The organism is Amycolatopsis sp. NPDC004772 (genome assembly GCF_053601215.1).
Map to the genome: position 1 here is coordinate 56,901 of NZ_JBSGBK010000017.1, position 54,522 is coordinate 111,422.

The 54,522-nt window shown below is 70.6% G+C and carries 55 protein-coding genes (2 of these 55 running past the window's edge); 25 read left to right on the forward strand and 30 right to left on the reverse strand.

Annotated elements, in window-relative coordinates:
* On the forward strand, nt 1-353 hold the final stretch of the coding sequence (locus ACWEF6_RS13820; protein WP_449683231.1) for an SGNH/GDSL hydrolase family protein. Its footprint begins 508 nt before the window's first position; 353 of the gene's 861 nt are visible here — the last part of the coding sequence; its start codon lies beyond the left edge, outside the window; its stop codon occupies nt 351-353.
* Here ACWEF6_RS13820 and ACWEF6_RS13825 read toward each other — a convergent pair.
* Both ACWEF6_RS13825 and ACWEF6_RS13830 read right to left on the reverse strand, forming a co-directional pair.
* The gene (locus ACWEF6_RS13825) at nt 337-1,113 is read right to left on the reverse strand and encodes an alpha/beta fold hydrolase (RefSeq protein WP_449683232.1); all 777 of its coding nucleotides are present in this window, start codon (nt 1,111-1,113) and stop codon (nt 337-339) included. The genes ACWEF6_RS13820 and ACWEF6_RS13825 overlap by 17 nt on opposite strands.
* Before the next feature lie 3 nt (nt 1,114-1,116).
* Nucleotides 1,117-1,878 carry an alpha/beta fold hydrolase gene (locus ACWEF6_RS13830; protein WP_449683234.1) on the reverse strand — a complete coding sequence of 254 codons (762 nt, stop codon included), beginning with the start codon at nt 1,876-1,878 and terminating at the stop codon, nt 1,117-1,119.
* A 70-nt stretch (nt 1,879-1,948) separates the two neighbouring features.
* Here ACWEF6_RS13830 and ACWEF6_RS13835 point away from each other — a divergent pair, with 70 nt between their 5' ends.
* Both ACWEF6_RS13835 and ACWEF6_RS13840 read left to right on the forward strand, forming a co-directional pair.
* Nucleotides 1,949-2,848, forward strand: a complete 900-nt coding sequence (locus ACWEF6_RS13835) for a LysR family transcriptional regulator (RefSeq protein ID WP_449683235.1) — start codon at nt 1,949-1,951, stop codon at nt 2,846-2,848.
* Nucleotides 2,849-2,905: 57 nt separating this feature from the next.
* The gene (locus ACWEF6_RS13840; protein ID WP_449683236.1) at nt 2,906-3,175 is read left to right on the forward strand and encodes a hypothetical protein; all 270 of its coding nucleotides are present in this window, start codon (nt 2,906-2,908) and stop codon (nt 3,173-3,175) included.
* A gap of 200 nt (nt 3,176-3,375) precedes the next feature.
* Here the strand turns inward: ACWEF6_RS13840 and ACWEF6_RS13845 are convergent, their stop codons facing one another.
* Entirely contained in the window at nt 3,376-5,997 is a 2,622-nt protein-coding gene (locus ACWEF6_RS13845; RefSeq protein ID WP_449683237.1) for a valine--tRNA ligase, read from the reverse strand.
* 56 nt (nt 5,998-6,053) lie between these two features.
* Between ACWEF6_RS13845 and ACWEF6_RS13850 the strand changes: the two genes are divergently transcribed.
* From ACWEF6_RS13850 to ACWEF6_RS13870, 5 genes are all read left to right on the forward strand, one after another.
* Nucleotides 6,054-6,347 (forward strand): hypothetical protein, encoded by a 294-nt coding sequence (locus tag ACWEF6_RS13850; protein WP_310972297.1) that lies wholly within the window; start codon nt 6,054-6,056, stop codon nt 6,345-6,347.
* Between the two features lie 50 nt (nt 6,348-6,397).
* On the forward strand, nt 6,398-7,396 hold the full coding sequence (locus ACWEF6_RS13855) for a hypothetical protein (protein ID WP_449683238.1): 999 nt from the start codon (nt 6,398-6,400) through the stop codon (nt 7,394-7,396).
* 46 nt (nt 7,397-7,442) lie between these two features.
* Nucleotides 7,443-7,880 carry a MarR family winged helix-turn-helix transcriptional regulator gene (locus ACWEF6_RS13860; RefSeq protein WP_449683239.1) on the forward strand — a complete coding sequence of 146 codons (438 nt, stop codon included), beginning with the start codon at nt 7,443-7,445 and terminating at the stop codon, nt 7,878-7,880.
* 65 nt (nt 7,881-7,945) lie between these two features.
* Nucleotides 7,946-9,247 (forward strand): MFS transporter, encoded by a 1,302-nt coding sequence (locus ACWEF6_RS13865; protein ID WP_449683240.1) that lies wholly within the window; start codon nt 7,946-7,948, stop codon nt 9,245-9,247.
* Nucleotides 9,248-9,289: 42 nt separating this feature from the next.
* Nucleotides 9,290-11,596 (forward strand): FdhF/YdeP family oxidoreductase, encoded by a 2,307-nt coding sequence (locus ACWEF6_RS13870; protein WP_449683241.1) that lies wholly within the window; start codon nt 9,290-9,292, stop codon nt 11,594-11,596.
* On the opposite strand, the gene ACWEF6_RS13875 is transcribed toward ACWEF6_RS13870, so the two are convergent.
* The 5 genes from ACWEF6_RS13875 to ACWEF6_RS13895 all read right to left on the reverse strand — a co-directional run bounded on the left by ACWEF6_RS13875 (nt 11,597) and on the right by ACWEF6_RS13895 (nt 16,160).
* The gene (locus tag ACWEF6_RS13875; RefSeq protein ID WP_449683242.1) at nt 11,597-12,121 is read right to left on the reverse strand and encodes a hypothetical protein; all 525 of its coding nucleotides are present in this window, start codon (nt 12,119-12,121) and stop codon (nt 11,597-11,599) included.
* Nucleotides 12,122-12,464: 343 nt separating this feature from the next.
* On the reverse strand, nt 12,465-13,886 hold the full coding sequence (locus ACWEF6_RS13880; RefSeq protein WP_449683243.1) for an LCP family protein: 1,422 nt from the start codon (nt 13,884-13,886) through the stop codon (nt 12,465-12,467).
* Nucleotides 13,887-13,936: 50 nt separating this feature from the next.
* On the reverse strand, nt 13,937-14,689 hold the full coding sequence (locus ACWEF6_RS13885; RefSeq protein WP_449683244.1) for an SDR family NAD(P)-dependent oxidoreductase: 753 nt from the start codon (nt 14,687-14,689) through the stop codon (nt 13,937-13,939).
* Nucleotides 14,686-14,811, reverse strand: coding sequence for an MFS transporter small subunit (locus ACWEF6_RS13890; protein ID WP_279629564.1), 126 nt, complete (start codon nt 14,809-14,811; stop codon nt 14,686-14,688). Before ACWEF6_RS13890 ends, ACWEF6_RS13885 begins: the two co-directional genes overlap by 4 nt.
* Nucleotides 14,811-16,160, reverse strand: a complete 1,350-nt coding sequence (locus ACWEF6_RS13895; RefSeq protein ID WP_449683245.1) for an L-lactate MFS transporter — start codon at nt 16,158-16,160, stop codon at nt 14,811-14,813. Before ACWEF6_RS13895 ends, ACWEF6_RS13890 begins: the two co-directional genes overlap by 1 nt.
* A 102-nt stretch (nt 16,161-16,262) precedes the next feature.
* Here ACWEF6_RS13895 and fdhD point away from each other — a divergent pair, with 102 nt between their 5' ends.
* Nucleotides 16,263-17,087, forward strand: a complete 825-nt coding sequence (gene fdhD, locus ACWEF6_RS13900) for a formate dehydrogenase accessory sulfurtransferase FdhD (RefSeq protein ID WP_449683246.1) — start codon at nt 16,263-16,265, stop codon at nt 17,085-17,087.
* Here fdhD and ACWEF6_RS13905 read toward each other — a convergent pair.
* The gene (locus ACWEF6_RS13905; protein ID WP_449683247.1) at nt 17,084-18,523 is read right to left on the reverse strand and encodes a carotenoid oxygenase family protein; all 1,440 of its coding nucleotides are present in this window, start codon (nt 18,521-18,523) and stop codon (nt 17,084-17,086) included. The two genes, fdhD and ACWEF6_RS13905, sit on opposite strands and share 4 nt — an antisense overlap.
* A 62-nt stretch (nt 18,524-18,585) precedes the next feature.
* Between ACWEF6_RS13905 and ACWEF6_RS13910 the strand changes: the two genes are divergently transcribed.
* Nucleotides 18,586-19,293 (forward strand): TetR/AcrR family transcriptional regulator, encoded by a 708-nt coding sequence (locus ACWEF6_RS13910; protein WP_449683248.1) that lies wholly within the window; start codon nt 18,586-18,588, stop codon nt 19,291-19,293.
* 150 nt (nt 19,294-19,443) lie between these two features.
* Nucleotides 19,444-20,325 (forward strand): alpha/beta hydrolase, encoded by an 882-nt coding sequence (locus tag ACWEF6_RS13915; protein WP_449683288.1) that lies wholly within the window; start codon nt 19,444-19,446, stop codon nt 20,323-20,325.
* Between the two features lie 33 nt (nt 20,326-20,358).
* Here the strand turns inward: ACWEF6_RS13915 and ACWEF6_RS13920 are convergent, their stop codons facing one another.
* The 7 genes from ACWEF6_RS13920 to ACWEF6_RS13950 all read right to left on the reverse strand — a co-directional run bounded on the left by ACWEF6_RS13920 (nt 20,359) and on the right by ACWEF6_RS13950 (nt 26,851).
* Nucleotides 20,359-21,279: an anti-sigma factor RsbA family regulatory protein gene (locus tag ACWEF6_RS13920; protein ID WP_449683249.1), complete on the reverse strand. Its 921-nt coding sequence runs from the start codon at nt 21,277-21,279 to the stop codon at nt 20,359-20,361.
* A 53-nt stretch (nt 21,280-21,332) separates the two neighbouring features.
* Nucleotides 21,333-21,752: a hypothetical protein gene (locus tag ACWEF6_RS13925; RefSeq protein WP_449683250.1), complete on the reverse strand. Its 420-nt coding sequence runs from the start codon at nt 21,750-21,752 to the stop codon at nt 21,333-21,335.
* A 52-nt stretch (nt 21,753-21,804) separates the two neighbouring features.
* Entirely contained in the window at nt 21,805-23,100 is a 1,296-nt protein-coding gene (gene clpX, locus ACWEF6_RS13930; RefSeq protein WP_004562779.1) for an ATP-dependent Clp protease ATP-binding subunit ClpX, read from the reverse strand.
* A gap of 229 nt (nt 23,101-23,329) precedes the next feature.
* On the reverse strand, nt 23,330-23,983 hold the full coding sequence (locus ACWEF6_RS13935; RefSeq protein ID WP_091316263.1) for an ATP-dependent Clp protease proteolytic subunit: 654 nt from the start codon (nt 23,981-23,983) through the stop codon (nt 23,330-23,332).
* A gap of 25 nt (nt 23,984-24,008) precedes the next feature.
* Complete coding sequence (locus ACWEF6_RS13940) at nt 24,009-24,614, reverse strand: ClpP family protease (protein WP_091320319.1); 606 nt, start codon at nt 24,612-24,614, stop codon at nt 24,009-24,011.
* Nucleotides 24,615-24,752: 138 nt separating this feature from the next.
* Entirely contained in the window at nt 24,753-26,132 is a 1,380-nt protein-coding gene (gene tig, locus ACWEF6_RS13945; protein ID WP_449683251.1) for a trigger factor, read from the reverse strand.
* Between the two features lie 128 nt (nt 26,133-26,260).
* The gene (locus ACWEF6_RS13950; RefSeq protein WP_449683252.1) at nt 26,261-26,851 is read right to left on the reverse strand and encodes a TetR family transcriptional regulator; all 591 of its coding nucleotides are present in this window, start codon (nt 26,849-26,851) and stop codon (nt 26,261-26,263) included.
* A 138-nt stretch (nt 26,852-26,989) separates the two neighbouring features.
* Between ACWEF6_RS13950 and ACWEF6_RS13955 the strand changes: the two genes are divergently transcribed.
* Nucleotides 26,990-29,095, forward strand: coding sequence for a fatty acid desaturase (locus ACWEF6_RS13955; RefSeq protein WP_449683253.1), 2,106 nt, complete (start codon nt 26,990-26,992; stop codon nt 29,093-29,095).
* Between the two features lie 20 nt (nt 29,096-29,115).
* Here the strand turns inward: ACWEF6_RS13955 and ACWEF6_RS13960 are convergent, their stop codons facing one another.
* A complete protein-coding gene (locus tag ACWEF6_RS13960; protein WP_449683254.1) occupies nt 29,116-29,658 on the reverse strand; it encodes a hypothetical protein in 543 nt (180 codons plus the stop codon).
* A gap of 187 nt (nt 29,659-29,845) precedes the next feature.
* Here ACWEF6_RS13960 and ACWEF6_RS13965 point away from each other — a divergent pair, with 187 nt between their 5' ends.
* The 3 genes from ACWEF6_RS13965 to ACWEF6_RS13975 all read left to right on the forward strand — a co-directional run bounded on the left by ACWEF6_RS13965 (nt 29,846) and on the right by ACWEF6_RS13975 (nt 33,877).
* Complete coding sequence (locus ACWEF6_RS13965; protein ID WP_449683255.1) at nt 29,846-31,381, forward strand: sensor histidine kinase; 1,536 nt, start codon at nt 29,846-29,848, stop codon at nt 31,379-31,381.
* Nucleotides 31,382-31,385: 4 nt separating this feature from the next.
* Nucleotides 31,386-33,233: an ArnT family glycosyltransferase gene (locus ACWEF6_RS13970; protein ID WP_449683256.1), complete on the forward strand. Its 1,848-nt coding sequence runs from the start codon at nt 31,386-31,388 to the stop codon at nt 33,231-33,233.
* 89 nt (nt 33,234-33,322) lie between these two features.
* The gene (locus tag ACWEF6_RS13975) at nt 33,323-33,877 is read left to right on the forward strand and encodes a GNAT family N-acetyltransferase (protein ID WP_449683257.1); all 555 of its coding nucleotides are present in this window, start codon (nt 33,323-33,325) and stop codon (nt 33,875-33,877) included.
* On the opposite strand, the gene ACWEF6_RS13980 is transcribed toward ACWEF6_RS13975, so the two are convergent.
* Entirely contained in the window at nt 33,825-35,000 is a 1,176-nt protein-coding gene (locus tag ACWEF6_RS13980; RefSeq protein ID WP_449683258.1) for a hypothetical protein, read from the reverse strand. The two genes, ACWEF6_RS13975 and ACWEF6_RS13980, sit on opposite strands and share 53 nt — an antisense overlap.
* Nucleotides 34,997-36,067 (reverse strand): helix-turn-helix domain-containing protein, encoded by a 1,071-nt coding sequence (locus ACWEF6_RS13985; RefSeq protein WP_449683259.1) that lies wholly within the window; start codon nt 36,065-36,067, stop codon nt 34,997-34,999. Before ACWEF6_RS13985 ends, ACWEF6_RS13980 begins: the two co-directional genes overlap by 4 nt.
* Nucleotides 36,068-36,228: 161 nt before the next feature.
* Between ACWEF6_RS13985 and ACWEF6_RS13990 the strand changes: the two genes are divergently transcribed.
* Nucleotides 36,229-36,843 (forward strand): hypothetical protein, encoded by a 615-nt coding sequence (locus ACWEF6_RS13990; RefSeq protein WP_449683260.1) that lies wholly within the window; start codon nt 36,229-36,231, stop codon nt 36,841-36,843.
* Between the two features lie 49 nt (nt 36,844-36,892).
* On the opposite strand, the gene ACWEF6_RS13995 is transcribed toward ACWEF6_RS13990, so the two are convergent.
* Genes ACWEF6_RS13995 through ACWEF6_RS14010 form a run of 4 tightly spaced genes read right to left on the reverse strand, consistent with a single transcriptional unit; the run spans nt 36,893 to nt 40,522 of the window.
* Nucleotides 36,893-37,945, reverse strand: coding sequence for a thiamine-phosphate kinase (locus ACWEF6_RS13995; protein ID WP_449683261.1), 1,053 nt, complete (start codon nt 37,943-37,945; stop codon nt 36,893-36,895).
* Nucleotides 37,929-38,543 (reverse strand): dCTP deaminase, encoded by a 615-nt coding sequence (gene dcd / locus ACWEF6_RS14000; protein ID WP_449683262.1) that lies wholly within the window; start codon nt 38,541-38,543, stop codon nt 37,929-37,931. Before dcd ends, ACWEF6_RS13995 begins: the two co-directional genes overlap by 17 nt.
* Nucleotides 38,540-39,289, reverse strand: a complete 750-nt coding sequence (locus tag ACWEF6_RS14005; protein WP_449683263.1) for a hypothetical protein — start codon at nt 39,287-39,289, stop codon at nt 38,540-38,542. The genes dcd and ACWEF6_RS14005 overlap by 4 nt, the downstream gene beginning before the upstream one ends.
* Before the next feature lie 15 nt (nt 39,290-39,304).
* Nucleotides 39,305-40,522, reverse strand: coding sequence for a helix-turn-helix transcriptional regulator (locus tag ACWEF6_RS14010; protein ID WP_449683264.1), 1,218 nt, complete (start codon nt 40,520-40,522; stop codon nt 39,305-39,307).
* Nucleotides 40,523-41,063: 541 nt separating this feature from the next.
* Here ACWEF6_RS14010 and ACWEF6_RS14015 point away from each other — a divergent pair.
* The 4 genes from ACWEF6_RS14015 (at nt 41,064) to ACWEF6_RS14030 (ending at nt 45,130) form a co-directional block, all read left to right on the forward strand.
* Nucleotides 41,064-41,336, forward strand: a complete 273-nt coding sequence (locus tag ACWEF6_RS14015) for a hypothetical protein (protein WP_449683265.1) — start codon at nt 41,064-41,066, stop codon at nt 41,334-41,336.
* Nucleotides 41,333-41,956: a hypothetical protein gene (locus ACWEF6_RS14020; RefSeq protein WP_449683266.1), complete on the forward strand. Its 624-nt coding sequence runs from the start codon at nt 41,333-41,335 to the stop codon at nt 41,954-41,956. The genes ACWEF6_RS14015 and ACWEF6_RS14020 overlap by 4 nt, the downstream gene beginning before the upstream one ends.
* A 94-nt stretch (nt 41,957-42,050) precedes the next feature.
* Nucleotides 42,051-43,307, forward strand: coding sequence for a glycosyltransferase (locus ACWEF6_RS14025; RefSeq protein WP_449683267.1), 1,257 nt, complete (start codon nt 42,051-42,053; stop codon nt 43,305-43,307).
* Nucleotides 43,307-45,130, forward strand: coding sequence for an ArnT family glycosyltransferase (locus tag ACWEF6_RS14030; RefSeq protein ID WP_449683268.1), 1,824 nt, complete (start codon nt 43,307-43,309; stop codon nt 45,128-45,130). The genes ACWEF6_RS14025 and ACWEF6_RS14030 overlap by 1 nt, the downstream gene beginning before the upstream one ends.
* A gap of 37 nt (nt 45,131-45,167) precedes the next feature.
* Here ACWEF6_RS14030 and ACWEF6_RS14035 read toward each other — a convergent pair whose 3' ends face one another.
* Together ACWEF6_RS14035 and ACWEF6_RS14040 are read right to left on the reverse strand one after the other, a co-directional pair.
* Nucleotides 45,168-45,941, reverse strand: a complete 774-nt coding sequence (locus ACWEF6_RS14035) for a hypothetical protein (protein WP_449683269.1) — start codon at nt 45,939-45,941, stop codon at nt 45,168-45,170.
* Between the two features lie 195 nt (nt 45,942-46,136).
* Nucleotides 46,137-46,556, reverse strand: a complete 420-nt coding sequence (locus tag ACWEF6_RS14040) for a nuclear transport factor 2 family protein (protein WP_449683270.1) — start codon at nt 46,554-46,556, stop codon at nt 46,137-46,139.
* An 87-nt stretch (nt 46,557-46,643) separates the two neighbouring features.
* Here ACWEF6_RS14040 and ACWEF6_RS14045 point away from each other — a divergent pair, with 87 nt between their 5' ends.
* A complete protein-coding gene (locus tag ACWEF6_RS14045) occupies nt 46,644-47,387 on the forward strand; it encodes a hypothetical protein (RefSeq protein WP_449683271.1) in 744 nt (247 codons plus the stop codon).
* Here ACWEF6_RS14045 and ACWEF6_RS14050 read toward each other — a convergent pair.
* Entirely contained in the window at nt 47,375-48,109 is a 735-nt protein-coding gene (locus tag ACWEF6_RS14050; RefSeq protein ID WP_449683272.1) for an AfsR/SARP family transcriptional regulator, read from the reverse strand. The two genes, ACWEF6_RS14045 and ACWEF6_RS14050, sit on opposite strands and share 13 nt — an antisense overlap.
* Before the next feature lie 90 nt (nt 48,110-48,199).
* Here ACWEF6_RS14050 and ACWEF6_RS14055 point away from each other — a divergent pair, with 90 nt between their 5' ends.
* Complete coding sequence (locus tag ACWEF6_RS14055) at nt 48,200-48,910, forward strand: PP2C family protein-serine/threonine phosphatase (protein ID WP_449683273.1); 711 nt, start codon at nt 48,200-48,202, stop codon at nt 48,908-48,910.
* 46 nt (nt 48,911-48,956) lie between these two features.
* On the opposite strand, the gene ACWEF6_RS14060 is transcribed toward ACWEF6_RS14055, so the two are convergent.
* The gene (locus tag ACWEF6_RS14060; RefSeq protein WP_449683274.1) at nt 48,957-49,442 is read right to left on the reverse strand and encodes a DUF2127 domain-containing protein; all 486 of its coding nucleotides are present in this window, start codon (nt 49,440-49,442) and stop codon (nt 48,957-48,959) included.
* A gap of 183 nt (nt 49,443-49,625) precedes the next feature.
* On the opposite strand from ACWEF6_RS14060, the gene ACWEF6_RS14065 reads away from it, so the two are divergent.
* The 3 genes from ACWEF6_RS14065 to ACWEF6_RS14075 are packed head-to-tail and all read left to right on the forward strand — an operon-like array spanning nt 49,626 to nt 52,784.
* A complete protein-coding gene (locus tag ACWEF6_RS14065; protein WP_449683275.1) occupies nt 49,626-49,895 on the forward strand; it encodes a hypothetical protein in 270 nt (89 codons plus the stop codon).
* Nucleotides 49,888-50,499, forward strand: coding sequence for a DUF6879 family protein (locus tag ACWEF6_RS14070; RefSeq protein WP_449683276.1), 612 nt, complete (start codon nt 49,888-49,890; stop codon nt 50,497-50,499). The genes ACWEF6_RS14065 and ACWEF6_RS14070 overlap by 8 nt, the downstream gene beginning before the upstream one ends.
* Entirely contained in the window at nt 50,496-52,784 is a 2,289-nt protein-coding gene (locus ACWEF6_RS14075) for an ATP-binding protein (RefSeq protein ID WP_449683277.1), read from the forward strand. Before ACWEF6_RS14070 ends, ACWEF6_RS14075 begins: the two co-directional genes overlap by 4 nt.
* Here ACWEF6_RS14075 and ACWEF6_RS14080 read toward each other — a convergent pair.
* The 3 genes in view from ACWEF6_RS14080 to ACWEF6_RS14090 are tightly spaced (at most 57 nt apart) and all read right to left on the reverse strand, a layout consistent with a single transcriptional unit that may run on beyond the window.
* Complete coding sequence (locus ACWEF6_RS14080; protein ID WP_449683278.1) at nt 52,774-53,211, reverse strand: hypothetical protein; 438 nt, start codon at nt 53,209-53,211, stop codon at nt 52,774-52,776. The genes ACWEF6_RS14075 and ACWEF6_RS14080 overlap by 11 nt on opposite strands.
* Nucleotides 53,181-53,375, reverse strand: a complete 195-nt coding sequence (locus ACWEF6_RS14085) for a zinc finger protein (RefSeq protein ID WP_310972237.1) — start codon at nt 53,373-53,375, stop codon at nt 53,181-53,183. Before ACWEF6_RS14085 ends, ACWEF6_RS14080 begins: the two co-directional genes overlap by 31 nt.
* A 57-nt stretch (nt 53,376-53,432) precedes the next feature.
* Nucleotides 53,433-54,522, reverse strand: partial view of a GH92 family glycosyl hydrolase gene (locus tag ACWEF6_RS14090; protein WP_449683279.1) — the 3' portion only. Its footprint extends 1,241 nt past the window's final position; the window shows 1,090 of its 2,331 coding nt (coding positions 1,242-2,331); its start codon lies off the right edge, out of view; it ends in the stop codon at nt 53,433-53,435.

The following is a 54,522-nucleotide window of genomic DNA, read 5'->3' on the forward strand; positions in this document are numbered from 1 at the left end:
CGGCGATCCACGAACGCGCGCCCCGCGCCCGGGTGCTGGTGATCGGCTACCCGCGGATCCTGCCCGAGCAGGGCTACTGCCCGGACGTGCTGCCCTTCGCCGACGGCGACTACGCGTGGCTGAACGGTGTCGAGGAGAACCTGAACCTGACGCTCTCCGACGCCGTGGACGCCGACGGCAAGGCGGAGTTCGTCGACACGTTCGGCCCGTCACGCGGCCACGACGCCTGTGCCCGCGGCGGCGCGGCGTGGATCAACGGCCAGCACCAGAACGTCCTCGAGGCGGCGGCCTACCACCCGGTCAAGGCCGGGATGGCCGGCGTGGCCGCGGTGGTGCTCAAGGCACTGACCTGACGAAGTCCAGCACGAGCCGGGCGAACTCGTCCGGCAGCTCGGCCGGGGCACCGTGCCCCGCGTCGATCTCGGCGGCGCGCGCGTCCGGGATCGCGGCGACCAGCTCGCGCTGCTGGTCCGCCGGGACGATCCGGTCGTGCGCGCTGCCCAGCACCAGCACCGGCGCGGTGATGCCGGGGAGCACCGCCCGCAGGTCGACGGCGCGGTCGGCCTCGATCTGGCGGTCCGCGCCCGGCTGGATCACCGTTTCCAGGGTCTTGACGAGCTGTTCGTTGCTCTCCGCGGTGGCCTGTTCCCAGTAGCGCGGCCCGAAGGCCATCAGCGGGAGCATCTGGGCGAAGGTCCCGGTGCCGAGCAGGTCCAGCCAATAGCGGAACTCGGCGTCCTGCCGGACGTCGGTGGCGGGCCAGGCGGCGTGCAGGACGGCGGTCCGGACGCGGTCCGGGCGGGTGCCGGCCAGGTGCGCGGCCACGACCGCGCCGAGCGAGTGCCCGACGACGTGGGCGGTTTCGAAGCCGGCGTCGTCCAGGACGGCGGCGGCCTGGGCGGCGAGGGCTTCGACGGTGATCGGGCCACCGCCGTCGGTGGTCAGGCCGGAGCCGGGGAAGTCGGGCGCGAGGACGGTGAAGCCGTCGGCTCGCCCGGTCAGCGGTCCCCATTGTTCGCGGGACGCGGCGGTGCCGTGCAGCAGGAGCAGAGCGGGGCCGTCGCCGGTCCGGTCGTAGTGGACGACGGCGTCTCCGAGGGTCACTTTCGGCATCGTTCAGGCGATCTCTCGGAGGGCGGCGGTGAACGCGCGCGGGTTTTCCTGGTGCGGCACGTGCCCGCAGCCGGCGAGCACGTGCACGCGGGCGCCGGGCGTCTCCGCGGCGCAGCTGCGCGGCACTTCGAGCGGGATCTGCGCGTCGAGCTCGCCGTGCAGGTAGGTGATCGGAGTCTTCAGGTCCTTCAGCCGCGGCCGCGGGTCGTAGGTGGTGCACTCGGTGAAGAGTTCGTCGATGTAGGGGCCGGAGTCGAGCAGCTGGCGGACGGTCCAGTCGACGAGCCCGCGCGCGGCACCGGGGGCGAACCAGCCCGGCACCCAGCCTTCGAGGGTGCCGGCCCGGTCGTCGACGAGCTGTATGCGCAGGTCGCGGACCTGGTCGAGCATGCCGGTGCTCGGCCAGTACCCGGGACTGTCGACGGCGACGACGTGCTCGACGAGGTCCGGCCGGGCGAGCGCCAGCTCGGTGGCGAAGACGCCGCCGATGCTCGACCCGACGACGGTGGGCTTGATCTTCAGCGTCTGGATAAGCCGGGCGAGGTCGGCGACGATCCCGGCGATGGTGTTGCCGTCCGTGGGGTGGTCCGAGCGGCCGCACCCGCGCCAGTCGAGCGTGATGACGCGGTGATCGCGCACGAGATCGGGCAGGCACGAGGACCAGACGCGGCCGCTGGTGCCCCAGCCGTGCAGGAGCAGCAGCGCGGGGCCGGCGCCGGCGTCTTCGTAGTGGAGGCGGGTTCCGTTGACTTCCAGTTCGGGCATGCGCCGAGCCTGCCCCGCGGACGCGGGCGGTTCGATGGCCAAGTCGCTCGTACACTCATCACGAAGGCTGATGAATGGGGTCCCGGTGGAGCTGCGGCAGCTGAGGTACTTCGTGACGGTGGCGGAGGAGCTGCACTTCGGCCGCGCGGCGGAGCGCCTGCACATCGTCCAGCCGGCGGTGAGCCAGCAGATCCGGCGGCTGGAGCGAGCGCTGGGCGTGTCGTTGCTGGCGCGGACGACGCGTTCGGTGGTGCTCACGGAGGCGGGACAGCGGTTCTTGCCGGAGGCGCGGGCGGTGCTGGCGGCGGCTCTCCGAGCGGAGGACGCGGTCGCGTCGTTCCGGGACATCCGGCTGTTGCGGCTCGGCACGAGCGAGGGTTTGGGCGACCGGCTGGACGGCCTGCTGGGCGCTTTCGCGCGGCTCGCTCCGTCGGCTTCGCTGGAACTGGTGCACGCGCCGACCCTTCAGCGGTTGGAGCGCGTTCGGGACGGGTCGCTGGATGCGACCATCGTGCGGGGTTCCTGGCCTTCTTCGGGACTGGACTTCACTCCTTTGTGGATGGACGAGGTGCTGGTGGCCCTGCCGGTCTCGCACCCGCTGGCTTCTTCGCCGGTCGTTTCGTTTGCGTCATTGGCTTCACTTCCTGTGCGGTTGAGCCCGCCTTCGCGGAATCAGCCGTTGTACGACCTGATCGTTTCGTGTTGCCGGGAGGCGGGGTTCGAGCCGTTGCCGGGGCCGGACTTCACGACGGCGCAGGACACGTTGGGGACGCTGGGGTTCGGGCGTCCACACTGGACGGTCTTCTACCGGGCACACGCGAATCTGCTGCCGGTGCCGGGCGTGGTGTTCCGGCCGCTTCGGGACCCGGTCCCGCGGATGCCGACGTACCTGGCGACGCCGTCGGAGCGGCGGGTGACGCCTGAGGTGGTGGCGCTGATCGAAGCCGCACGGGCGACCGAAGCCGGCTGAGCAGTCGTTGCGGCGCGTTGCGCGGACTCGGGGTCGCCGATGGGCCATCATGTTCTGGTGGCCGACGCCGAGCCGGGCAGCAAGCCCGCCGAGAGGGAGCGGAAGCCGCCCGAGGGGTTGTCCCAGTTCATCGGCAAGGTGCTCGACCAGCTGAGCCTCCTTCCGCCCGAAGCGGTCGGCAAGCTGTCGAGGATCAAGCAAGCCACCGCGGCGATGCGATTCAGCTCGGCTCAGGCTCCACCACGACCAGTTCCGCACCCCGCTGGACATGTACTGCACGCTGATCTTCGTCAACCTCGGGCTGACTGCGCGCCTACCGCCCTTTGACCGGCTCCATCGGCACACCGTGATCGGGGCAATCAGGCCGGCTGAACGAGCCGGACTTCTGCCTGCAGCCGGGGATCGGGCACCGATACTGCTTCTCGCGCAGCTCGGAGTCCCCAGGAACCAATTCCGGTCAGCTTCCCACTCCGGGGCACGACAAAGCCCGGCAATCCGCGAAGGAGCGCCGGGCTCTGTGCACAACCTCAGGAAGCCGGAAGAGCCGCCAACCGGGCCGTAATGCGGTCGATGTCCGCCGCCGCCGTCTCCTTGCGGGTCTTGATCTTGGCCACCACCTGCTCCGGGGCCTTGGCGATGAACGCCTCGTTACCCAGCTTCGCCTCCGTCTGCGACAGCTCTTTCTCCGCCGCCGCGAGGTCCTTCTGGAGACGCTTGCGCTCGGCTGCCACGTCGACCGTTCCCGACAGGTCCAGCTCCACCGTCACCACGCCGGCCGCCAGGGCCACCTCCAGGGAGGCGCTCGCCGCGAACTCGGGAGACGGCTCGGTCAGGCGGACCAGCGAACGGATCGCCGGTTCGTGGCCGCCCTCGTAACCCGCCAAGCGGGCCGCCACCTTCTGGCCCGGCTTCAGGCCCTGGTCCGCCCGGAAGCGGCGGATCTCCGTCACCAGCTTCTGGACGTCCGCGATCCGCGCGTCGGCCACCGCGTCGGCGTAACCCGACGAAGCGGACGGCCACGGAGCAACGACCAGCGACTCTCCGCCGGTCAGCGCCGTCCAAAGCTTCTCCGTGATGAACGGGATGAACGGGTGCAGCAACCTGAGCACCGTGTCCAGCACATGCCCGAGCACAGCGCGGGTTGCGGAAACGCGGGCGGAGTCTCCTTGGTACAGCTGGACCTTCGCCAGCTCCAGGTACCAGTCGCACAGCTCGTTCCAGGTGAACTGGTAGAGCGCACCCGCCACCTTGGCGAACTGGAAGTCCTCGAACAGGCCGTCCACTTCGGACACCAGCGCGGCCAGGCGGCCCAGGATCCAGCGGTCCGCCTCCGTCAGGTCGGCGGCGGCAGGCAACGGCGAAGCGACCGAAGCGCCGTTCATCATCGCGAACTTCGTCGCGTTCCACAGCTTCGTGCAGAAGTTGCGGGAGCCCGCCGCCCACTCGTCGGCCAGGGCCATGTCCGCGCCCGGGTTCGCGCCGCGGGCCAGGGTGAACCTGGTGGCGTCCGCGCCGTACGCGTCCATCCACTCCAGGGGGTCGATCACGTTCCCGCGCGACTTCGACATCTTCTTGCCCTGCGCGTCGCGGATCAGGCCGTGCAGGTACACGTGGTCGAACGGCTGCGCACCCTGCATCTGGTGCACGCCGAACATCATCATCCGGACCACCCAGAAGAACAGGATGTCGTAGCCCGTCGACAGCACGCTCGTCGGGTAGAACTTGGCCAGGTCTTCCGAAGAAGACGGCCAGCCCAGCGTCGACATCGGCCACAGGCCCGACGAGAACCACGTGTCGAGCACGTCCGGGTCCTGCGTCCAGCCCTCCCCGGTCGGCGGCTGCTCGTCCGGGCCCACGCACACGACCTCGCCGTCCGGCCCGTAGTACACCGGGATGCGGTGGCCCCACCACAGCTGGCGCGAAATCGTCCAGTCGTGCATGTTGTCGACCCAGTCGAAGTAGCGCTTGCCCAGCTCCGGCGGGTGGATCTTGGTGCGGCCGTCGCGGACCGCGTCGCCCGCCAGCTTGGCCAGCTCCTCGACCTTGACCCACCACTGCAGCGACAGCCGCGGCTCGACCACCGTGTCGCACCGCGAGCAGTGCCCGACCGCGTGCACGTACGGCCGCTTCTCCGCGACGATCCGGCCGGCCTCCCGCAGCGCGGCGACGACCGCCGGGCGCGCCTCGAAGCGGTCGAGGCCCTCGAACGGCCCGGGCGCGGTGATCTCCGCGCGCTCGTTCATGATCGTCAGCATCGGCAGGTCGTGCCGGCGGCCGATCTCGAAGTCGTTCGGGTCGTGCGCCGGGGTGACCTTCACCGCACCCGTGCCGAACTCCGGGTCGACGTGCTTGTCGGCCACGATCGGGATGCGGCGGCCGGTCAGCGGCAGCTCGACCTCGGTGCCCACCAGGTGCGCGTACCGCTCGTCGTCCGGGTGGACGGCGACCGCGGTGTCGCCCAGCATCGTCTCCGCGCGGGTGGTCGCGACCACGATCGCGTTGTCGCCGTCGCCGTAGCGGATCGACACGAGTTCGCCGTCGTCGTCGTTGTGGTCGACCTCGATGTCCGACAGCGCCGTCTGGCAGCGCGGGCACCAGTTGATGATCCGCTCGGCCCGGTAGATCAGGCCCTCGTCGAAGAAGTTCTTGAACACCGTCTGGACGGCCTTCGACAGGTTCTCGTCCATGGTGAAGCGCTCGCGCGACCAGTCGACGCCGTCGCCGAGGCGCTTCATCTGGCCGAGGATCTTGCCGCCGTACTCGGCCTTCCACTCCCAGACGCGCTCGACGAACCTCTCGCGGCCCAGGTCGTGGCGGGAGAGGCCCTCGCCGGCCAGCTGGCGCTCGACGACGTTCTGCGTCGCGATGCCGGCGTGGTCCATGCCCGGCAGCCACAGCACCTCGTAGCCCTGCATCCGGCGGCGGCGGCTCATCGCGTCCATCAACGTGTGGTTGAGGGCGTGGCCCATGTGCAGCGAACCGGTTACGTTCGGCGGCGGCAGTACGATCGAGAACGGCGGCTTCCCCGACGAGGCGTCGGCCGTGAAGTACCCGGCCGCTACCCAGCGGTCGTACATCGGTGCTTCCTCGGCGGCCGGGTCCCAGGCACCCGGAAGGTCGGTGGTCTGCTGCGGAGCGTTCTCGGTCACAATGGACAAGTCTACGAACCCGTCACGGCGGGTCACCCAGGGGGAAGGCACTCGGGATGGCAGAGCCTCAGCAGCCGCAGGATCCGGACGACCGGCGCCTCGAGACGCACCCGGACCTGATGAACCCGGACTGGCAGAAGTACGCCGCCCGGGACGCCTGGCTGGGCGCGAAGAAGGACCTCAAGAAGCGCCGCAAGCGCGAGCGCCGGGCGGGCGGGTACCAGCAGCCGGGGCAGAGCCGCTGGCCGGGCGTGCTCGCCCTGCTCATCGTGGTCGGGCTGGTCGCCGCGGCGATCATCGTGCACCAGCTGCAGGGCGTCGGCGTCAACGAATTCGCGTATTTCGGGTAACACCCGTCCCCCGGCGTCGATGATCAGACGTCGGCCTTGGGGGGACGCACGTGGGCGAGGACAACCTGCTCGAATCGCACCCGGATCTGATGGACCCGGACTGGCGCAAGCACGCGCAGACCGACGCGTGGCTGGGCGCGAAGAAAGACCGCAAGCAGTTCCGCAAGCAGCAGAAACGCGCCTCGCGCGGCCCACGCCGCCGCTGGTGGGTCTTCGCCGTCTTCCTGCTCGTCCTCGCCGTGACCACCACGGCCATCGTGCTGATCGGCCGCCGGCCCGCCCACGAGGCCGGACCGCCGGACCCGACGTCGGTGCCGGACGTCGCCCCGGTCGACCTGGCCCGGCCGTACGCGCACACCCCCGCCGACGTCTGGCCCAAGGGTGTGGACGGCATCACGTCCCCCGCCGCGGCCGCCGTCGACGCCTTCAAGGCCGACGCGGTCACCGCGGCCTACGGGCAGGTCAAGGGGGTCATCACCGCCGCGCACCTCGACCCGGCGGTCCTGACCAAGCACGACGGCAAGGCGTACGCGGCCTTGTTCGCCCCGGACGACCGGGACCAGATCCTCCCGGAACTGGCCAAGAAGCCGGACAAGGACAAGGGCGGCTTCGCGGCGTACCTCACCGAGATCGCCGACGGGTACCACCTGCTCGACGCGGGCCCCCGCACCTTCGGCACGCTCGCCGCGCGCGCCGGCGCCAAGCCCGGTGAGCTGGTCGTCGAGGCGAAGTACACGATCGCCTACGCCTTCGACCACGCCCACCCCAAGGAGCTCAGGAGCCCCGCCGAGATCGTCACGTTCGAACGCCGTGACGAGACGTACGTCGTCCGGAGCGGTTCGTCGTTCGAGAAGAGCAGTCGGGGGCTATGGCTCGACAGCGCCTCCATCGCGTACTCGTCGGTGGGCTGCGCCGCCGCCGAGGAGGGCTACCTGGCGCCCGGCTACGCGAACCCGCGGTCGCCCGTTCCCGCGTCCGGCCACCAGGACGCGCCCGGCTACTACGACCCGAAGTACCCGGTCCCGACCATCGACGGCTGCCCCGGCTGAACCGAGCCGAGATGCACAGTCCGGACTGCACAGTTAAACTGTGTACATGGGCGAAGTACCTCCGCACGTCGCCGAGAGCGCGGGCTGGATCCGCGGGGTCGTCGGGCAGCTGCACCGGCGGCTCCGCCACGTCGACAACGCCGGGGTCCTGACCCCGTCGCAGTCCGCGGTGCTCCACCGGCTCCTCCGCGAGGGTCCGGCCACGCAGGGCGAGCTCGCCGCCGCCGAGCACGTGCGGCAGCAGTCGATGGCCGCCACCCTCGGCGTCCTCGACGAGCTCGGCTACCTCACCCGCGCACCCGATCCGGGCGACCGGCGGCGGGTGGTGATCGGCCTGTCCGACGCCGGGCGCGACACCGTGCGCGGCATCCAGCAGCACCGCGACGAGTGGCTGGCCCAGGCCCTGCTGGACGAACTGTCCCCCGCCGAGCTCGACGTCATCACGCGCGCCCTGCCGCTGTTGCAGCGCGTCGCCGAACACTGAAGGAGTTCCTCACGAGCACCGTCACCGCCCCCGCCAAGTTCGGCGCCCGCCTGGTCACCCCGCTGGTGGCCGGCGCGGTGCTCAACCCGATCAACTCCACGCTCATCGCCGTCGCGCTCGTGCCGATCGGCCAGAGCTTCGGCGCCGGCCCCGGCCAGACCGCCTGGCTGATCTCCGCGCTCTACCTGGCCACCGCGGTCGGGCAGCCGGTGGTCGGCCTGCTGGTCGACCAGCACGGCGCCCGCCGCGTCCTGCTCGGCGGCGCGACCCTGGTGATCGTCGCCGGGATCGCGGGCCTGATGCCGATCTCCGTCGGCTGGCTGACCGGCGTGCGCGTGGTCCTCGGCCTGGGCACGTGCGCCGGGTTCCCGGCCGCGATGGCCGTGTTGCGCCACCACGCCGAAGCGAGCGGCCAGGGCGTCCCCGCCCGGGTGCTGTCGGTGCTGTCGATGTCCGCGCAGACGGTGATGGTGATCGGCCCGACGCTCGGCGGGGTGCTGATCGGGCTCTTCGGCTGGCCGGCGATCTTCGCCGTGAACATCCCGCTGGCCGGGTTGTCGCTGGTGCTGGCGTGGGTGTGGGTGCCGAAGGACGACCTCGGCGAGCGCACGGCCACCCGGATCGACGTGCTCGGCATCGCGCTGTTCTCCGCGACCCTGCTCGCCCTCCTGTTCTTCCTGATGGACCCGGGCGCCGAGGTCTGGCTGCTCGCCGTCGTCGCCGCCTTCGGGACCGCCTTCACGCTGGTCGAGCTCCGGCGCGACACGCCGTTCCTCGACCTGCGGATGCTCGCCGCCAACAGCGCGATCCTGCGGACGTACCTGCGGCAGGCGCTGAGCTTCATGGCCATCTACGCGATCATGTTCGGGTACGTCCAGTGGCTGGAGACCGCCCGGCAGCTGTCGGAGGAGGCCGCCGGGCTGATGCTGCTGCCGATGTCGGGCACCGCCGTCTGCGCCGCGGCGTTCTCCGGGCGCGCGTCCGGCATCAAGGCGCGGCTGGTCACCGTCGCGGTGGCCCTGGCCGGCGGCTCGGCACTGCTGCTGCTCGTCCACGACGGCACCTGGGTCGGCGCGCTGCTCGCCCTGGCCGCGCTGTTCGGCCTCGCCCAGGGCCTGACCAGCGTCGCGAACCAGACGACGCTCTACCGCGAGGCACCCGCCGAGCAGATGGGCACCGCGAGCGGGTTGTTCCGCACGGCCCAGTACCTCGGCGCGATCGTGGCCTCGACGCTCATCGCGCTCTGCTATGGCCCGCACGCGGACTCGGCCGGCCTGCACCGGCTGGCCGTCGCGCTGGTCGTCATCAGCGCGCTGCTGCTGGTGGTCACCGTCGCCGACCGCGGGCTGCGGGCAGCCGAACGCTGACCCCTGTTAGCGCGCGCGATCATCGAGGCGCACGATGGGTGCATGACCCGTGAAGCGCCGGCGCAGGACGTGGACGAAACCCGCCTCGAGGTGGGCAAGCCGAAGGGCTGGGCGGCCGGGATACCCGGTGTCGCCGTGTCGCTCGCGCGCAGCGTCGAGCAGATGGGCACCGGCCGGACGATCAAGGCGCTGCGGCTGCTGAACCAGCGGGAAGGTTTCGACTGCCCGGGCTGCGCGTGGCCGGAACCGCGCGAGGTCGACGGCGAGAAGCGCAAGCTGGCCGAGTTCTGCGAGAACGGCGCCAAGGCCGTCGCCGAGGAAGCCACGAAACGGCGGGTGGACCGCGAGTTCTTCGCGCGGCACCCGATCGGCGAGCTGGCGACCAAGACCGACTACTGGCTGGGCCAGCAGGGCCGGATCACCGAGCCGTTCGTGCTGCGCGCCGGCGCAACGCACTACGAGCCGATCTCCTGGGACGTCGCGTTCGAGCTGGTCGCGGGCGAGCTCAAGGCGCTGACCGACCCGAACGAGGCGATTTTCTACACCTCCGGCCGCACCAGCAACGAGGCCGCGTTCCTCTACCAGCTGCTGGTGCGTTCCTTCGGCACCAACAACCTCCCCGACTGCTCCAACATGTGCCACGAGTCCTCGGGCGCGGCGCTGTCGGCCACCACCGGCGTCGGCAAGGGCTCGGTGAGCCTGGCCGACATCCACAAGGCCGACCTGATCGTCGTCGTCGGGCAGAACCCGGGCACCAACCACCCGCGGATGCTCTCGGCGCTCGAGGAGGCCAAGGGCAACGGCGCGAAGATCATCGCCGTGAACCCGCTGCCCGAGGCCGGGCTGATGCGGTTCAAGAACCCGCAGAACGTCCGCGGCGTCGTCGGCAAGGGCACGCCGCTGGCCGACGAGTTCGCCCAGGTCCGCCTCGGCGGCGACCTCGCGCTGTTCCAGGCCGTCGGGCACCTGCTGCTGGCCTGGGACGCCGAGGCGCCCGGCGCGATCGTCGACCGCGAGTTCGTCGACCGGGTCACCGAGGGCTTCGACGACTACGCCAAGCACCTGCGGGAGATCGACTGGCCGGAGATCGAACGCGCGACCGGCCTCCCCCGCGCGCAGATCGAGCGCGTCGCCCGGATGATCGCCTCCTCCGAGCGCACCATCTACTGCTGGGCGATGGGCCTGACGCAGCACAAGCACGCGGTGCCGACGATCTCCGAGATCGCGAACCTCGCCCTGATGCGCGGGATGATCGGCAAGCCCGGCGCCGGCCTGTGCCCGGTGCGCGGGCACTCGAACGTCCAGGGCGACCGGACGATGGGCATCTGGGAGAAGATGCCGCAGTCCTTCATGGACGCCCTGGCCGGCGAGTTCGGCATCGAGGTCCCGCGCGAGCACGGCTACGACACCGTCGACGCGATCCGGGCGATGCGCGACGGCCGCGGCAAGGTGTTCTTCGCCGTCGGCGGCAACTTCGCCTCCGCGACGCCGGACTCGGAACTGACCGAGAAGGCCCTGCGGTCGTGCGCGCTCACCGTGCACGTCTCGACGAAGCTGAACCGGTCCCACGTCGTCCACGGCCGTACCGCGCTGATCCTGCCGACGCTCGGCCGCACCGAGCGGGACGTCCAGGCGAGCGGCGAGCAGTTCGTCACGGTCGAGGACTCGATGTCGCAAGTGCACACCTCCCGCGGGCGTCTCAAGCCGGCGAGCGAGCACCTGCTGTCGGAGGTCGCCATCGTCTGCCGGCTGGCCGAGACGCTGTTCGGCGCGGGGCACGCGGTGCCGTGGCGGACGTTCGAGACCGACTACGACCTGATCCGCGACCGGATCTCGCGGGTGGTGCCGGGCTGCCAGGACTACAACCGCCGCGTCCGCGAGCCGGACGGCTTCGTGCTGCCGCACGCCCCGCGCGACTCCCGCGAGTTCACCGGGACCGCCAACGGCAAGGGCAACTTCACCGTCTCGGAGCTGGAGTACCCGCAGGCGCCCGAGGGCCGGCTGCTGCTGCAGACCATGCGCAGCCACGACCAGTACAACACCACCATCTACGGGCTTTCGGACCGCTACCGCGGGATCGAGAACGCCCGCCGCGTGGTGCTGGTCAACCCGGACGACCTCGCGGCGCTCGGCCTGGCCGACGGCGCCGAGGTCGACCTGGTCTCGGAGTGGCGGGACGGTGACCGCCGGGCGCCGGCGTTCCGGGTCGTCGCGTACCCGACCGCGCGCGGCTGCGCGGCGGCGTACTTCCCGGAGGCGAACGCGCTGGTGCCGCTGGACTCGGTGGCGGACAAGTCGAACACGCCGGTGTCGAAGGCGATCGTGGTGCGGCTCGAACCCCGGCCCTGATCAGCCCTGGAAGTCCTTCTGCAGGGTGCCGGTCATGTCCGTGGCCACGGCCTGCACGCTGTCCAGCGTCGCGGGCGGGATCAGCGCGGCCTCGGTCCCGCCGTCGGCGATGGCCAGGCCCAGCACGACGTTCCCGGTCCGCACGGCGGCCCACTGCTCGGAGAAGCCGGCCTCGTCACCGACCCCGGTGACGAGCCGGACGCCCGAGTGGTCGCCGAGCGCGTCGGTCATCAGCTGGCTGGCCTTGGCGGCGGCCTCGTCCGCATCGGACTGCGTGAACCGCACGACGGCGATCGTGATCACCCGGTAGTCCTGCAGGTTCGGCTTGCCGCCGCCGAGGTCGCGCGCGTACAGCTTGCGGCAGGTGGTGACCTCGTTGCCCTCGCTGGCGTGGTCGTCGGGGATGACCTTGGACTCGGCGGCCTTCACCGAGTCGACCGGGATCTCGACGGTTCCCGGCGCGAGCTGCTGCTCCGCGTTCGGCCCGGGCAGCCGGCAGGCGTCGATCGCGCCCGGGTAGTGCACCGAAGCGGACGCCGACTGGCACCCGGCACAAAGAACGGCTGAAGCGAGGACGGGCAAGATCCACCCGCCCCGGGCGACGCTGCTGCGCATAAATTCCGGACTTTCCGTATTCCCTGACATCGGTTTTCCAAGATCACCCACCGATCGGGTGAGCTTTCCGCCGTCACGAGGTCCTGTCCGCCGACGGTCACCGCACCCTGCCTCACCAGGGCGGCAGCGTCAAGACCACTGACCCGGCTGGTCCACCGTGGTCCAGTCGAACCGTGATCTCGGGAATTCCTCGCGTATTTCAGGGATTCGACGGAAAATACGGTACTTCGCCGTCGATCAATTCACCGGTGGCTCAATCCACGCAGACGACGCCGTTCGACGTGATCGGCTCGTCCGAGGCACCGCCGGGCGCGCCGCCGCCCGCGGCCGCGCCGGGACCGGAGTAGACCGACCCGAGCACCACCTCGATGTGGCCGGCCGGCACCGACGCCGCCTGCTGCGTCGTCAGCCCGCCCAGCGCCTTCGCCACCTCGGCGCCGCGCCCGGCCAGGTCGGGACCGAACCGCACCAGCGACGTCCGCCGGGAGGCGGCGTTGCCCGCCGGGCTCGCCGTGAACCCCTTCTCGCGCAGGACGCCCGCCACGCGGGCCGCGAGGCCTTCCTTCGAGCTCGCGTTGGAGACGTCGACGGTGACCGCCGCGGCCGGCGCCGACGTCCCCGGGGCGGTGGGCGCGGCGCTGCCGATCAGGCCCGCCGCGAAGGCCTTCACCGCGGCCGGGTCGACCTGGACCGCCGTCGCCCGCGGGTTGGCCGAGTCGTAGCGGTAGTCGACGTTGACGACCGGGATCGTCGCGAACTGGATCCCGCCGCCGCTGACCCCGCGCATCTGCCCGACGAAGTCGAGCAGGTTCCACGAGTCGTCCAGCACCACCGAGCGCTTCACGGCCTCGATCAGGTCGGACAGCTTGCCCGGATCGGCCAGCGTGCCCGCCGAGAGCACCTGCCGGGCCAGCCCGGCGAGGAAGACCTGCTGGCGCCGGACGCGGGCGAAGTCGGTGCCCGGGAGGCCGTCGCGCTGCCGGACGAAGGCGAGCGCGTCCGCGCCCGCGACGCGCTGCGGGCCGGCCGGGAAGTCCGCGCCCGAGTTCTTGTCCGCGGTGGCTTTCTTCAGGCAGACGTCGACGCCGCCGACGGCCTTGCTGATCTCGGAGAAGCTCAGCAGGTTGACCTCGGCGAAGTGGTCGATCTTCACGCCGGTGAGGCCTTCGACCGCCTGGCGGGTCGCCCGCCGGGCGGCGGTGAGCGCGGCCTGGTCGATCTTCTTCTTGTCGGTCTCCCCCGCCTTGCGCAGCCGCCCCGCTTCGGCGGCCTTGGCCCGCCCGAACGCGGCGTTGATCTTGCCTTTCCCGCCCGGCATCGAGACGTAGCTGTCCCGCGGGATGGAGAACGCTTTCACCTCTTTCGTGCCGTTCGGGATCCGCAGCACGATCAGGGTGTCGGTGAGGTCGTCGCCGTTGGCGCCGGCCCGCAGCTCGCGCAGCACCTCCGGGGCCAGCGGATTGCCCTGGTTGTCGCTGCGGGAGTCCCGGCCGACCAGCAGGATGTCGAGCGAGCCGTCGGCGGGCTGCTCACCCGGCTTCGTCTCGCCGTCCGCGTCGATGACGCTGTCGCGCGACACCTGGTCGAGGGCGCGGAGGTTCACATAGCCGTACGCCGTGCCGCCGAACACGACGAGGGCCAGCCCGGCGACGGCGATCTTCCCCAGTACATGCACGCCCCCTCGACGCCCACACCCCCGACACCGCTGCACGGGTGAGAGCCAGGTCACATCCGCAGGTGCGAGGCTCCGTTGAGGTCGAGGATCGTCCCGGACGCCCAGGTCGCTTCGGCCGAGGCCAGGTAGACGACGGCCGCGGCGACCTCCTCGGGCGTGCCGACCCGCCCGAACGGGCTCTGCGCGCGCAGCGTGTCGTCGATCCGGTCGGCGACCCGCTCGGTGGCGGTGAAGCCGGGCGCCACCGACGTCACGGAGATGCCGTGGGGCGCGAGGGAGACGGCGAGCGACTGGCCGAGCGCGTGCAGCGCGGCCTTGCTCGCCCCGTACGCGGGGTGGTCGGGTTCGCCCTTGAACGCCCCGCGTGACCCGATGTTGACGATCCGGCCCGGCACCCCGCGCCCGATGAGGTGCCGGGCGACGCAGTAGCTGAGGTTCGCGGCGCCGGCGAGGTTGACGTCGAGGGTGCGCCGCCAGATCCGCTGCCAGTCCGCATAGGACACTCCGGCGACCGGGTGCGCGGTCTCGGCCGACGTCGCGACGGCGGCGTTGTTGACCAGGACGTCGACGCCGCCGAGCCCGGCTTCGGCCGCGTCGGCAATCTTGCGGACCGCCTCGGGATCGGCCAGGTCACCGCCGATCAGCACGTGCCCTTCGCCGGGGAGCGCTTCCAGCGTCTCCTCGGCGTCGGCGGCGCGGTGTCCATAGTGGACGGCCACTCGGTCACCGCGCGCCGCGAACGCCGTGGCCACCGCGCGCCCGATCCCGCGGGACGCGCCGGTGACGAGAACTCCCCTGCTCATCCGAACAGCTGCACCAGCTTCAGGAACAGCTGGTAGACGCCGTAGCCGAAGGGGATCACCACCCACGCCCAGGCCAGTACGATCAACGGCATCCGGTTGGGGTTCGCCGACGGTTCGCTCATCACGCCTCACTCCTCGCGGCCGCGGGGACCGGCTCGTGGAACTTCTCCTTGACCGGGCGGACCAGCTCGTTGGCCACGAAGCCGACCACGAGCAGGCCGATCATGATGTAGAACGACGTCGTGTAGAGGTCCGGGCCGGACTTGCCCGCCGCCTTCTCGCCGTCGGCGATGCGGTTGACGATCAGCGGGCCGAGCACGCCCGCCACCGACCACGCGGTGAGCAGCCGGCCGTGGATCGCGCCCACCTGGTAGGTGCCGAAGAGGTCCTTCAGGTACGCCGGGACGGTCGCGAACCCGCCGCCGTAGAACGACAGGATCACCATCGCGCACAGGATGAACACGAGCTTCGACGAGTTCTGCGTCAGCGCGATCACCAGGTACAGCAGCGCACCGACACCGAGGTAGGTGCGGTAGATGTTCTTGCGCCCGACCAGGTCCGAAGTGGACGACCAGACGAACCGGCCGAGCATGTTGCACAGCGACAGCAGTGCGACGAACCCGGCCGCCGCGGCCGTGCCGACCGGGGTGGAGGTGTTCTTGAAGAAGTCCACGATCATCGGGGACGCCTTCTCCAGGATCCCGATGCCCGCGGTGACGTTGAAGCACAGGACGACCCAGAGGCACCAGAACTGCGGCGTCTTGATCGCGTTGGCGGCCGAGACGTTCGCCGTGCTGATCATCGCCTTGCCGTGGTCCGTCTTCGGCTCCCAGCCCACGGGCTTCCAGTCGTCGGCGGGCACCCGCACGAGCAGCCAGCCCATCGACATGAAGACCGCGTAGACGACGCCGTGGACCAGGAACGCCGTCGCGATGGTGCTCGTGGTCGGCGCGGTGCCGAGCATCGACGACGACCACGGCGAGGCGATCAGCGCGCCGCCGCCGAAGCCCATGATCGCGATGCCGGTGGCCATGCCCGGCCGGTCCGGGAACCACTTGATCAGCGTCGACACCGGCGAGATGTAGCCGATGCCGAGCCCGATGCCGCCGACCCCGCCGTAGCCGGCGACCACCAGCCAGAACTGCCCGGTCGCCACGCCGAGCGCGGAGATGAGGAAGCCGCTGGCGAAGCAGCACATCGACACGAACATCGCCCAGCGCGGGCCGTTCTTTTCGACGAGCGTGCCGCCGAACGCGGCGGACAGGCCGAGCATGACGATGCCGAGCTGGAACGGCAGCGAGCTCTGCGTGCCGTTGAGGTGCATCGTCTTCTCGAGCGGGGTCTTGAAGACGCTCCACGCGTAGGCCTGCCCGATCGACAGGTGTACCGACAGGGCCGCCGGCGGCACCAGCCAGCGCGTCCAGCTCGGCGGTGCCACGATCCGGGATCGGTCCAGGAAGCCGAGAGCCATCGGTTCCCTCCGTATTCTGGGGATGATGGTGGGAATGTATTACTAAATCACCGGTGTTGCACCATACGAGTGTCGAACTTTCGGGCAGCGAAGGGTGTGCTGATGGGCAGGGTGACCGTGCGCAGGCCGGTGCGGCGGATTTCCGCGACCGGGGACCGGCGCCGCCCCGACGCGCTGGCCGCCGAAGAGCCCCTGGAGCTGCGGGTCGGCGGCCGGGCGCTGGCGGTCACGATGCGCACCCCCGGGCACGACGTCGAGCTGGCCCACGGCTTCCTGCTGTCCGAGGGCGTGATCGGCGGGCGTTCGGATGTAGCCGTCGCCCGCTACTGCGACGGCGTCGACGACCAGGGCCGCAACACCTACAACGTGCTGGACATCGCCCTGGCCGACGGCGTCCCGCCACCGGACACCGGGGTCGAGCGCAACTTCTACACGACGTCGTCCTGCGGGGTCTGCGGCAAGGCGGCACTCGACGCGGTCAAGCTCCGCACGCGCTTCTCCCCCGCGTCGGCGGCGTTCACGGTGAAGAGCTCGGTGCTCGCTGGCCTGCCCGACTCGCTGCGCGCCCGCCAGAAGGTGTTCGCCAGCACGGGCGGCCTGCACGCGGCGGCGCTGTTCGCCCCGGACGGGTCGCTCGAGGTGGTCCGCGAGGACGTCGGCCGGCACAACGCGGTGGACAAGGTGCTGGGCTGGGCAGTCCTCGACGGCCGCATCCCGGCGCCGGAGTACGGCCTCCTGGTGTCCGGACGCGCGTCGTTCGAGCTGGTCCAGAAGGCCGCGATGGCGGGCATCGGCCTGCTGGCCGCGGTGTCGGCCCCGTCGTCACTGGCGGTGGAGCTGGCCGAGGAGAACGGCATGACCCTGGTCGGCTTCCTGCGCGGTGACTCGATGAACCTCTACACCGGGGACCACCGCATCCTGACCTAGCCGACCGGCACCCAGTTGCCGTGGAAGCCGTTGGGGACGCGGTCCGGCAGGTGGATGGCCGCCACCGTCTCCAGCGTCTCCGCGTCCAGGATCGTCAGGTCGCTGCGCTGGGTGGCCGGGTCGAAGACGAAGCCCAGCAGGACGCCGTCGTCCTCGGCCGCGTCGTCGTGGCGGGGGACGAACACGAACTCGCCCGGCTGGCGGCCCGCGCCGAACGCGCGCTCGTCGCGGGCGCCCGTGTGGAAGTCGTGCTTGAACAGGGAGCCGCCGGGCTCGGCGCCGCCGTCGGCCGACATCGCGTAGCCGTAGCGGTGGCGGCGGCCGACCAGGCGCTCGTCGACGCGCGGGAACTCCTGGCCCCGGTCGTCGAGGCGCTCCTCCACCACCTTGCCCGCCGCCAGGTCGACCGTCCAGCGGTCCAGGGTCGGGCCGCCCTCGTCCGGGCCGTGCAGCTGCGTGGCGAACATCTTCGGGTGGCGGACGACGTCCAGCACGACGCTGTCGCCGTCGTCGTAGGCGTTGAGCGGGTGGAAAACGTAGCACGGCTCGACGTCGAACCAGCGGACGTCCCGGCTGCCGCCCTCCCGCGGCATGATCCCGATCCGCGCCGGGTACTTCGGGTTCCAGCGGTACGGCAGGCCGCCGTTCGCGCCGATCCTGCCCGCCATCATCGCGGTCACCGGGTCCGGCACGCGGACCTTGCCGACCATGGCCGACACCACCAGCTTCGCCGGGGTGCGCAGCGCGGCCGGCACGCTGGCGGCCACCGCCGCCTCGGCGTCGAACGTCACCGGCAGGTCGTAGAAGACGACGTGGTGCTCGGTCAGCGAGAAGTCGTGCATCATCGGCGAGCCGGTGACCTCGACGTCGACCGTGCGGCGGGCGCGCCCGGCCGGGTCGATCACCGAGTACTGGACCTTGTTCCCCATGCCGAAGAAGTACGAGACGGCGTGCAGCTCACCGGTGCGCGGGTCGCGCTTGGGGTGGGCGGTGTAGCCGCCCGGGAGCGTGCCGTCGAAGTCGCAGCGGGCGACGGTGTCGAGCTCGTCGGTCAGCTCGTAGATCGGCGCGCCCGCCTCGACCAGGGCGAGGGTCTTGCCCGCGTGGCCGATGACGTTGGTGTTCGCGCTGAGCGCGTCCAGCCCGCAGAACCGGCTCGCGTCCTCGCCGTTCAGCGTCGCGGCGACGGCGGGGTTGCGGACCCACCGGTTGCGGTACCACTCGGCCTTCCCGTCGCGCAGGCGCACGCCGTGCACCATGCCGTCGCCCATGAACCAGTGGTAGGCCGCCGGGTCCACTTCGGACAGCGGGTTGGGACCGTTGCGCAGGTACCGGCCGTCGAGGAACTCCGGGATCCGGCCGGTGACGGCGAGGTCGGTGATCGTGTGCTCCCGGCTGACGGGGGCGAAGTTGCCCTCGAGGAACTTGTTGCCCATGCGACCCCTCCATAACTTGGTTATGATTCCAGGTATAACAGGGTTATGGGATACTGGCAAGCATGAGCCCCAAACCGCGCGCGACCGACGTGAAGGTCCGGCTCGTCGAGGCCGCCATCCGCCTGCTCGACGAGAACGGCCCCGAAGCCCTGCAGGCCCGCAAGCTGGCGGCCGAGGTCGGCGTCTCGACGATGGCCGTCTACACCCACTTCGGCGGGATGTCGGCGCTGGTCGACGAGGTTGCGCGGGCCGGGTTCCTGCGGCTGTCGGAATGGCTGGCCCAGGTCGCGGAGACCGACGACCCGGTGGCGGACATCTTCAGCATGGCCCGCACCTACCGGCAGGCGGTCGCCGAGCAGCCGCAGCTGTTCGCGGTGACGTTCGGCCAGTCCGCGCCCGGCGGCAAGCGGGCGACGCTGTCCGACCTCACCACGGAGGAAGGCCGCGAAGCCGCCCAGGAGGGGCTGGAGGCGTTCACCCACATCGTCCGGGCGACCGCGCGGGCGATCGCGGCCGGCCGGTTCCGGCCCGTCGACGAGTACCAGGCCGCCGCCCAGCTCTGGAGCGCGCTGCACGGATTCGTCACACTGGAGGCGTCGGGTCACTTCGGCCCCGGTGAACAGGGCATAAACCACATTTTGATCCCCCTCGGGATCACCATGGCGGTCGGTCTCGGGGACACTGTGGACCGGGCCGGGCGCTCGGCCGAGGCCGCGAAGGCGGCTTGGCGGGCGAGAACCGGAAACGCCGGGCAGGGTGATAACGAATAACCCGGTGAACAGGGGCGCGAGGGAACGCGGAGCGGGTGCGCGGCGTCCTTATCGAGGGGCCAGGGGGACGGAGACAGGGTGAACAAGCACAACGGGGACGCGGAGCCGGCCGGAGCGGTCGTCGAGGCGGTCCAGGGCGCCCGGCGGTGGATGAGCCGCCGGTCGGCGCTGATCGCGGGCGCGTCCGGGCTGGCCGTGACCGGGCTGGCGGTCGGCACCGCGACCGGCAAGCTGCCGTTCAGCCAGGCCCTGCAGCGGACGCTCGGCGTGACGTCGTCGAACCCGACGACCCAGCTGGGCAGCACGCGGGTCGAGCGCGTCTACTCCGCCGCGCGCGGCCGGATGGTCGACCTGGTGTTCATCCTGCCGTCGAAGACCCCGCCGAAGGGGCTGCCGATGTCGCTCGCGCTGCACGGCCTGCACGGCAACGCTCGCAGCGCCGTGCCCACCGGCACGCTCAAGCAGCTCGCCAGCGACGTTGCCCGCAAGGCGGTCCCGGCGTTCGGCTTCGTGGCCGTCGACGGCGGCGACAACTACTGGCACGAGGTCCACCCGGGCGACGACCCGATGGCCATGCTGCTGGAGGAGGTCCCGCAGTGGCTGCGCGCCCGCGGCTTCGCCGGCCCGAGCGGCCAGCCGTTCGCGTGCACGGGCATGTCGATGGGCGGGTTCGGCGCGCTGGTGTACACCCGCCGCCGGGTCGAGCGGCGCCAGCCGCCCGCCGCCGTCGCGACGCTGGCCCCGGCGCTGATCACGTCGTGGCCGGAGATGGCCAAGCGCCACATCTTCACCGGCATCCAGGACTGGACGGCGCTGGACCCGCTGCGCCACATCGACGAGACCAAGGGCGTGGCCAACGGCATCTGGTGCGGCACGGAGGACTCGTTCATCACCGGCGTCCGCCGCTACATCGAGGCCGCCCACCCGGCGGTCGCCCACACCGCCCACGGCAAGCACGGCGACCCGTTCAACCGCACGGTGGTGCCCAGCTTGATCAGCTTCCTCGGCAAGCACGTCCCCCGCGCCGCCTGACGCCGTACCCGGCCGGACGACACGGCCGCGCGCTCAGCGGGTGAAGTGGATGCGGGTGGTCGTGCGGCCCGGGACCCAGTACGTGCGGACCAGGTCGGCCAGGCGGTTCACCAGGAGGAGGCCGCGGCCGCCGGGGGTGGCCGCCGGGGGTGGGATGCGGCCGGTCAGGGGTTCGGTGATCGTGCCGGTGTCGCTCACCTCGCCGACCACCTGGGACGCCTCCGCCCACAACCGCAGCACTCCGGTGCCGCCGCCGTAGAGGACGCTGTTCGTCGTCAGCTCGGCGATCGCCAGTGCGAAGTCGTCGCGGCGGGGCCGGCGGAGGCCGTGGCGCGCGGCCCAGATCTCCGCGAAGCCGCGCAGCGACGCCAGCTGCCCGAGGTCGAACCCACGCTCCACCGCACCCGTCGGCGGTTCGAGCGGCCGGGTGAAGTCCGCGCGGACACCGTCGGGGTCGAAGCGCGGGCTGATGAACGGGCCGGCCAGGCCCCACAGCTCCGGGTGGGTGCGCTCGGCGTCGGCCAGGACCGGCGGGGGCAGCGCCCCGACGTCGTACGGGCAGAGCACCGCCAGGTCACGGCCCGCGAAGGCGTTGTTGATCAGGGCTTCGTGCACCACGCACGCCGGGTACTCGGTGTCCGTGCGGCCGGCCCAGATCGGCTCGCCCACGATGCGCACCGGGCCGTCGTGCTCCTCCGCGAAGGCGTGCAGCACCGACGGCAGGATCGCGCCCGGGTTGCGGCCCGCGCGGTGCATGTCGATGAAGCGCACTTCACCGGCCCGGTCTTCCAGGGCCTTCTCGATCAGCAGCAGGTTGCCGCCGGGGACGGCGACGGCCGCGGGCTCACCTCGGTCGAGACCTTCGAGCAGGAAGGGAATGACACCATCGAGGTACTCGGTGTCACCGCGATAGAAGAGTGCCGGATGCCGGAACGGTCTGAGGGCATCTACCACCCGAGTGGCTTACCCCACCGCCGACGGCCTCAAACCCTCCGGACGTCGGGACTTCACTCCACCCAACGGCCGACGACCGAGATCAGCCAGAAGCCGACCAGGGTCGCCAGGGCGAACAGCAGCACCCAGTTGAACAGCTGACGCCGCTCGGTCACGCCGCGGGCCTGCCGCAGCCCGTAGGCCGCGACGACGAACAACGGCACCGGGATCAGCGGCAACGGCGACAGCCGGGACACGACGGCGACGACGCACGTGCCGGTGAACACGGCCAGCATGCCCATCAGCACGCGGTGCAGCCACGGGTACCGGTCGGCGACGGACGCGATCACGCGCTCGCTCAGCTCACGGAACCCCAGAACCGGCGCGGCCGGCCCGGCCGGGGTGGTCCCGGCGGGTTCCGGGGCCGGCGGCGCCGGCGTTTGCACGCCGCCGCCGGTTGCGGCCCCGGAACCCGGGAAGGAGTCAGCAGTCATTCAGCTTTCCTGTCGGGTCTCCGGGCCGGGCGGCCCGGAGACGCCCGGCCTGTCAGGCCGACTTCTCGCCGCGCTCGCTGCGCGCGCGCCGCGTCGGCTGCCGGGCGACGATCGTCGGGTTCACGTTCTCCCGGACGGTCTGCTCGGTGATCACGACCTTCGCCACGTCGTCGCGGCTCGGGATGTCGTACATCACCGGCTGGAGCACTTCTTCCATGATCGCACGCAGCCCGCGGGCCCCGGTCCCGCGCAGGACCGCCTGGTCGGCGATGGCCTCGAGCGCGGTCTTGGTGAACTCGAGCTCGACGTTGTCCATCTCGAAGAGCTTCTTGTACTGCTTCACCAGGGCGTTGCGCGGCTGGGTGAGGATGTTGACCAGCGAGTCCTTGTCCAGGTGGTTCACCGTCGCCACGACCGGGAGGCGGCCGATGAACTCCGGGATCAGCCCGAACTTGATCAGGTCCTCCGGCATCGTGTCGGAGAAGACGTCGCTCTCCTCGATCTCGGACTTCGTGCGGATCTCCGCGCCGAAGCCGAGGCCGCGCTTGCCGACCCGCTCGTTGATGATCTTCTCCAGCCCGGCGAACGCGCCGGCCACGATGAACAGCACGTTCGTCGTGTCGATCTGGATGAACTCCTGGTGCGGGTGCTTGCGGCCGCCCTGCGGCGGGACCGAGGCGGTGGTGCCCTCGAGGATCTTCAGCAGCGCCTGCTGGACACCCTCGCCGGAGACATCCCGGGTGATCGAGGGGTTCTCGCTCTTGCGGGCGATCTTGTCGACCTCGTCGATGTAGATGATCCCGGTCTCGGCCCGCTTGACGTCGTAGTCCGCCGCCTGGATGAGCTTGAGCAGGATGTTTTCGACGTCCTCGCCGACGTAGCCCGCTTCGGTCAGCGCCGTGGCGTCCGCGATGGCGAATGGCACGTTCAGCAGCTTCGCGAGCGTCTGCGCCAGGTAGGTCTTGCCGCACCCGGTGGGACCGAGCATCAGGATGTTCGACTTGGCGAGCTCGACCGACTCTTCCTTGGAGTCCTTCGGCCCGGCCTTGTCGTCCGCCTGGATGCGCTTGTAGTGGTTGTAGACCGCTACCGCGAGCGTCCGCTTGGCGTCTTCCTGGCCGATGATGTACTGCTCGAGGAACTCGTGGATGTCGGCGGGCTTGGGCAGCTCGTCGAGCTTGACGTCGCCGGCCTCGGCCAGCTCCTCCTCGATGATCTCATTGCAGAGGTCGATGCACTCATCGCAGATGTAGACCCCGGGGCCGGCAATGAGCTTCTTCACCTGCTTCTGGCTCTTCCCGCAGAAAGAACACTTCAGCAGGTCTCCGCCGTCACCGATCCGTGCCATGGCCGTTGACCTCGTCCCCTCCGGCGCGGGTTTCCGCGCCTGACGTGTGTTGCGACGGTGCGACCCCCCGGCGCGGTGACCGGGTGCGAGCCTCACGCATTGCCACTGACGGTACCCGTCCGATGCCGCGAGCGGGAACACCCACGAGCTCCGGGAGCACGTCAGAGGACGACCCTAAACCAGGATGCCGGTGTGTGTCGTCTTCTCGGCACACACCGGCCTGGCGGATCTACAGAGCCGACGCCTTACGGTACGGCAGGACCTCGTCGATGATGCCGTACGCCTTGGCCTCTTCGGCCGTCAGGATCTTGTCGCGCTCGATGTCGGTCCGGATCTGGTCCGGGTCCTTGTTCGTGTGCTTGGCCAGGATGACCTCCATCTGGCGCCGCACCCGCTGGATCTCGTTGGCCTGGATCTCCAGGTCGGAGACCTGGCCGTAGGTGCCCTCGGTGGCCGGCTGGTGGATCAGCACGCGGGAGTTCGGCAGCGCGTAGCGCTTGCCGGGCGTGCCGGCCGACAGCAGCACGGCGGCGGCCGAGGCGGCCTGGCCGAGGCAGTACGTCTGGATGTCCGGGCGGACGAACTGCATCGTGTCGTAGATCGCCATCAGCGAGGTGAACGAGCCACCCGGCGAGTTGATGTAGACCAGGATGTCGCGGTCCGGGTCCTCGTGCTCCAGGTGCAGCAGCTGGGCCATCACGTCGTTGGCCGACGCGTCGTCGACCTGCACGCCGAGGAAGATGACCCGCTCTTCGTACAGCTTGTTGTACGGGTTCGACTCCTTGACGCCGTAGCTGGTCCGCTCCACGTACGACGGCAGGATGTACCGCGACTGGGGGATGCTCGGGCCCTGGAAGTCACCCGGGAGCCTGAAATTGCTCATCGAAAGTCTCCTTGGTGCTTCGGGCTCAGCGGGAGCCCGGACGGGCGATGTCGGCGGTGAGGACGTGGTCCACGAAGCCGTAGTCCTTCGCCTCCTGGGCGGTGAACCAGCGGTCGCGGTCGCCGTCCTTGATGATCTGCTCGACCGTCTGCCCGGTCTGGTCCGCGGTGATCCGGGCCAGCTCCTGCTTCCACTTGTTGAACAGGTCCGCCTGGATCGCGATGTCCGACGCCGTGCCGCCGACCCCGGCCGAGGGCTGGTGCATCAGGATGCGGGCGTGCGGGAGCGCGTAGCGCTTGCCCGGGGTGCCCGAGGAGAGCAGGAACTGCCCCATCGAGGCCGCCATGCCCATCGCGTAGGTCGCGACGTCCGGGCGGATCAGCTGCATGGTGTCGTAGATGGCGAACCCGGCGGTGACCGAGCCACCCGGCGAGTTGATGTAGAAGCGGATGTCGGACTCGGCGTCGTCGGCGTCGAGCAGCAACAGCTGCGCGGTGATCCGGTTGGCGACCTCGTCGTTGACCTCGGAACCGAGGACGACGATGCGCTCCTGGAGCAACCGCTCGAACACCGAGTCGGTGAGGTTGAGCCCTGCGGTGCCGGTCCGCGCCTCGGGCGTGTGCTGCGTCACGTCTGCCTGCCTTTTCGCCGGCGGTGGCCCGGTGCTGACGGCCACCGCTGTCGTTTCAGATGCTTGAGATCTTGTATCCGACCCTAACGAACTCGGGCGGTGCAGAATGCCTGACACCGCCCAAGTTCGCTCACAGCTTCACTGCGCCGGAGTCTTCGCCGTTTCGTCGGTGACCTGCGTCTCCTCGGCTGCCGGCTCGTCGCTGCCGAACAGCTCCGAGAGGTCGACCTCGGCGCCGGAGCCGTCGGTGACGGCCGCCTTGCGGACCACCGAGGCGAGGGCCTTGCCGCGGCGCACGTCGGCGTAGATCGCGGTCAGCTGGCCGGACTGCTGGGCGCGCTGGACGTACTCGTCCGGGCTGATCCCGAAGCGCTGGGCCTGGTAGATGATCCGCTCGGTGAGCTCGCCGTCGTTGACCGAGACCTCTTCCTTGTCGGCGATGGTGTCCAGCAGCAGCTGCGTGCGGACGGCCTTCTCCGACTCGGTGCGGGTCTCCGCGTCGAACTCCTCCAGCGTGCGGCCCTCGGCCTCGAGGGCCTTCGCGAACTGGGCCTCGTCGTGGTCGAACGGGTGGATCGCGTCGTGCTTGCGGTTCTCGATCTCGGCGTCGAGGACCTTCTCCGGGATCGGCACCTCGGTGCGCTCGAGGAGCTCGTCGAGCACCTTGTCGCGGGCCTGGACGCCCTGCTGCATCTTCTTGACGCGGCCGAGCCGCTCGCGCAGGTCGTTCTTGAGCTCTTCGATCGTGTCGAACTCGCTGGCCATCTGGGCGAACTCGTCGTCGGCCTCGGGCAGCTCGCGGGTCTTGACCGACTGGACGGTCACGGTCACCTCGGCGTCCTTGCCGGCGTGCTCACCGGCGACGAGCTGGGTGGTGAACGTCTTGGTCTCGCCGGCGTTCGCGCCGACGATCGCCTCGTCGATGCCGTCGACGAGCTGGCCGGAGCCGATCTCGTAGGACAGCCCGCTGGTGCTGGCCTCCTCGACGGCCTCGCCGTCGACGGTGGCGGACAGGTCGATCGAGACGAAGTCGCCGTTCTCGGCCGGGCGCTCGACGCCGGTCAGCGTGCCGAAGCGGGCGCGCAGCTCGTCGAGCTGCTCGTCGACCTCCGCGTCGGTCAGCTCGACGTCGTCGACGGTGATCGCGAAGCCGTCCAGGTCGGGCAGCTCGATCTCCGGGCGCACGTCGACCTCGGCGGTGAACTCGAGCACGTCGCGGTCCTCGAGCTTGGTCACGTCGAACTCGGGGTTGCCGAGCGTGCGGACCTCGTTGGCGCGGACGGCCTCGATGTACTTGGCCGGGATGGCCTCGTTGACGACCTCGTCGAGCACCGGGCCGCGCCCGATCCGGCTTTCCAGGACGCGAGCGGGCGCCTTGCCGGGCCGGAAGCCCGGGATGCGCACCTGCTGGGCGATCTTGCGGTAGGCGCGGTCGAAGTTCGGCTTGAGCTCGTCGAACGGCACCTCGACATTGATCTTGACTCGCGTCGGGCTGAGCTGCTCGACGGTGCTCTTCAAGGTCTTCTCCTCGAGCGGTAACGATTGTGGTGGACAATCCTGCGGAAATGGCCCCGGTCAAGTACAGGCCGGGACGTCCGAGTCTAGGCCAGTGGCCTTCGCCACCGGGCCGGGGGCCACCTGCGAGGTCAGGCGCCCAGCATCCGGCCGATCACCCAGCGCATCCGGCCGCTCGCCTGCGCCACCGAGCCACTGGGCTGCACGAGGTGGGAGAGCAGCAGCCGGACCATCGCCTCGACCGCGACCGTCCACTCCGAGAGGGTCAGTCCGGTCTCCGGGTAGGAGCGCGCGAGCAGGGCCACCACCGTGCCGACCGAGCGTTCGAGGACGCCCTCGGGCCGGGTGGTCAGCAGCGGGAGGAAGTCGTCGCCGCCGCCCTTCGGGCAGCCGAGCGCGATCACGATGAGCGGGTTGACCCGGGCGGCTTCGAGGGTCTGGCGGAACGCGGCGGTGACGCCGTCGACGGGGGCGCCCGGGTGGGCGGCGACGACCTCGGTCACGCGCTCGGCGAAGCGCTCGGTTTCCCGCAGCACCAACGCCTCCGCCAGTTCGGCCTTGGAGCCGAGTTCGTTGTAGACGGTCTGCCTGCTGACGCCGACCTGCGCGGCCAGCTTGCCCATCGTCACCGCGGCCCAGCCGTCGCCGGCGATCACGTCGGCGGCCGCGTCCAGCAACCGGTCGCGGGTGCGCGCGGGGGCGGGATGGGTGACGGCCTTCACAAGGGCAGCTTACCCAGCGCTTGCGTTCGGCTGGCCCAGACCTTTTTTCGAAGCGTGGCGCGACGTTTACAAACCCCCGCGGGTTGTCTACGGTGACTCCCGCCTCGCCAGGAGCTTCTCGACCGAGGAGACCGCTCGATGCCCGTCGTCGATACCCCGCCGCGTGGCTCCCGGACGCCCGGAACCCCGGCGGTGGCGGCCCCGCGTTCGGTGCCCTCGCCCCGCATCCCGCTGCCCCGCCTCTCGGTGCCGACGCTCCTGTTGTTCGCCGGCGGCGCCGCGTTGTGGGCCACCGCGACCTGGCTGCTGCTGGCCGGGATCGCGCCGCCGGTGTACACCGTGCCGCTGCACGCGATCGTCACCTTCACGATGTTCACGGTGGTGCACGAATCCGCCCACCACGCCGCAGGGAAGCTGACATGGGTCAACGAGGTGCTCGGCCGGCTGGCGATGCCGTTCGTCGCGGCGTACGCGTCGTTCCCGCTGCTCCGGTTCATCCACAGTGAACACCACCGCAACACGAACGCGGACTCCCACACGGATCCCGACGCGTGGACGTCGCAGGGAGCCTGGTGGTCGCTACCATTCCGCTGGCTCACCATCGACTTCTGGTACGCCCGCTTCTACACCGCCCGCGCGCGCACCCGGCCGGCCGCGGAACGGGCCGAGACGATCGTGCTGCTGTCGCTGGCGTTCGTCGCCGCCGCGACGCTGATCGCCTGCGGCCACGGCCGCGAGCTGCTGCTCGGGTACCTGCTGCCGCAGCGGATCGGGCTGGCCGTGCTGGCGTGGTGGTTCGACTGGCTGCCCCACCACGGCCTGCCCGAGGCGCAGCCGCGCGACAAGTTCGGCACCACGCGGGTGCGGGTGGGGCTGGAGTGGCTGATGACGCCGATGATGCTGTTCCAGAACTACCATCTCGTGCACCACCTGCACCCGGCCGTGCCGTTCTACCGCTACCTGCGGGCGTGGCGGGACAACCGGGACGCCTACCTCGCCCGCGACGTCCCGATCATCACCGCGTGGGGCCGTGAGCTGACCCCGGCGGAGTACCGCGCGTGGCGGCGGCTGGCCGACGACCTCGGCGACGACCTCGGCGACGACGAGCCCGGCCCCGAGCCGCCGCCGCTGGGTCCGAGCCGGTTCCACCGGCTGCGGGTGCGCGAGGTCCGGCCGCTGACCGCGGACGCCGTCGCGATCACCTTCGACGTCCCGCCGCCCCTGGCCCCGGAGTTCCGGTTCTCGCCGGGCCAGCACGTCGCGGTCCGCGCGGTGGTCGACGGCCAGGCCGTGCGGCGGACGTACTCGATCTGCGCGCGGGCGGACTCGGGCGAGCTGCGGATCGCGGTGAAACGACGTCCCGGCGGGGCGTTCTCCGGCTTCGCGACCACGACGCTGGCCGCGGGCGACTTCCTCGACGTCCTGCCGCCTTCGGGCGCGTTCACGCTCGCCCCGGACCCGGCGCGGACCGCGCACTACGTGGCACTGGCCGCGGGCAGCGGCATCACGCCGGTGCTGTCCATCCTGGTCAGCACGCTCGCCGCGGAGCCGCACAGCCGGGCGACGCTGCTGTACGTCAACACCTCGGGCGCGACGACGTTGTTCGCGGCGGAGCTGAGCGCGCTCGCCGAGGGCTTCGGCGGGCGGCTGCACGTCGTCCACTACCGCACCGACGAGCGCGACCCCGACCTGCACGCGCACCGGCCGCGGCAGTTCGACACGATCGGCGAGGCCCTCGCCATTTCGCACGAGCGCTACCAGCGCGGCCGGCTCGACGGGACGCGCCTGCGCGCGCTGCTGCAGAACCGGCTGCACCCGGCGAAGGTCGACGAGTGGTTCCTCTGTGGCCCGCGCGGCCTGATGGACCTGGCCCGCCGCACCCTGGCCGACGCGGACGTCCCGGAGGAGAACGTCCACTTCGAACTGTTCCGCGGCGCGGCACCCCTGCGCGACCCGGCGGGCACGCCGGCGAGGGTGGCGGTGACGCTGGGCGGCACGACGACGTGCGTCACGGCCGAAGCCGGGGAGACGGTCCTGGACGCGGCCTTGCGGGCCGGGTACGAGGTGCCGTACTCGTGCACGGGCGGGGCGTGCGGCACCTGCCGGGCGACGCTGCGGCACGGCCAGGTGGACATGGACGTCCGGTACGCGCTGACGGAGGACGACGTGGCGGCCGGCCGGATCCTGACCTGCCGCTCCCGCGCGACGACCCCGGAGGTCGCGGTCGACTACGACCGCCGCTGACCTCCGGGACCGCCTCCGGATCAGCCGGTCCGGGTGGGGGCACCCGAAGGCGGGGTGCCCTGACCCTGCGGTCCGGACTCGCCGTCCGTCACCGAAGTCGCCGTCGCCGTGCTGCCGGACTCCGTGGCCACCACGGTGACCGTGTCGCCGGTCGCCAGGCCGGTCGCCTGCGCCGAGGTGATCGTGTACGTCTTCGAGAAGCCGTCGTCGCTCTTGGCGGTCAGGGACGTCGCGCTCAGCTCCGTCACCTCGCCCGTCTGCATGATCTTGGTGACGTAGCCGCCGTTGCCGTCGGAGGCCACGTACTCGCCGTGCAACGCCCCGCCCAGTCCGCCACCCGGCATGCCGCCGGGGCCACCCGTCATGCCGCCCGGCCCGGCTTGGGTGCCGGTGGCTGCGGACGACGAGGCGGCCCAGACCGCCGCTCCCCCGCCGGCCACGATCACCGCCGCGACGGCGCCCGCCGCGAGCTTCTTGCCCGGCGACCAGGCCCGCTTCGGGGCGGGTGCGGGCGTCGCGCCCCACGTCTGGTCCGGAGTGGACGGTGCCTGCGGTGTGGTCATGGTGCTGCTCCTCAACGTGGTGGTTCGGTGGGATCCACGGTGGGGCCGCTCGCTGTGCACCGACTGTGCTTGCCGTCAGCCGTTCCTGTGACGAGCAATCGGACATCCGGCAACGGGCCGGTCACCGCACAGCCGCTTCACAGGCAGCGCACAACCCGCACACACGGCGCGGACCGACATTGGAGCCATGGCCGCGCGAACCGACCCGCCAGCTCCCCGCCGGGGGCGGCTCTCGCTGCGCGCGAAACTGACCGGCTCGATGGTCGTGCTGCTCACCGTGGTGTGCCTGATCGTCGGCGTGGTCAGCGAATTCGCGCTCGACCTCTTCCTCACCCGCCAGATCGACCAGCAGCTCTCGGCCGCGGCGAACCGCTCGCTGGTGTTCGCGAGCAACGTCCGGCCGCAGGACGGCGGTCCGCCGCCGCAGTACCAGGGCCAGCACCCGCTGGGGCAGAACGTCGGCACGGTGAGCGGCACCTTCGACGGGCCGGAGCTCGTCCACGACGACAGCATCACCGAACACGGCGGACGGCTGCAGCTGACCGCGGACCAGCAGGCCCTGATGCGGTCGGTGCCCGCCGACGGCAAGCCGCACACGCTGTCCTTCGACGACCTCGGCGAGTACCGCCTGATGGCGCTGCCCGTCCCCGGGACGTCCGAGGTCGTGGTGACCGGCCTGCCGATGAAGCCGGTCAACGACACGCTGCTCACCGTCGGGCTGATCCTCTTCGGCGTGGCCGCCGCCGGCGTGCTCGGCGCGGCCTTCCTCGGCGCCTTCGCCGTCCGCCGCACGCTTCGCCCGCTCGACCGCGTCGCGGCCACCGCCGGCCGGGTCACCGAACTGCCGCTCGACCGCGGCCAGGTGGCGCTGTCCATCCGCGTCCCGGAAGGCGACACCGACCCGCGCACCGAGGTCGGCCAGGTCGGCTCGGCGCTGAACCTGATGCTCGGCCACGTCGCCCAGGCCCTCGAAGCGCGGCACGACAGCGAAATCCGCGTCCGGCAGTTCGTCGCGGACGCCAGCCACGAGCTGCGCACGCCGCTGGCGGCGATCCGCGGGTACGCCGAGCTGGCCGCCCGCGGCAGCGCGCTGGTGCCACCGGACGTCGCGCACTCGATGGGCCGGATCCAGTCCGAGGCCGTCCGGATGACGGCGCTGGTCGAGGACCTGCTGCTGCTCGCCCGGCTCGACGCGGGCCGGCCCCTCGACGTCCGGGACGTCGACCTCACCCGGCTGGTCGCCGACGCCGTCGGCGACGCCCAGGTCGCCGGGCGGCAGCACCGGTGGCTGCTGGAGCTGCCGCCGGACCCGGTGCTCGTGTTCGGCGACGTCCAGCGGCTGCACCAGGTGCTGGCGAACCTGCTGGCCAACGCCCGCACGCACACCCCGCCGGGCACCACGGTGGTGACATCGCTGGCCCGCTCGGCCGACGGAAGCGCCGTCCTCACGGTGACCGACGACGGCCCCGGCATCGCGCCGGACCTGCTGCCGGACGTCTTCGAGCGGTTCGCCCGCGGCGACTCGTCCCGTTCCCGGAACGCGGGCAGCACCGGCCTCGGGATGGCCATCGCGTCCGCCGTCGTCGTCGCCCACCACGGCTCGATCGAGGTGCACAGCCGGCCCGGGCGGACGGAGTTCGCGGTGCGGCTCCCCGTGGCCGTCCCCGCACAGCGGGTGCACAGCATCGGCACAACCCGGCCCCAGCTGGAGACCGGAAGCTGACTTCATGACCGTTCTCGAGGCACGCGAAACCGTCGTGGCCCCTTCAGCGCCCTCCCGCCGCACCTGGCACCGGCCCGCGTTGGCCGTGCTCCTGCTCGGCACCGCCGTGCTCTACCTGTGGGGCCTGGGCGCGTCCGGCTGGGCCAACGCCTTCTACTCCGCGGCGGCGCAGGCGGGCTCGCAGAGCTGGAAGGCGCTGTTCTTCGGCTCCAGCGACGCGGCCAACGCGATCACGGTCGACAAGACCCCGGCCGCGCTGTGGGTGATGGGCCTGTCGGCGCGGCTGTTCGGCGTCAACGCGTGGAGCATCCTGGTGCCGCAGGCGCTGATGGGCGTGGGCTCGGTCTGGCTGCTGCATGCGGCCGTCCGCCGCACGTCCGGTCCGGCGGCCGGGCTGGTCGCGGGCCTGGTGCTGGCCCTGACGCCGGCCGCGGCGCTGATGTTCCGGTTCAACAACCCGGACGCCCTGCTCGTGCTGCTGCTGGTGGCGGGCGCGTACTGCGTGGTGCGCGCCTGCGAGAAGGCGAGCCCCCGCTGGCTCGCGCTGGCCGGGGTCGCGGTCGGCTTCGGCTTCCTGGCGAAGATGCTGCAGGCGTTCCTGGTGCTGCCCGCGTTCGCCGTCGCCTACCTCGTCGCCGCCCCGGTCCCGCTCGGCAGGCGGCTGCTGCACCTGCTCGGCGCGTTCGTCTCGGTGCTGGTGGCGGCGGGCTGGTACCTGGTGGTCGTGGCCCTCTGGCCGGCGGCGTCGCGGCCGTACATCGGTGGCTCGCAGACGAACTCCCTGTGGGAGCTGGCGTTCGGCTACAACGGTTTCGGCCGCATCACGGGCGACGAGGTGGGCAGCGTCGGCGGCGGCGCAGGCCGAGGCTGGGGGTCGACGGGCCTGACTCGCCTGTTCGGCAGCGAGATGGCGGGCGGCATCGCCTGGCTCCTGCCGGCGGCACTGCTGGCGCTGGGCGCCGGGCTCTGGTTCACCCGCCGGGCCCCGCGCACGGACCCGTCCCGGGCGGCCCTGCTGCTGTGGGGCGGCTGGCTGCTGGTGACGGCGCTGGTGTTCAGCTACATGGGCGGAATCATCCACCCGTACTACACGGTGGCCCTGGCCCCGCCGGTGGCGGCACTGGTCGGCACGGCGGCGGTCCAGCTGTGGCGCCTGCGCGCCCACCCGGTGGCCTCGGGATTTCTCAGCGGCGGAGTCGCGGTGACGGCGCTGACGGCGTACCTGCTGCTGGATTCGTCGTGGCTGGCGCCGACGGTGCTGGTGGGCGGCCTCCTGGCGGCGGTGGCCCTGTTCTTCGCCACCCACCTGACCCGCGGAGCGGCCACGATCGTGGCGGCGTTCGCACTGGTGGTGACGTTGGCCGGCACGGGCGCGTACACCCTGGCAACGGCGGCCACGACCCACAGCGGCGCAATCCCGTCGGCCGGGCCATCGTCGGGCTTCGGTGGCCGCGGCCCAGGCGGAGGCCGCGGCGGTTTCGGCGGCGGCCCGGGTGCCCTGCTGTCGACAACCCTGCCGGGCGCTTCCTTGACGACGTTGCTCCAGAAGGACGCTTCGCGGTACACCTGGACGGCGGCCGCGGTCCTGTCGAACGCGGCCGCGGGCTACCAGCTGGCGAGCGGAGCCCCGGTGCTCGCGGTGGGCGGCTTCAACGGGACGGACCCGTACCCGACGCTGGCCCAGTTCCAGCAGTACGTGGCGAACGGGCAGATCCACTACTTCCTGGGCGAAGGCATGACGATGCAGGGTTCGAGCGGCTCGGACGCGGCCCAGCAGATCGCCGAGTGGGTGGCCGCACACTACGAAGCCTCCACTGTGGACGGCGTAACGGTCTACGACCTCACTCGATGAGTGAGACGTAACCCAACCGAGTGAATCGAAAACCTCGCAGTGGGCGTCCGGGCGTGCGAGGATGTGCGCTCGGCCGAACAGGAGCCTCGATGACCGAACCCCACGTGCAGCCGGCCCGTCCGGCGGACGTGAGTTCGTTCGCCGCCGCATTGGGTGATCCGGGATTCTTCGACGATCGAATGACACGTCACTTGCAGAGGAAAGGCGTGCTCTTCCTCGCCTGGCTGGACAACCGCCCGGCCGGTGCTGTCTACCTGTGGCTCGAGGACGCCGAAGAACTCCCGCTCCGCATGCATCTTCCCGGTGTCCCCCTGCTCACTCACCTCGAGGTACACCCGGACCTGCGCAATCTCGGAATCGGGGCGGCGCTGGTCGGTGCTGTCGAGCACCACCTTGCCCAGCACGACCGCGACCGAGTGGCCTTGGCGGTCCGCACCGACAACGTCGCGGCTGCCCGCCTGTACGACCGCTTGGCTTACCGGGATTGGGGCCACGGCAATATTGTTTGCTACGCACAGAGAAGGCTGCCGAGCGGCGGCATCCTGGTGGAGCCGGAACACTGTTACGTGCTCGTCAAGCAGCTGCTGCCGGTCAAACCCGCTCCGCGGTCCGAAGCGTTGCCGATCGGCGCCTCGCTCTCATGAGGGGAACGTCGACCTCTGTCCACGCCAGCAGCTGGATGTTCAACGCTGTGAGAGCGTGCTCGACCCCCGAACCGCCGTGGTGGTCGCGCCGGAGATCGGTGACCCGCTGCCGCCAGGTGACGCAGTCCTGCTGCCACGCTCGGAGGTAGCGCACACACAGCTCCGGCGTGATCAGCTCGCTGCGGCCGACCGCCGCTTTGAGCGCGTCGACCATCCGCGCTTGCTGGGCCGCCTCGATCGGCGACGCCTGCACCAGCTTGATGATGTCCCGGATGATCCGGCGGCGGTCGGCAAGGAAGTCCCGCCAGTACTCCTTGGTGGCGTGCGCCAGGCCGAGGTGACTGTCGAGCAGGCCGAACACGCCTTCGGCCAGGGTGTCGCCCAGTTCCTCACCACGGGCGCGACGGGTGTCCCGGTAAGGGTCGTAGGGCTGTTGGATCGCCGTGCCCGTGGTCGCGGACGGCCGCAGTTTCATGCCGTCCAGCAGGAAGAACCAGTCTTCGTTGTAGATGTTCGGGAAGAACGAGCTGAACGCGGCTTCGCCGACCTCGAGCGCTCCGCCGCCGATGAAGGTGTCCTGCTTCCGCCCGGCGTCCCGGATCGCGTGGCACACGACCGAGTTGTCCGGCATGCCTGCGTTGGCGAGACCGATCACCGGATATTCGTCGAGCAGGCCGGCCGCGACGTCGAGGTCCGCGGGACAAGGCAATTCGATGTCGTCGTCGAGGAAGAGGATTCGCTTCCAGCCGGCGAGCACCGCGATGAGCAGCCCCAAGTTGCGCTTGTAGCTCGTGTCGGTCTGCCGCTGGAACCGGGTGAACCGGAGGAGCTGGTCGGTGGCGAACGTGGGCACGAGTCCGGGGTGCAACAGGTCGGTGTCGATGGCGAGAGCGCGTACTCCCGCATCTTCCGCTTCGGCCGCCGCGGAAGCCGCGTTGGACCGAAGGCTGCACAGCAAGAGCAGGAAGACGTCGCGTTCCTTGGCCGCGGCAATGGCCTGCCGGAGGTAGGGGGCCGGACGCCCGGTGGGAACGATGATCGCGTCCATCGCCGCACGCGGGGCGTCCGCCACGTCGACATGCGCCAGCAAGTCCTGGTGCGACTCGTGTTGCCGCGGGTTCACGCGGCTGCCTCGGGCCACTCGTGCAACCGGTTCTCCTCCAAGGTCCAGTCGGGAGTCAGGCCCTGTCCGCCGACGACCGGCACGCGGCTGATGATGCTGAAGGATCCCACATCGCCGAACCGGTCTTGCACGTACGCGGTGTTGCGGTCGCGGAAACGCGCGTCGGTCAGCGCGCGCACCGCGCCGAGCGTGCCACGACCGTACATGCCATTGCACACGGTGACCGTCCGCATCCGATTGAACGGACTTTCGCCGCGGTAGAAGTGGGCGACGTCCTCCAGGAGGTGTTCCCGCCGGTCGAGCTTGGGTTCGAACAATTTCGGACGCCCGTCCTGCTGGACCCGGAACCCGCCGTGTTCGGCGTCGTCCACCCGGCCGACCTGCTCGACCGGCAGGTCCACGCGCTCGATCACGTCCCGGGTCACCGAGTTCCAGTCCACGCCGCCGAGCAGCACCAGGTGGCTCGTGTAGTCGTCGGCCGACAATTCCTCGCTGGTGCAGAACTTGACGTTGTTGTCCGGGTTGCGCGAGCGGATGTGCCCGAACAGCTCGATCAGCGCGTCCGGGTCGGCGTAGGTGTACAGCGAGACGAAGTCGGCGTTCTCCGGGTCCGCGTAGGACAGGTGCCGCCGGTACTCCTCCGGCAGCGGCGCGCACACGATCGTGATGTTCTGGTCTTGCTCGAAGGTCCAGATGTCGGCCATCGGGGCCGGCACCTGGACGAGCTGCCGCCCTTCGCGCAGCCCCCGCAACTCGTCCAGGAGTTGACTGCGCCGTGCCCGCTCATCGTCCGTCAGTTGCTCGATGGGGAGGACGCGCAGTGTGCCGCTGTCCAGCGGCCGCCGAGTCGCGAACAGCGTCGCGTAGGCGTCGAGCCACCTGGTCGGCGGCGCGACCGGCTTTTCGGTGTTCTCCCACGACGAGATGAGGGAGATGCTGAGGGCCCTGTTCCCGCCGAGCGCCTTGGCGAGCTGGCCCTGGGTGATCCCGGCTTCGGGCCACTCGGTCTCGCGCAGCGCGCGCAGGCGGTGAGCGAGCGCGGACCACTGTGGCTGGGCTGGGGACAAGACTTCGCCACCCTTCGGGAAATTCAGTAGCGTGGTCGAGTACCGGATTTTACTCCCCGCCGGTCGGGTCACAGCGACGGCAACTCGGTTGCTCCGACTGGTCCTCGTCCTACAGTCTCCTTGACTGAACTTCAGTTTTGACCTGAAGGCGGGAGCAGGCCATGGGTACTCCAGCGCACCACGTCCCCCTCCACCGGGCCATGGTGGCGGTCGACATCGAAGGCTCGACGACGCGGACCAACCCCGCCAGGGCCCGGCTCCGCACCGTCCTGTTCGAGCTGCTGGACGAGGCCTTCCTGGCCGGCGGGATCACCAAGAAGTTCCGCGACGGCTTCGTCGACCGGGGCGACGGCGCGCTGTGCCTGGTCCGGCCGGTCGACCAGGCACCGAAGCCGGTGCTGCTCACCACCGTCGTCCCGACCCTGGCCGACCTGCTGGACAAGCACGCCGGCAGCCACCCCGAGCTCGCCTTCCGGCTCCGGGTCGCCGTGCACGCCGGCGAGGTGCACTACGACAGCCGCGGTCCGTACGGCGAGGACGTCGACATCGCCTGCCGCTTCGTCGACGCGAAGGAACTCCGGCGGCACCTGAGTATCACGGCCGCTCCGCTCGTGCTCGTCCTATCACCGGAGATGCACCGCTCGGTCGTCCGCCACGGCTACCCGGGGATCGACCACACCACGTACTTCCAGACGGTGCCGATCAAAGTGGGCACCCAGCGGCTCCGCGGGTGGCTCCACGCACCGGAAGCCGTCGCGGCGGATCTCCCCGACTGATGCTCGCGGCCGCCGATCCGCACGTCTGTGACAATGCGATCAGCCGGTTTCAGCGCCTCCCCAGGACCTCGGTGACCAGTGTGGACAATTCCCCACCGTGCCACGAGGTGGCCGAAAACCGCTCCTGAGCGATGCCCCGCCAAGGCGCCTTCTCCACTCCCGACGTCAGCTCCCCGTCCGTGGTGAACGTCCCGATCTCCTGTGCCGCAACGCCTTCTTCCCGCAACGCCTTCGTCACCAGTCCGACGTCCTCGGCCCGGGCCACCACCACCAGACCCCAGTCCCCCCACGTCTGAGCCAGGTCGAACGGTCGCAGGCCGCTCTGCTCGGCCACCGAGACCAGCCGCTCATCCAGCTCGAACTCCCCCGTGACCGAAGCGCCGAGGCCGTTCGCCTCGCACAGTGTTCGGACGGTGGCGAACAAGCCGTCCGAGACGTCCATTGCCGCGCGGGCGAGGCCGGTTGCGGCCAGGAGCCGGCCCGCTTTCAGCTGGGCCGTCGGTCGGCAGGCTCGGTGCCAGATCTCGTTCTGGTCCGGTTCCGGGAGCGTTGCCTGGCCCGTCTCCAGCAAGGCCGCGCCCCAGAGGTAGCCGGGGTGACCGACCAGGATCAGCCGGTCGCCGGGCCGGGCCCCGGACCTCCTGAGCCTGCTGCCCGGCGCACACCGGCCGATGGCCGTCGCCGTGAGCTGGACGACCTCGCCGTCGCGGATGTCGCCGCCCGCGACCTTGGTTCCGTGCGCCGCGCAGCAGTCGTCGACTCCGTCCAGGAGGCGCTCGAACTCCGCTACCGTCGTCCTCTTGGGCAGGGTGTAATTGACGACCAGCCCGAGCGGCTCGGCACCTGCCGCGGCCAGGTCGGACAGGTTGATCGTCGCCAGCAGCCAGCCCGCGTGGTAGAGATCCGGCTCGCGCAGCAGGTTGACCAGCGGCGTCGGGCAGCTGTCGGTGGTGGCGACCAGCTCGCTCGGCACACCCACCGCGCCCAGCAACGCACTGTCGTCGCCGAACCCTTCCATGGCGCCGTACCGCGGTTGGAAGACCTTCTCCTGGATACCGCGCTCTCCCAGATCGCCGAGGCGCAGCTCAGTCGTGTCGGACATGATCCGCCAATCGCGAAGCGACCACCGCGTGGTCGCTCGAGTAGTTGTGCGGCATTGCGCCGTACGGCAGTTCGCTTCCGCTCGAAGCGAACAGCATCAAGTTGCAGATCCGGGCGCCTGGATACAACAGCACAGGGTGCCGGAGATGGTTGACGATCTCCAGGGTGAGCACAGCACCGGTGTCCCGCCCGAAACCGGGGCTGACCTGACCGCACAAGACCACGCTGATCCCGAGCCGCGCGTAGTCGCTCGTCCCGTCGACCAGGCCCACCAGGTGCTCGGACAGACCGATCTTCTCCAGGGTCGGCGCGAGCACCACCTCGCCGGGCTCGATCGCCAGGCGGCCTTTGCCGTCCAGCTCCTTCGGAACCAGTTCGGGGTGCGTCGAGCGGTCCGCGACGTCGACCGGCCCAGTCGTCACCAGGGTGAACGCCTCATGCCCGAGGCGAAGGCTGAGCGCGGCCGGACGCACGAGCGCGCTGTCGAACGGCTCCACCTGCAGCTCGCCGGTCACGAGGGCCCGCCGGATGACCCGGTCGGTCAGCACGCCACGTTGCACGGCCTCGTCGACCTGGACTTTCAGCTCCACGGACGTCATCGTGCGACCTCGCTGTCGAGGGTTGGTAGTAACTCGCTCACGAGTTCCACGAAGTCGGCGCCGGTAAGCTCGATGTTCGGCTGGTCGTCACTTTCACCCGGTTCGCAGTAGACAACCGTCGTGGGCGTTCGCCGAGGTCCTTGGACCACCACTGTCGCCGTCAGCCCCGCATCGATCGGGCGAACCGTGTGCACGGTCGAGGTATTGCAGGTGTACACGTCACCGCCTTGCACGTGTGGAACCCCGCAGCGTTGCAAGCGCACGTCGCCATCGGCGACGAGAGCCGCCGGATCCGCCGGGTCCGTTCCGTAGCGGTATCGGCGGTACGGCTTACCGCCCTCGGCGGTCTCCGCGAACTCGACCATGTGCATGCCCGTGCCCGTGAGCACGTAGGACGCAAACTCCCAGCGGTGGCTGTGCGGATTGGACTCGCCGCGCGAAGGCGTTTCGCCGCGTGGCCACACGTGAAGGCGGATCCGGAACTCGGGGTCGATGCTCGTGTGCAGAACGATCTTCGCGAAACCGTTCGGATGCCAGTACGAGCGTTTCGCGATCTCGGCGACCGCCGTCTGGTCGGCGAGCAGGTCCTGCAGCCAGGCGGCGAGTCCGCGCCGGCCGGTGCGGATGCGGCGGGCCGCCGCTTCGAGCCGGCCCAGACCGGGCCGGGAACCGTCACCACGCAGGGCTTCCGCGATTTGCCGCGGGAACGCGTGGTCGGTGGCAACGAACGAGGATGTCGTGCTCATCGTGCGGGGATGTCTCTATTCTGCAGCTGTCGGGGGAAGGAACGGCGGTGCCGCGAAGGCCAGCGCAGCCGCGCGCAGGGCGGTGACGGCGTCGAGGGTCATCCAGATGGGGAGGTCGCCACTGCCCCAGGCCCACAGGCCGAGACCGGCTTCGTAGCGTTCCCACAGAGAACCGAGCGCGCGGCTCAGCCGGACCGTCGGCACCTTCGGTGCCTCGGCCAGGGCCTGGACGACCCATGCGGAAGTGAAGTGCTTGATGTTCACCGGGATGGCTCGCTGCCCGGGTTGCGGGAGAGCGAGATCTTCCATCATCCCGTCGTCCGGGTGGGTGCGGTCGACGAGCCACTGCGTGCCCATTTCGACGGCTTCCCTGACGTCGGCGCGGTCCTCACCGGCCCGCAGGAGCTCCCGCAGGGCTACTACGGCCCTCGCGGTGTGCGCCGTGGTCGGTTCGGGCGCCACCAGTCCTGGCTCCTTCTTCTCACCCCACAGCCGGAGGCCGTCGAAGTCGAGCCGGGCGGCGAGGAGGTCGTCGGTGAGCCGGCGCGTCAGCGGAACGTCCGGCCCGATCCGGGCCGAAGTACGCAACGCCGTGGCGAGCAGGAACGGCCGGGTCCGGCTGTAGTCGTCGCCGAGCGAGTGCTCGAGGTGTTCCAGCGCTTCTTCTGTCGACAGGATGGTGCTCACCTGGAACAACGCGTCCACGACGGCCGCGGTGACCTCCGGGCGGCGTCCCGCGGACCGACCTTGCCAGCCGAGCTCGGACTTCTTGGCGTAGAGCGTCTCGACGACGGTATGTAGGTCGATGTAGGGCTCCCCCAACACCGCCATGGCGCTGACACCGTAGGCAGTGGCGAGCGTCGTGTGCTCGCCCCCCTTCTGGAGGTTGTGCCGCCAGCCGACCGCACGACCGTTCTCGTCGCGGATCAGCTCTCCGGCGAGGGTAGCCCCGGCCCGCCGGAAGACTTCGAGCAGGGAGTCGCCCGTGGTCAACACTCCGCCGGCCGCCGGAGCGGGCGACCGGGCCGCTTCGGCCAGCTCCACCAGGGAATTCGCCGCTCCGAAGTGAGCGTCCAACAGCCTGGCGTTCTCCACCGACGGAAGGTAGCGCCCGGTCTCCCACTGAGTCAGGTTGGCCCGGCTGACGCCGACGATCCGGGCGACGTCCTCCTGAGTCTGCCCGGCGGCCTTGCGCAGCCGTCGCAACTCGGCACCCACCTGTTTGACGGTCACCGTTACCACTTCAGTCCTTTCGGCCGGGCCACGGCCGACATAAGATGTAGGCAAGCATTCTGCACCACTCTTACCTACCTTGGTAGGCGACTGTAGGGAGGTGACAATATGTGGACACAGAGCGCACCTTATCCCATCAGCGACGCATTGTTGGTGTCGACTCGAACCGACTCGCCCAAACGGGTCACGGCCGCAGCTGACAGACCACCTTTTCGCCGGAGCAGCCACGACCACGCGAGGCGGCCATCTAACGGAGAGTGTCCGACAGCCGCTCTCGCCTGCTCTCGCCAATCTGGTCGGGTGGCTCGGCGAAGTCCGCGTCTCACCCCCGGCGCAGTCACGATGCAGGGACATACCCCCTACCTACGTATCACCGACCCCGCCGGTTCGCTCCGTTCGAAGAGTGCTCGGCACCGGTGACGATCCACCGCATGGCCGAACTTCGACGACTGGCGAGCTGAATCCCGCGCTCTGTGTCAGCTGACACAGAGGACTCGGCGGGCCGGAGGTTTCCTGGATCCACGGGCAGAGGAGGGCTTTCATGGACCCATTCACCACCCCACCGCGCCGCAGCCGCTGGCGCCGTGGGGTCTACGCGGCCGGTCTCGTCATCCCCTTCACCGCGTCCCAGGTGTGGGCGCTGCTGGTGCTGCTGCGGCTCGCCCCGCTCGACGGGCTGGTGGGGCAGGCCTTCGTCCTCGTCCTGCTCGGCTCCGCCGTCGCCATCTGGGCCGGCTGGCGGTGGACCTGGCAGCTGGGCCGCGACCGCGACGTCAAACCCGAGCCCGCCCCCAAGACCCGGATCCCGACATGACGTCCGGGCCGGTCATCGTCGCCGCCCTCGTGCTGGCCGCCGGTGCCGGACGTCTCCTGCGCCACCTCGGCGGCTCCCTCGGCCGCCGTTCCACCGAAAGGAGCACGGAAATGACCCGCTCGACTCCGACCTTCCCACTGCGGATCTACCACTGGCGGTGGGAAATCCTGGCCGTGACACTGCTCCCCTACGCCGTGGTGAGCTTCGCGCTGTGGGCCGGCCCGCTGTGGGCGTCGGCGGTCCTCGCCACCGCGCTCGGCGTGGCGGTGCTGCGCCGCCGCCAGGTGCAGGCCCGGATCCACGCGATCCGCCTGCAGCACCGGCTCCGGGCGGTGTTCCCTCACCTGCGCCTCCCCGGCGGCCGCCTGCCGGCCATCCTGTGGAGCCGTCCCCGCGGCGGCGACATCGTGGTGTCGCTGTACGGGCGCGAGGCGTTCGAGCACCTGCACCGCCACCGCACGGTCCTCGCGGCGGCGTGCGCGGTGCCGGAGGTGTACGTCGACCGCCACCCGAGGTACGCGAGCCTGGTGACGCTGACGATCAGCCCGACGGCCCCGCGGCGCGAGCCGAGCCGTGCTTCGCTGCCGAGCAACGTGGTGCCGCTGCGGGCGCACAGCTGAGCCCGCCGGTGCCCGGCCGCCGAGCCGGGCACCGCACAGGAACCGCACAGAGAGAACACACGATCACCAAAGCGGCGGCCGCGATCGTGAGGGCATGACAGCCACCGCCCCCGCATCGCGGCCCGGGACCGGCCCGGTCGACCTGGCCGGCCCGCAGCCCGTTCTCGACGTCGTCATCCCGGTCTACAACGAAGAGACCGACCTCGAACCGTGCATCCGGCGGCTGCACGCGCACCTGGCCGAGCACGTCTCCTACCCGTACCGGATCACCGTCGCCGACAACGCGAGCACCGACGCGACGCTGCAGGTGGCCGAACGACTGGCCCGGGAGTTCCCGGAGGTGGCCGTCCACCACCTCGACGAGAAGGGCCGCGGCCGCGCGCTCAACGCCGTCTGGCAAGCCTCCGACGCCGCCGTGCTCGCCTACATGGACGTCGACCTTTCCACCGATCTCGCCGCGCTCGGGCCGCTCGTCGCGCCGTTGCTGTCCGGGCACTCCGATCTCGCCATCGGCAGCAGGCTCGCCCGGGGGGCGCGAGTGGTGCGCGGGCCGAAGCGCGAGTTCATTTCCCGGTGCTACAACCTGATCCTCCGCTCGACGCTCGCCGCGAAGTTCAGCGACGCGCAGTGCGGTTTCAAGGCCATCCGCGCCGACGTCGCCCGCGAGCTGCTGCCGCACGTCGTGGACACCGGCTGGTTCTTCGACACCGAGCTGCTCGTTCTGGCCCAGCGCGCCGGGCTGCGGATCCACGAGGTGCCCGTCGACTGGGTCGACGATCCGGATTCGTCGGTCAACATCGTGCGCACCGCCACCGAAGACCTCAAGGGCATCGCCCGCGTCACCAAGGCCACCTTCACCGGCGAGATCCCGGTCAGCCGGCTGCGCGAGCAGCTCGGACGGCAGCCGATCGGCGTCGACGCGCCGGGCGTGCCGCCGCGGCTGGTGACGCAGCTGGTGCGGTTCGCCGCGATCGGCGTCAGCAGCACGCTCGCCTACCTCGTGCTGTTCCTGCTGCTGCGCACGGTCGTCGGCGCGCAGGCGGCGAACTTCACCTCGCTGCTGGTGACGGCGATCGGGAACACCGCGCTGAACCGGCGGCTCACGTTCGGCATCCGCGGCCGGGCCGGCGCCGGGCGCCACCAGTTCGAAGGGCTGCTCGTCTTCGGCCTCGGGCTCGCGCTCACCAGCGGATCGCTCGCTCTGCTCAACGGATCCACCACCCCCGGCCTGGTCCTGGAGATCACCGTGCTGGTGCTGGCGAACCTCGCCGCCACGGTGCTCCGGTTCCTGCTCCTGCGCGGCTGGGTGTTCCACCCGCGCCGCCAGGCCACCACCCAGGAGGAGTACTGATGACCGCCGTCCTGCCCGCCCCGGTTTCCGAACCCCGGCACCGCAAGGAGTCCGCCGCGCACGCACCACCGCGCTGGGTCCGCCCGGCGGTGTTCGGGCTGCTGGCCGCGACCGCGGTGCTGTACTTCTGGAACCTCACCGCGTCCGGCTACGGCAACTCGTTCTACGCCGCCGCCGTCCAGTCCGGCACGCAGAGCTGGAAGGCGTGGCTGTTCGGCTCGCTCGACTCGGGGAACGTCCTGACCGTCGACAAGCCGCCCGCGGCGCTCTGGGCCGGCACGGCGTTCGCGCGGGTCTTCGGGTTCTCGAGCTTCACCGTGCTGGCCCCGCAGGCGCTGATGGGTGTCGCGTCCGTCGGGATCCTGTACCTGACGGTGAAACGGACGTCCGGCCCGGTCGCCGGGCTCATGGCCGGGGCGATGCTGGCGGTGACACCGGTCGCGGCGCTGATGTTCCGCTTCAACAACCCGGACGCGCTGCTGGTGCTGCTGATGGTGGCGGGCGCCTACTTCGTCGTGCGCGCCACGGAAAAGGCGAGCCCGCGGTGGCTGGCGCTGGCCGGTGTCGCGCTCGGGTTCGGCTTCCTGACGAAGATGATGCAGGCGTTCCTGGTGCTGCCGGCGTTCGGGCTGGCGTACCTGCTCGCGGCGCCGACGTCGCTGGGCAAGAGGCTGCTGCACCTCGGCGGCGCGGTCGTCGCGCTGGTCGTGTCGGCGGGCTGGTACATCGCGCTGGTGGACCTGTGGCCGGCGGCGTCGCGGCCGTACATCGGCGGGTCCGAAGGGGACAGTCTGCTCGAACTGGCGTTGGGCTACAACGGTTTGGGCCGCATCTTCGGCGGCGAAGGCAACGGCGGCGGCATGGGCGGCAACACCGGGTTCGGCGGGTCGACGGGCCTGTTCCGGATGTTCGGCGCCAGCTTCGGCACGGAGATCTCCTGGCTGCTGCCGGCCGCGCTGATCGGCCTGGTGGCCGGGCTGTGGTTCACGCGGCGCGCGCCGCGGACGGACCGGACCCGGGCGGCGCTGGTGCTGTGGGGCGGCTGGCTGGTCGTCACGGCGGCGGTGTTCAGCTTCATGAGCGGCACCGTGCACCCGTACTACGCGGTGGCGCTGGCCCCGGCGATCGCCGCGCTGGTCGCGATTTCGGGCAGTGCGCTGTGGCGGGGCCGGGCACACCTGGCACCGCGGGCGGCGCTGGCCGGGATGGTCGTGGCGACGGCGGTGTGGTCGTTCATCCTGCTGGACCGGACGCCGGAGTGGTTCCCGGCGCTGCGCTGGATCATCGCGGTGCTCGGGGTGCTGGTGGGCACGGTGCTGGTGATGGGCGTGCCGGGCGCTCGCCGCACGGCCGCGGTGATCGCGGCGGCGGTGGTCCTGACGATCGGCGTGTCGTCGGCGGCGTACGGCGTCGAGACGGCTTCGGTGGCGCACAGCGGGTCCATCCCGACTTCGGGGCCGACGTCGAGTTCGATGGGCGGCTTCGGCGGCGGGTTCGACGAGTCGTCGAGCGCGATCGGGACGTTGCTGGCGCAGACGACGACGAAGTGGGCAGCGGCGACCACGGGTTCGCAGAGCGCGGCCTCCCTGGAGCTGGCGAGCGGCAAGGCGGTGATCGGCATCGGCGGCTGGAGCGGCTCGGACCCGGCCCCGACACTGGACGAGTTCAAGGCGTACGTCGCGGCGGGCGAAGTCAAGTACTTCATCGAGGGCGGCCGCGGAGGTGGCCCGGGCGGCGGCTCGTCGGAGATCACGGAGTGGGTGACGGCGAACTTCACCGCCACGACGGTGGACGGCCAGACGGTGTACGACCTGCAGAGCTGACAATCCGGTGCCCGGGCTTCTCACGGAAGCCCGGGCATCACTCCGCGGACAGCGGCGTCAACTCACGGAGCGTCCGCACCCGGGTGTTGTAGTGGGAACCACGAACGACCGTCGTCTCGACCAGCGCTTCGAAGTACTTGAACTTCCGTTGATCGCGCAGGAATTTCCGGTCGCTCAGCTTTTCCGCCGCCGCTGCGGTGCCGAATCCCCAGCACCCGGCCAGAATGACGACTTCGGCCGTATCCGGAGCCAGCGGATTCGCCGCGCGGATGATCAATCCGTAATCGTTGGTCGGATCACCCGCCTTGTTGTACTGCGGTGCCGCCGTGACCTCGGATCCCTTGTGCAGCAGGGCCGGAACGTCGCCCGCGAAGACGTACGAAGTCTCTCCGTCGAGCCTTTCCATGATTTCCTTGGTGGCTGTGTTCCCGTCGGGGCCGCCGATCAGTATGAGATCAGAGCGAAGTTCGCGCGAATTCAGCTCTTTCGACTCGACGATCTTGCCGGCGAATCCCAGCTGGCGGAGCTGAGCTTCGATCTCCACCAGAGCCAGCATGTCGCCCTTGCCGACCATGCCGGACTTCTCCCAGCTGCTCAGCGGCTCCCAATCCGGCGCTCCCATCACGATGAAGGGCTCGCGACTGCCCATCGCCTTCCAAAACCTTCGCGCCCGGAGCAGCCTCAACCGCTTGCTGGTTTTGGTTCCCAGCCACACGGAGACGCCGCCGATGCCGGCGGCGACCAGATTGATCACCACGTCCGAGAAAGCACCGACAACCGAACCGTCGAACCCTCCGCCAGCCAGAGTCATGCGCGGCCGCCTCCCACCTGTTCGGTCGACACGGTGAGCAGCAACCCTACCCGCCGGAGCCATGATTCTCGCGCAGGCAACGAGCGCCAGACGGTCCGTCATCTTCGTCGTTCGAAACAGTGCCGTACTGCCGAATTAGCCGTCCGAATGGAGGATTGACGAACACTGAGCGCTTCCTCTCGGTCGCCAAGAGGTTCACGAACGCAGGTGGTGACTGACGTCGCCGACGAGGTCCACCCTCGCCCGGCGTTCGGTGAAGCGCCAGCCGCTGTTACTGCGCGTGAAGCGGTCCTGGTACCGGCCTGCCGCAATCGTCTGCAGCGGGAACCCGGGGACCGCCTGCAGCACCGTGAAGTACGAGCGGCCGGACGCTTTCGAGCCGATCACCTCGAGGGCCGCGTTCGTCGTCACGTGCTTCGTCTTCGGCGTCCCGTCCTCGTACACGATCACCGTCTCGCGCAGCATCCGCTCGACCTCCGCTGCTCCCCGCGCCGCACCGCCGCTGCCGAAGAAGGCTGCGACGGCGAAGAGCTCGCCGACCCCCGCGAAGTCGCCCGCGTCGACCAGCGAAGCGTAGGAAAAGATCAAGTTCTCCAGCGCGCGGTAGTCGTCCACGGGAACGATCGTACAGAGAAAGTATAGAAAGCTTCCGTACCTTGGCGGCAACCGGCGGCAGGGGGTCGCCGCGCCGAGGGGGTACTCATGGATCGCCGTAGTCTGCTCAAAGGCGGGGTCGCCGCCGTGGCCGGTGTTGCTCTTGCCTCGGCCGCGACCGGTACCGCGCTGGCCGATACCGGGCTGCCGCCCGTTCCCGGGATGCTCGGCGACCGCCGGGCCAACGAACTCTGGTACCAGCTCGACGAAATCGCGCTCTACCACCCGTCCCAGGCCGTCACGGACGCCTACACCGCGCTCTCCGAGCACCTCCTGGCGCACGCGCCGGAGGGGCTGTACGAGAAGTGGCGCGAACTGAGCCGCGAACCGGCCTACCCGAAGAACTACGCCGAATTCGCCAAGCCGGTCGAAGCGGCGCTCAGGACGCTCTCCACCCTGCAGCTCGACAACTTCGACCGCTTCTACCGCGGCGACGAAGCCGGTCTCGTCAAGGCGTTCGCCGACTTCGGCCAAGGCGTCCTCTACGACCCTCGGCGGGCACCGGAAGAGTCGGAAGTGCACACGATGAACGGGAACCCGCCGGGCAGCTACCACTTCTGGCACGCGGTCCTGCGCGCCCAGACGGTGCTCGGCATCGACCGGCACCGGTGGGTGCGGATCGACCCGATGATCGGCTTCGCCTGGGCACTGCAGTCCATCGCGAAACCCGACCACCGCCACGTCAACCCGGGCCTTCCGCGCGAACAGGTCCGCGCGCTGGCGCGGCACTGGCTGCCGCGCTCGCCGGCCCAGCTCGACCGCGACTTCCAGGCGTCGCCCTACCCCGCCTGAGCGTCCAGCACCCGCTGGTACGCCGCCCGCAGCGCGGGGCCCGGGCCGACGCCGAGCCGCTCGTCGAGGAGGCGGCGGCCCTGGTGGTACACCGTCACCGCGTCCGCCGGCCGTCCGCTCGCGCAGAGCGCCGTCATCAACAGGGCGCGGGCGCGTTCCCGCAGCGGGTGTTCCAGGACGAGCGCGGTCGCGTCGGGCACCGCGCGCAAGTGGTCGCCCGAGGCGATTTCGGCTTCGATGCGGCCCTCCAGCGCCGCCAGCCGCAGTTCGTCGAACCGCGCCGCCTCGCCGGTGCGGAGCGGTTCGGCGATGTCGGCGAGCACCGGACCGCGCCAGAGCTCCAGGGCGGCGCGGAACAGGCCGGCCGCCCGGGCCGGGCGGGCCGCGCGCAGCTCGTCGTGCCCCAGGTACGCCAGCCGCGAGAACTCCTCGGCGTCGACGGTTCCGCCCGGCGTCAGCAGGTAGCCGCCGCCGGTGCGGACCAGCCGCGCCGGGCGGCCGAGGGCTTTGCGCAGGCGGGAGACGTACGTGCAGACCTGCGCGTCGACCGTCGACGGCCGTTCGCCGTCCCACAGCAGCGAAATCAGCCGCTCGTCGGGAACCACGCGGCCGCGGGCCAGCAGCAACGCCGCCAGCAGCGTCCGCGGCTTGCGGCCGCCGAGCGCGGCCGGGCGGCCGTCGGCGCGCGACACCGCCAGCGGCCCGAGAATCCGGAACTCCATCCCCACCCCCTTCCCAAGATACGCGGAAAGTCTCAGCCGGTCCTTAGGTTGGGCGCGGATCATGGAGTGAGAGGGGATGAGGAGGCCGCGATGATCACCACCCGTCCGGGTTACCCACGCTGGCACACCGCGAGTGCGCAGGGGCCGCGCTCACTCAACGCCGACGCCGTCGGGGCGTACGCCGCGGCCGGCGGGCCCGGCATCGCATTCGCCCTCGCCGACGGCGTCGGGGATGATCCCGCCGCCGCGCGCGCCGCCCGCATCGCCGCCGCGGCCGCCGCGCGCACACCTGTCCACAAAGGACCGGTCGAGGCGGTGCTGGCCGCCCAGCGCGCGGTGCGCGAGCAGACGCTCGGGGACGCCGTGCTGGTGGTCGCCATGCCGGCCGAGCACGGCGGCTACCGCATCGCCTGGGTCGGCGACGCCCGCGCGTACGCCTGGGACGGCACCACGCTGAGCCGCTTGACCACCGACCACACGCTCGCCGAGTTCTTCCGCGCCCGCCACCAGCCGGTGACGCCGAGGATGGAGCACGTCGTGACGACGAGCGTCCGCACCGCGGAAGCCCACGAGATCGGCACGGCGGAGACGCCGGGAGCGGGCCTGCTGCTGACGAGCGACGGCGTCCACAAGCCGCTGACCGGCAGCGGCATCCGGGCGGTGCTGGCCCAGCCGGGCACGGGCGCGGCGGAGCTGGTGGAAGCCGCGCTGGCCCGGGGTGGCACGGACAACGCGACCGCCCTCTACGTCGAACCGTCGGAGGTCGACAGCACGACGGTGCGATTTCCCGTCGCCGCGTGAGCCGGGGTGGCCTGCTGAATGAGATCCGCCGGCCCGGAGGCGGCGCTCAGCGGTTTTGAGCGCGCTTGAGCTGCCGGTACTCCCGCAGCACCAGCACGATGATCACCACGTCGAGCGCGGCGAAGAACGGCAAAGCGATCGAATGCGTGTGCACCGCCCGGATGACCTCGTACACGACGAATGCGGCCAAGATGACCGCGGCCACCGGATACGCGCGGACGATCTTGCGGGCCAACGCCCACACCAGGCCGAGCTTGATCAAGCCGTGGGCCAGCAGATACGCGACCGCGAAGGTTTTCGTGTCGCCGTGGAGGAAGTTCTCCGTCGCCGATTCCAGGTGGCGGGCCAGGGTGCCCGAGGGGTCGCCCAGCAGGTCGCGGGTGATGACCGCGTGGGTGAACCCGCTGACCGTCGAGGCCGGGATGAACGCCAGGATCAGGGCCCCGACGACCTGCAGCGCGCCGTCGAGGCCCTTGATCGCGATCGCGACGCGGAAGAACTTCTCGGTCGCCGTCGTGTTCGTCTCGGGCATCGTGCCTCCTCTCCGCTCACTCTGCCGCACTTACTCAGCGTTCGCACCCCGGGACACCAGCCGCCCGAACGAGGGACATTTCCTGGCCAAAACTCTGAAACCGCGTCCCATTCATTGCCAGTGCACCAAGATGATCCCTATGCTGTAATTTCCCGTTCGCCCGGCAAAAGAAGGGGGCGTGTGATGCCACGCCTGTGGGAGGCCGATCCGAACGCGTCGTTCAAACGCCGTCTCGGGAAGTCCGCGATCGAACTCGACCGGACGAACAACGACCCCAGCTGCCCGGATATCTGGGAACTTTCGAACGGGGACGTGGCGATCATCGGCCGCGACCTCACGTCGGGCTATGCGGCGCGGCTGCCCGACGGTGTGAGCATCGGCGCGGACGAACGACTGGTCGTCATCCCGGGCGTCATGATGCGCTCGGCCAAGGGGGACATCCCCGATGCATAGACCTCTGGTCACCCTGCCGGGCGATCGGTTGACACCCGACGAGTACTTCGCCGACCACGCCGAAAACTTCTGGCGCACCGATGACAGCGGGTGCTGGAAACTCGAGCGGCAACAGCACTTCGTGGAGAGCGGCGACGACAGCTGGGACGCCTTCAGCGCGGGCGATTGGCCCAAGGCTCTGCGGCTCCTGGAGGAACGCAAGCAGAAAGTCGCCGACTACGAAACCCGTATCGCCCGGCACGGTTTCGAAGTGCGGCGCGTCCGGGTCGTGGAGGAACCGATCAGCCCGTATTTGCTCTGGGAACTGAACTCCTTGTACGTCCGGCGGCAGGTGGGCGGAAAGATCCGGGTGATCGGCGGTGCCACCGTCGCGGATATCGAAGAGGACGAGGTCCTGCCGGAACTGTTCATCATCGGCCGGAAGGTCATTTACCAGGTTCTGTACACCGAGAACGGCGAACTGAAAGGCGCCCTCAAATCCGAGGACGCTGGGCTGATCCACCACTGGACGGCGACCGTCCGGCACCTCTACGACGACGGTGAAGACCTCGCCACGTTCTTCGCCAGGGAGGTCGCCGGGCGCCGACCTTCGCCGACGTCGTGAACCCGGCGGCGGCCGGCGCCGGGCCGCCCGGCCCCGTTCCCCGGCAGCTGCCCGCCGACGTCCGCGGGTTCGTCAACCGGCTCGACGACCTGGCTCGGCTCGACGAGCTCATCGACGACGGTGCCGCCTCCGGAGCGGCGATCGTCGTCGTCGGCACGGCAGGCGTCGGCAAGACTTCGCTGGCGGTGCACTGGGCCCACCGGATCCGCGACCGGTTCCCCGACGGCCAGTTGTACGTCAACCTCCGCGGCTACGATCCCGGCCCGCCGATCACCCCGCAGGAGGTGCTCGAGCGATTCCTCCACGCACTCGGCGTGCCCGGCGCGGCGGTGCCGGCCGACCTCGAATCGCGGAGCGCGCAGTTCCGGTCGCTCCTGGCCGGGCGGCGCGTTCTCGTGGTGCTGGACAACGCCGCAACGGTCGGCCAGGTCCGGCCGTTGCTGCCCGGCAACGGCGAATGCCTCGTACTGGTCACGAGCCGGAGCAGCTTGACCGGGCTCGTGGCCCGTGACGGCGCCCACCGGCTCAGCTTGCGGGTTCTCACGGAGGCCGAGGCGACCGAACTGATCCAGCGCATCACATCCGGCCATCGCGACCAGGACGACACCGCGGACATCGCCGAGCTGGCCGGCTTGTGCGCACGCCTTCCCCTGGCGCTGCGCATCGCCGCCGAGAGAGCGATCAACCGGCCGTGGCTGCCGTTGCGGGAGCTCATCGCGGAGCTGCGTGACGAGTCCGCGCTGTGGGACGAACTGACCGCCGACGATGACGACGAGTCCGACGCGATCCGCACCGTTTTCGCTTGGTCGTACCGCGCGCTGACCGCCGAGGCGAGCCGGATGTTCCGGTTGCTCGGCCTGCACCCCGGCACGGCGTTTTCGCTCGGCGCCGCGGCCGCGCTCACCGGCCGGTCCCCCGCGCGGACCAGACGCGTCCTCGACAGCCTGGTCGGCGCGCACCTGCTCGAGCAGCCTTGGGCCGATCGGTACGAGTTCCACGACCTGCTCCGGATGTACGCGAGCGACCAAGTCCGCGCCGAAGAGGACGCCGACACGGCCTTGACCGCCGCACGCCGGGTGCTGCTGTGGTACCTCCACGGCGCTCTCGCCGTGCGGGAGCGGGCCGGCAACGGCGCGCTGCCGTGGACTCCGGCCGCTCTCGACCCGGAGGTCGTCCCACCGGAATTCGCCGACCGGGCGAGCGCTCTCGCCTGGTACCGGCGAGAGCGCGAGACGCTCGTCCGCGCGGTGCGCACGGCCGACGACCTGGACCAGCCCGACCTCACGTGGCAGCTTCCGGTCGCGCTGTACCCGATCTACGCCGACCACAACCACTTCGACGACTGGATCGAGACGAGCACCACCGCGCTGCGGGCCGTCCGCCGGCTCGGGAACCGCGCTGCGGAAGCGGAAGTGCTGGAAAGCCTGGGCAAAGCGCACACCCAGCACTTCGACCGGCAGCACGGAATCGAGCTGCAGTCGGCGGCGCTGAGCTTGCGCCGCGAGCTCGGTGACGCACACGGCGAACTGAAGTCGGCCAACGCACTCGGGCTCGCGCTGCTGCGTGCGCGTGACCTGCCTGCGGCTCGCGACCTGTTCGGCCGGGCCGCGATGCTCGCCGACACCCTCGGAGAACCGTACTGGCTGGCCGTCGCCACCAACAACGCCGCCAACGTCGATCTCGAACTGGAATCGTTCGAGCAGGCGGAACAGGTGCTGACGGCCACGCTGACCCGGTTCCAACGGCTCGGGGTCCGCAGCGGCGAAGGCGACACGCTGCGGGGGCTCAGCCGGGCGAACCGCGGGTTGCGCCGGCCCGTACAGGCGAACGGGTACATCCGAGCCGCGGTAGCCATCGCGCGCGCCGAGGAGAACCCGGCGCGGGAGGCATTCTGGCTGCTCGAACAGGGACGCGTTCAGGTCGATCTCGGGCAGCCCGCCGAGGCCCTCGAGACGTTCCAGCGCTCGGCAGCGCTCCAACGGCAGCTCGGTGACCGTGCGCGGGAGGCCGAGGCCCTGGACGCCACGGGCGTGGCGTACCAGGCGATGGGGCGGCCCGAAGAGTCCGTGCGGTTCTGTCGCCGAGCCGCCTCGGTCTTGCGCGAGCTGCACGAAACCTGGCTGCTCGCGCTGGCTCTCGACCATCTCGGTGCCGCACTCGCCGAGTCCGGCGAACGGCTCGAAGCCGAAGCCGGCCGCAGGGAGGCGCTCGCGCTGTTCGAGCGGTTCCCGGACCCACGCGCCCAGCGCTACCGGGCTCGTTTGGCGGCGTTGCTCACGAGCTGAGGCACTTTTCGCACCGTTCGTGCCGGGCTGTCCGGCCGGCCGGGTCCGTCCCGTAGAAGGGGTAGCAGGCCGCGCCGCAGACGGCCAGGTAGATCGGCCCGCACCGGAGGGGGTGCGGGCCGACCTGGTGGGCGACGGCCACTTCGCGCCGCCGTGCGCCCGCTTCGGGGAGCCAGCCGTCGTCCGGGAGGCCGGCCCGGACGTCGGCGTCGATCTCGTCGGCCCGGGTGATCAGGTCCGCGCCGAGATCGGCGAGCCGCTCCCCGAGATCGCGCAGGATGTCGGGGCGCGGTGCCTCCTCTCCGACCGTCCTGGCCAGCCACGCCACATCGGGGACGAGCGACGCGTGCAGGTCGCGGAGGCGTTCCAGCAACCGCCGGTCCCGGTCGGCGTCGTTCAGCACCGCGCCAGCCACGCCGCCTCGCATTCCGCACAGGTTGGGTCGAACCAATGACCACCGAGCTGCGGCACGTCCTTCACCGCCACGGTCACTTCTTGCCCGCACAGAGCCACGAACTGTTCATCCGGACGCGGAGGGAACGGCCCGTTGAGCGCGTGGCGCTTCCCCTCCGCTTGCTGCCACCTCAACATGGGTCCAGTAAAACTGTCCGCTCCGGCGGACACCAACGCACCGAAGGGTGGTTCGCCCTACATCGCGGGCGGCGCCGAGCCGGTCCCCCAAGCCGTCGGCGTGTCACTGAGCCGGAACTCGATCCTGCCCGCCCGCAACAGGTCCGCGTGCGAGATCCAGCTCCGCTCGTACCCGCGGTGCCCGATCCGGACGTCCTTTGTGTACTGCAGCTTCCCGGCAGCAGCACCGGGCGCCGAGATCTCGATCTTGCGGCCGCCGGCCGGCCGGATCTCCACCTTCTCGAACATCGGCGTGCTCAGCAGGTACGTCCCGGAACCCGGCTGGGCCTCGAAAACGCCCGCCATGCCGAAGACGAGCCACGACGAGATGGTGCCGAGGTCGTCGTTGCCCGGCATGCCGTACGGCGTGTCCGTGAACAACGTCCGCGCCGCGCGCAGCACCGCCGACGTCTTCCACGGCGCCCCCGTCCAGCTGTACATCCAGGGTGCGTGCAGGTCCGGCTCGTTGTTCGGGTTGAACGCGAAGTTGTTGTGGTAGTCGTACGCGCCGTGGACCCAGGAGTCCTTGGCCGCCTTGGCCGGGTCGGTCAGCAGCAGCGGCAGGTCGAAGAACGTGTCGAGCCGCTTCTCCGCCTGGGCCGGGCCGCCCATCAGGGCGAACAGCTTCGCCGTGTCCTGCTGGGCGAGCCACTGGTACTGCCACGGCGTGCCCTCGTGGAAGCCGGTCGACTGGGCGGGATCCAGGTCGCCGACGCCGGTGCCGTCCGCCGCGCGCGTGCGCGGGAAGCCCGTGAACCCGTGGGATTCGACGCTGGTGTCCCACAGCTTCGCGAAGTTGCCGCAGCGCGCGGAAAGGGTCGCCGCCTTGTCGCGGTAGCCCAGGCCGGCGGCCATGGTCGACAGCGCGCAGTCGGCGAGGGCGTACTCGAGGGTCGCCGAGCCGGCCTGGCGCGTGTCGCCGTAGGTGTAGCCCGGCAGGTCCTGGTAGCCGATCCAGCCGTTCTGCACGTACGTCGGATTGCCGTCGCGGCCGCGGAAGATCGACTGGTCGGCTGGGACTTCGTTGGCGTTGCGCCACAACGCGTCGAAGAGCCGGCGCGCGGTCTTGTCGTCGAGGAGCCCGCGGCGGTAGTTGTCGACCACCCAC

Excerpts from the sequence above, each read along its gene's own strand:
- clpX (WP_004562779.1), bottom strand. The coding sequence starts at position 23,100 with ATGGCACGGATCGGTGACGGCGGAGACCTGCTGAAGTGTTCTTTCTGC.
- ACWEF6_RS14060 (WP_449683274.1), bottom strand. The coding sequence starts at position 49,442 with ATGCCCGAGACGAACACGACGGCGACCGAGAAGTTCTTCCGCGTCGCG.
- ACWEF6_RS14005 (WP_449683263.1), bottom strand. The coding sequence starts at position 39,289 with ATGAGCACGACATCCTCGTTCGTTGCCACCGACCACGCGTTCCCGCGG.
- ACWEF6_RS14030 (WP_449683268.1), top strand. The coding sequence starts at position 43,307 with ATGACCGCCGTCCTGCCCGCCCCGGTTTCCGAACCCCGGCACCGCAAG.
- ACWEF6_RS13970 (WP_449683256.1), top strand. The coding sequence starts at position 31,386 with ATGACCGTTCTCGAGGCACGCGAAACCGTCGTGGCCCCTTCAGCGCCC.
- ACWEF6_RS13935 (WP_091316263.1), bottom strand. The coding sequence starts at position 23,983 with ATGAGCAATTTCAGGCTCCCGGGTGACTTCCAGGGCCCGAGCATCCCC.
- ACWEF6_RS13850 (WP_310972297.1), top strand. The coding sequence starts at position 6,054 with ATGGCAGAGCCTCAGCAGCCGCAGGATCCGGACGACCGGCGCCTCGAG.
- ACWEF6_RS13835 (WP_449683235.1), top strand. The coding sequence starts at position 1,949 with ATGAATGGGGTCCCGGTGGAGCTGCGGCAGCTGAGGTACTTCGTGACG.
- ACWEF6_RS14020 (WP_449683266.1), top strand. The coding sequence starts at position 41,333 with ATGACGTCCGGGCCGGTCATCGTCGCCGCCCTCGTGCTGGCCGCCGGT.
- ACWEF6_RS13965 (WP_449683255.1), top strand. The coding sequence starts at position 29,846 with ATGGCCGCGCGAACCGACCCGCCAGCTCCCCGCCGGGGGCGGCTCTCG.
- ACWEF6_RS14025 (WP_449683267.1), top strand. The coding sequence starts at position 42,051 with ATGACAGCCACCGCCCCCGCATCGCGGCCCGGGACCGGCCCGGTCGAC.
- ACWEF6_RS13990 (WP_449683260.1), top strand. The coding sequence starts at position 36,229 with ATGGGTACTCCAGCGCACCACGTCCCCCTCCACCGGGCCATGGTGGCG.
- ACWEF6_RS14015 (WP_449683265.1), top strand. The coding sequence starts at position 41,064 with ATGGACCCATTCACCACCCCACCGCGCCGCAGCCGCTGGCGCCGTGGG.
- ACWEF6_RS13925 (WP_449683250.1), bottom strand. The coding sequence starts at position 21,752 with ATGACTGCTGACTCCTTCCCGGGTTCCGGGGCCGCAACCGGCGGCGGC.
- ACWEF6_RS13960 (WP_449683254.1), bottom strand. The coding sequence starts at position 29,658 with ATGACCACACCGCAGGCACCGTCCACTCCGGACCAGACGTGGGGCGCG.
- ACWEF6_RS13830 (WP_449683234.1), bottom strand. The coding sequence starts at position 1,878 with ATGCCCGAACTGGAAGTCAACGGAACCCGCCTCCACTACGAAGACGCC.
- ACWEF6_RS13955 (WP_449683253.1), top strand. The coding sequence starts at position 26,990 with ATGCCCGTCGTCGATACCCCGCCGCGTGGCTCCCGGACGCCCGGAACC.
- ACWEF6_RS14065 (WP_449683275.1), top strand. The coding sequence starts at position 49,626 with ATGCCACGCCTGTGGGAGGCCGATCCGAACGCGTCGTTCAAACGCCGT.
- ACWEF6_RS14070 (WP_449683276.1), top strand. The coding sequence starts at position 49,888 with ATGCATAGACCTCTGGTCACCCTGCCGGGCGATCGGTTGACACCCGAC.
- ACWEF6_RS14080 (WP_449683278.1), bottom strand. The coding sequence starts at position 53,211 with ATGCGAGGCGGCGTGGCTGGCGCGGTGCTGAACGACGCCGACCGGGAC.
- ACWEF6_RS13905 (WP_449683247.1), bottom strand. The coding sequence starts at position 18,523 with ATGGGCAACAAGTTCCTCGAGGGCAACTTCGCCCCCGTCAGCCGGGAG.
- ACWEF6_RS13885 (WP_449683244.1), bottom strand. The coding sequence starts at position 14,689 with ATGAGCAGGGGAGTTCTCGTCACCGGCGCGTCCCGCGGGATCGGGCGC.
- ACWEF6_RS13910 (WP_449683248.1), top strand. The coding sequence starts at position 18,586 with ATGAGCCCCAAACCGCGCGCGACCGACGTGAAGGTCCGGCTCGTCGAG.
- ACWEF6_RS13860 (WP_449683239.1), top strand. The coding sequence starts at position 7,443 with ATGGGCGAAGTACCTCCGCACGTCGCCGAGAGCGCGGGCTGGATCCGC.
- ACWEF6_RS13890 (WP_279629564.1), bottom strand. The coding sequence starts at position 14,811 with ATGAGCGAACCGTCGGCGAACCCCAACCGGATGCCGTTGATCGTACTG.
- ACWEF6_RS14085 (WP_310972237.1), bottom strand. The coding sequence starts at position 53,375 with ATGTTGAGGTGGCAGCAAGCGGAGGGGAAGCGCCACGCGCTCAACGGG.
- ACWEF6_RS13915 (WP_449683288.1), top strand. The coding sequence starts at position 19,444 with ATGAGCCGCCGGTCGGCGCTGATCGCGGGCGCGTCCGGGCTGGCCGTG.
- ACWEF6_RS14050 (WP_449683272.1), bottom strand. The coding sequence starts at position 48,109 with ATGGAGTTCCGGATTCTCGGGCCGCTGGCGGTGTCGCGCGCCGACGGC.
- fdhD (WP_449683246.1), top strand. The coding sequence starts at position 16,263 with ATGGGCAGGGTGACCGTGCGCAGGCCGGTGCGGCGGATTTCCGCGACC.
- ACWEF6_RS14045 (WP_449683271.1), top strand. The coding sequence starts at position 46,644 with ATGGATCGCCGTAGTCTGCTCAAAGGCGGGGTCGCCGCCGTGGCCGGT.
- ACWEF6_RS13975 (WP_449683257.1), top strand. The coding sequence starts at position 33,323 with ATGACCGAACCCCACGTGCAGCCGGCCCGTCCGGCGGACGTGAGTTCG.
- ACWEF6_RS13995 (WP_449683261.1), bottom strand. The coding sequence starts at position 37,945 with ATGTCCGACACGACTGAGCTGCGCCTCGGCGATCTGGGAGAGCGCGGT.
- ACWEF6_RS13825 (WP_449683232.1), bottom strand. The coding sequence starts at position 1,113 with ATGCCGAAAGTGACCCTCGGAGACGCCGTCGTCCACTACGACCGGACC.
- ACWEF6_RS14035 (WP_449683269.1), bottom strand. The coding sequence starts at position 45,941 with ATGACTCTGGCTGGCGGAGGGTTCGACGGTTCGGTTGTCGGTGCTTTC.
- ACWEF6_RS13895 (WP_449683245.1), bottom strand. The coding sequence starts at position 16,160 with ATGGCTCTCGGCTTCCTGGACCGATCCCGGATCGTGGCACCGCCGAGC.
- dcd (WP_449683262.1), bottom strand. The coding sequence starts at position 38,543 with ATGACGTCCGTGGAGCTGAAAGTCCAGGTCGACGAGGCCGTGCAACGT.
- ACWEF6_RS13870 (WP_449683241.1), top strand. The coding sequence starts at position 9,290 with ATGACCCGTGAAGCGCCGGCGCAGGACGTGGACGAAACCCGCCTCGAG.
- ACWEF6_RS14055 (WP_449683273.1), top strand. The coding sequence starts at position 48,200 with ATGATCACCACCCGTCCGGGTTACCCACGCTGGCACACCGCGAGTGCG.